The sequence below is a fragment of the Paracerasibacillus soli genome, assembly GCF_042432965.1.
In the GTDB taxonomy this organism is placed as follows: domain Bacteria; phylum Bacillota; class Bacilli; order Bacillales; family Amphibacillaceae; genus Paracerasibacillus; species Paracerasibacillus soli.
In genome coordinates this window covers 1-57,671 of sequence record NZ_JBHLWL010000013.1, presented here as the reverse complement: position 1 = coordinate 57,671, position 57,671 = coordinate 1, and the positions used below count along the sequence as shown (strand labels likewise).

Below are 57,671 nucleotides of genomic sequence, written 5' to 3'. Positions count from 1 at the left end.
AATCACATTTAAAATGGAAAGCACAATTGCAGCAAGTAGAGCTGCGCCAAAACCATCAATAACAAAGGATGGACCTATTAAGCTTTGTGCGATCATGAGTGTTATCGCATTGATTACAAATAGAAAAAATCCCAAACTTAAAATCGTAATTGGTAAAGTTAAAATAACTAATATCGGTTTTACTATCATATTTAATATCGTTAAAATAATACTAGCTAATAACGCTGTACCAAACCCATCTAAATGAAATGAATCCATTAACTGGGCAACAATGAGTAAAGCAGCTGCGTTTAATACGAGTGATAAAATCCCTCGCTTTATCATATATGCGATCCTCCTTCACTTGGTATTAGGAGTGCGGCAGCTAGATACACGAGCGCTAATCCAAAAAAGGCAGTAAATACAAGCCCTATAACAAATAGTAAGCGCAATATGTTTGGATCAACCTTTAAATAAATTCCTAATCCTCCTAACACCCCTGCCACATAACGGTCTTTAGTTGAACGATATAATCGTTTCATCTTTAGCCTCCTTCAATAAATACGTAAAAGAGATTTTCATTTGCTAATCACATACTACTTTTAGAAATCCCACACGTAAAATTCTTCTTTTCCTAGTCTTTCCTGTGCTGCTTCACTTAAATCTTTGGCGATTGTTGAATGTTCTTTAAAGTTTCCAAGTATACCTTTTGCCTGCGTCTCGTGTGCTAAAATAGCAGCCATTTTTTTATCAAAGTAATTTGCAATATCAACTTTTATTTGTGGTTCGCCTAGCATTGCGAAACTATTGTCAGAGATAGCTTGGGCCCATACTTCAGGACGAACTTGCTCTTCCATCATACCGACTGCCTCAATCGTTGCTGCTCCAAGAGCATTATGATCCGGATGAACGGCATAGCCAGGATAATGGGTAATAACCAATGTTGGATGTAATTGTTCCAACTCCTCTTTTAGATGAGATGCAACCTCTTTTCGATCCTCAAATTCTAGCATTTTATCGCGGTAGCCTAATAATTTTAATTCGATATCAAGCACTTTACACGCATTGATCAGTTCCTTTTTACGTATCTCAGGTACTGATTCCCGATTTGCAATAATCGGATTCCCCATATTTCTTCCCATTTCACCTAATGTGCCACATAAATAGGTTACACGTACTCCTTCTTCTCTAAACTTCGCAATCGTTCCCGCAGCGCCAAACGATTCATCATCTGGATGTGGAAAAATAACGACAACATGCTTCTCCATATTTATCACCAATCTTTCTATTATCTGTTTAATTTATTCTTTAATAATTAAACGGTGTCTCACTAATTTGTAATGCTACCATTAAACGTCCATCCTGATCATGCCCAGCTAATAATAGTTTTGTTCCCTCAAATATTTCCCAGTCTGTCAATCCCTCTGCATAAATCCAACCAATATCCATTTTTAATCCTACGCGAAAGGTATTGTTTTCTTCCACAATTTTTGCTTGTGAAAAACGAACATTCGCATTACGAATCATGACGCCTACATTGTGGGCACGATTAAAATGACTTGCGTATGCACCATTTGTTGTTTCCAAATGAACATATACATCTTTATTTATAAAGTTTTCTAATTTTTGTTGTACAGTTGCTTGTAATATCGCATCCATATTTCTTCCTCCCAACTTCTACTATTTTTAGATTAACGAAATGACTGCCTAACGTCAAAACAAAAACCTTACTCATACTATAATATGTAACGGGTTTACATTCGTATGGGGATATCCATACATGATAAAGTGACGAATCATTTCATATATGATTAAAAAAGGGCTGAAACAAAACTACAGTTCAGCCCCACAACATTTTATATTCATTGTTAAAGCGATTGACTCATTCGGGGTCTGACCCCTATCACGCTCATTCATGATAAACTTTTTTCTGCCTCTGCTATGCGTTCTTCCATTCTTTTACGATCCCGTTCAATTACTGGTTGCAAATATTTTCCTGTATACGATTGTTCCACTTTTACAATCTCTTCTGGTGTGCCAGTAGCAATGATTTGTCCCCCACGATCTCCACCTTCAGGACCTAAATCAATAATGTAATCAGCTGTTTTAATAACGTCTAAATTATGTTCAATAATTAAAACCGAGTCACCATTCTCGACTAAGCGTTGTAAAACAATTAACAGCCTTTTGATATCGTCTACATGTAAACCAGTTGTTGGTTCATCTAGAATATAAAAGGATTTTCCATTTGAGCGACGATGCAATTCACTTGCCAACTTTACACGTTGCGCTTCCCCACCTGATAACGTTGTGGCAGATTGTCCTAATTTAATATATCCAAGTCCTACATCAAAAATCGTTTGTAGTTTTCTTTTAATGCGCGGAATATTTTCAAAGAACTCCAATGCCTCTTCAATTGTCATATCTAATACGTCAGCAATACTCTTCCCTTTATATTTCACTTCTAATGTTTCACGATTATATCGTTGTCCATGGCATACTTCACATGGAACATACACATCTGGCAAAAAGTGCATTTCAATTTTAATAATACCATCCCCACGACAAGCTTCACAACGGCCACCTTTAACGTTAAAACTAAATCGGCCTTTTTTATATCCACGTACTTTCGCCTCATTTGTTTGAGCAAATACATCACGTATATCATCAAAAACTCCCGTATATGTTGCTGGATTGGAACGTGGTGTCCGCCCAATTGGGGATTGGTCGATTTCAATTACTTTTTCAATATGTTCAATCCCTTTTATTTCTCTAAACTTACCAGGACGATGTTTGCCAGTATATAATTGTTTCGCAAGTGCTTTATAAATAATTTCATTTACTAACGTACTTTTACCAGAACCAGAAACTCCGGTAACAACAGTAAATAATCCAATAGGAATTTTAACATGGACATTTTTTAAGTTATTTTCCTTCGCACCTATCACTTCAATAAAACGGTCATCTGCTTCTCGGCGTTTAACAGGTAAAGGGATAAAGTCCTTTCCAGATAAATACTTTCCAGTTAACGACTTTCTATTTTTCATCACTTTTTCTGGTGTTCCACTTGCGACGATTTCTCCACCATGCTCACCCGCTCCTGGCCCGATATCAATCAACCAATCTGCTGCAAGCATTGTATCTTCGTCATGTTCTACAACAATTAAAGTATTATCAAGATCACGCATACTTTTTAACGTAGCAATTAACCTATCGTTATCTCGTTGATGAAGGCCAATTGATGGTTCGTCCAAAACGTATAATACCCCTGTAAGCGCAGAGCCAATTTGAGTCGCAAGACGAATTCGTTGCGCTTCCCCACCAGAAAGTGTTCCTGCTGTACGAGATAACGTTAAATAATCCAGGCCAACATTATTTAAAAATTCTAAGCGGTTATCTATTTCTCTTAATATTAAGCGGGCAATCTGTTCTTCTTTTTCACTTAACTGTAAAGTTTTGAAAAACTGTCTTGCTTCTATAATTGAATAATCCGTTACTTCACTAACGTGTTTATCATTTATTAAGACAGCTAGTGCTTCCGGACGGAGCCTGTATCCTTTACATGTTGGGCAATTTTTAATCGCCATATATTTTTCTAATGTTTCACGAGTGAATTCAGAAGCGGTTTCCTTATATCGCCTCGCAATATTATTCATTACACCTTCAAATACAATCATTTGATCTCGCTCATTACCAAATTCATTCATGTAATGAAAATGAATTTCTTCCTTTCCGCTTCCATATAACACTTTATTCATCAATTGCTCAGGTATATCTTTTACAGGTATATCCATATCAATTCCGTAGTGTGTACAAACACTTTTTAATAATTGCGGATAATATTGGGAACTAATCGGTTTCCATGCTTCAATGGCATGTTCATTTAAAGATTTCGTCCAATCTGGAATAACTAAATCAAGATCTACCTCTAATTTCGTTCCAAGTCCATCACAACTTGTACATGCTCCATAAGGACTATTGAAAGAAAAGAGCCGTGGCTCCAATTCACTTATTGAAAAACCACAAATTGGACAAGCATGATTTTCACTAAATAACAGTTCTTCTTCATCCATTACATCAACGATTACTTTCCCCTCACCAAGTGCAAGTGCTGTTTCCAAAGAGTCACTTAATCTACTTTCCACACCTGGTTTTACAATAATACGATCCACCACTACTTCAATATCGTGTTTTTTATTCTTTTCTAATTTAATTTCTTCCGTTACTTCACGTAATTCTTTATCCACACGTATCCTGACATATCCTTCTTGCTTTAACTTTTCAAGAACTTTTACATGTTCTCCTTTTCTTCCAGAAACGATTGGGCCTAAAATTTGAAGTCGGGTTCTTTCCGGTAACTCCATTATTCTGTCAACCATTTGTTGAATCGTCTGTGAAGATATTTCAATCCCGTGTTTTGGACATGTTGGATGCCCAATTCTCGCATATAGCAAGCGTAAATAATCATAGATTTCTGTTACGGTACCAACCGTTGAACGAGGATTACGACTTGTTGTTTTCTGGTCAATGGATATAGCTGGGGATAAGCCTTCTATCGTGTCGACATCTGGCTTATCCATTTGTCCAAGAAACTGCCGTGCATAAGCCGACAACGATTCAACATAGCGGCGCTGTCCTTCCGCATAGATTGTATCGAATGCTAATGATGACTTGCCCGAACCTGATAATCCTGTTAAAACGACAAGTTTGTTTTTAGGGATTTCAAGATTGATGTTTTTTAAATTGTTAGCCCTTGCTCCTTGAATTTTAATTGCTTTACTTGGCATCATGAATCAACCTTTCACATCTAAAGAGTTCAAAAATGTATCCATTTCTTCATTTACATTTCTGCTTTCAATTCAAATAGAATATCTCTAAGTTCAGCAGCACGTTCAAAATCAAGTGCTTTTGCAGCTTCACGCATTTCTTTTTCCATTTCATCTATCACTTTCAAGCGTTCTTGTTTTGACATCTTCGTTAAACTCTTCGCTTTTGATTCGTAAGCTGTCTCTTCCTCCGCTGCAATTGTAGCACGAATGACATCTCGTACTTCCTTCTTAATTGTTGTCGGCGTTATATGATGCTTTTCATTATATTCCATTTGAATTTTACGTCGACGATTCGTTTCATCTATCGCAACTTGCATTGATCTCGTAATCTTATCTGCATACATGATGACTTGCCCATTTTCATTACGAGCTGCACGACCAATTGTTTGAATCAAGGAACGTTCTGAACGTAAAAATCCTTCTTTATCCGCATCTAATATCGTGACGAGGGATACTTCCGGTATATCCAAACCTTCCCTTAGTAAGTTAATCCCAATCAGTACATCATATTTGCGAACACGTAAATCACGAATAATTTCAATCCGCTCTAAAGTCTTAATTTCCGAATGCAAATAGGCAACTTTAATGCCAACTTCCTTTAAATAATCTGTTAAGTCTTCTGCCATCTTTTTCGTCAAAGTTGTAACAAGTACGCGTTCATCTCGTTCCGTCCGTTTATTGATTTCTCCAATCAGATTATCAATTTGTCCTTCGATTGGACGAATTTCAATTTTCGGATCTAACAATCCCGTTGGACGAATAATTTGTTCGGTTACATCTGGAGCATGCTCTAACTCATAAGGGCCCGGCGTTGCTGACACATAAATCAATTGATTTGTCTTTTTTTCAAATTCCTCAAACCTTAATGGACGGTTATCTAGTGCAGACGGTAGACGAAAGCCATGGTCGACTAATACTTGTTTTCTCGCTCTATCTCCATTAAACATACCCCTAATCTGTGGCAACGTAACATGTGACTCGTCTAATACGACTAAGAAGTCATCCGGAAAAAAGTCGAGTAATGTATAAGGTGTTGCTCCTGCTTCACGCAATGTAATATGTCGCGAGTAGTTTTCAATGCCTGAACAAAAACCCATTTCCCGCATCATTTCTAAATCATAATTCGTTCTTTGTTCTAATCGCTGTGCTTCCAATAACTTGTTTTGTTCATGTAATTCTTGCAAACGTTCTTCTAGTTCTTTTTCTATACGCTCTATTGCTAATTTCATCTTATCTTCACCGGTAACGAAGTGTGAAGCTGGGAAGATTGCCACATGCTCGCGATCTGCTACAATTTCACCAGTGAGGGCATCCACCTCTCGAATGCGATCAATTTCATCCCCGAAAAATTCAATGCGGATACAATGCTCTTCTTTTGATGCAGGAATAATTTCAACGGAATCTCCACGTACTCGAAATGTACCCCGTTTAAATTCAATATCATTACGTTCATATAAAATATTTACAAGTTCACGTAATAATTCATCTCGATCCTTTTGCATCCCCATTCGCAAAGATAAAACTTGCTTGCGATATTCCTCTGGGGAACCTAACCCAAAAATACAGGAAACACTCGCTACAATTAAAACATCCTGTCTTTCAAATAAAGAAGATGTTGCGGAGTGGCGCAGTTTATCAATTTCGTCATTAATACTTGCATCTTTTTCAATATACGTATCAGATGAAGGCACATAGGCTTCTGGCTGATAATAATCATAATAACTAACGAAGTATTCTACCGCATTATTAGGAAAAAACTCTTTAAATTCACTATATAATTGGCCGGCTAACGTTTTATTGTGGGCCATGACCAAAGTTGGACGATTAATTTCTTTTACGACATTGGAAATTGTAAAGGTCTTTCCTGTCCCAGTTGCCCCAAGTAATGTTTGGTGGCGTTGTCCAGCCAATACCTTTTTTACTATTTCTTCTATTGCCTTAGGTTGATCGCCTTGTGGCGTATAAGACGATACAAGCTCGAATTTATTTTCCAAAGGTAAAATCTCCCTTCGTTTTATATCTTTCCATAGTGTATCATACTTTCATATAATCAAACGTTTCTCCTATATATACTGCTATTAGTATACCAAAAAACGAACAGACATTCGAATAATATACATTATAAAAACAATAATTGCTTACAACTCAAACACCAACATCATACCCTAATATTATAAATTTTGAAAAGGCTCGTTCACAGGGGTACTCCCCCTATGAACGAGCCTTTTAATGGTGCAACACTTTATTATTCTGTAACTTCTAATAGACCTGCTGCGCCTTTTTCTACATGATTGAATTGGTGTGTAACAAATGTATATGTTCCAGCTTCTTTTACAGTAAACTCAACAACTGCACCGCCACTAGCAGGTAACATAATTGTTTGCATTCCTTCAAAGTGATTAACTGGATTTCCGTCTATATATACATCATCAAATAATGTTCCGACAACGTGAAAGCTACTTACTTCATTTGGACCGACGTTGTTAATATAGAAGCGTACTTTATCACCAACTTTTGCAGTCAGTGGTTCATCTTTTAAATCTGTTGTTGTACCATTTGTATTTGGTTGTCCATCATGCAATGCCTTTGTAGAAAATACAACTGCTGTTGGATTACCGTCTGTCATATCTTTTAAGTCATTATATTTGTACCATTCATTTTGAATAATAACATATTCTTGATCCACTTCGTTATCTGTAGGATAGCCATCTTTTGGCTTCACGATAATAACACCATGCATTCCATTTGCAATATGTGTTAATACTGGATTGGTTCCACAATGATACATAAATACGCCTGGATTATCCGCACTATACGTGAATGTACCTTCTTCATTTGGCATTACGTCAATAAAGTTTTTACTTGGTGCTGTGTGTACAGCGTGAAAATCCATGCTATGCGGAATGGCAGGGTCATGGTTATCTAAAGTAAAGTGAATCGTATCTCCTTCATTTACGACAACCAATGGGCCTGGGGCTTCTCCATTGAAGGTCCAAGCTTTATATACATTACCTGGTGCAATTTCAATATCTGTAATTTGTGCTGTCATTTTCACATAAACATCTGTACCTTTACGTTCCATTTCTAATGGTGTCGGTTTTTCATTTATTCCTTCATGCGGTTCAAATACTTGCGTTGATTCAACTTGCTGCTTTTCCTTTGCTTGCACTTGACTTACCTCTTGTTGACCTTGACCACAACCTGCTAATAAAAGCGTAATCGCACTTAAACCTACTAATGTTTTAAGTCCCATTTTTTTCATCATAAACTTTCACCCCTATAATTTTAGATAAGTTCCACTTCGTATAATGGTAGAATGAATGCAGGATGAATGCTGTGGCTTATCTTTAATTACATTATAGGAGATGTTCCTTTCATCACATGTGACTTAAATCACATTAATTAGATGAAATGTGACTAAATAGCGACAGATATAACCACTGTTAAAACGTTGTTAACATTGGATTTTCAATAAAAAATGGTGCTAATTACCAGCATAATTAGCACCATAGTTTGTGAACAGTTACACAACCTCGCATTTGAATTTTAACTCTGTCGGTATGGTTCTTTTGTAAATAACAAACCAAGTTCATGATGTTCCCCTTCGTATAATGCACTTTGAATGAAACGTACTTCTCCTTTATCGTCGATTACATCTAATTTAAAATATGCACCGCCGTCTTGTAATGCTTCATAAAACTCATGTTCATCTTTAATTTTCTTGCCATTCACTTTCATAATTTTCTCACCTACAGACATGTCAAAGCGATCAGCAGGCGTACCCGGAATGATACCTAATATTTGTATACCCGTACCTTTCTGATAGTAAAATGGTGTCTGCTCCTTGTCTTTGACACGTTGGCGATAATGAATCATTTCTTGTCCTATAATCGCGATAATAACGGCAATAAAAGATAGCCATTTCACATATACACTTCCTGCAGCTAGCATGAGGACAATCAGACCAAGTAGAAATATTTGTAAAGATATTCTTTTGGCAACTACTGTCGCGATATTACTCCGCACTTTAAAATCAAATCCTACAAGAAAAGGGACAAGTAACAATCCAAAAGTATTTTCTTCGCCTAAAGGTATATAAGGCCAATAATCAGCAAATGGTGTAATAAAGCCAGTCGGAACTAACACAAAGAGGGGCATAACATGTAATCGCCTTACATGATGTTGTCCAATCCATCCACCTCGATTACTTCTCGCTAACGCAGGGAATGTTTCATTACGTTTTATCTTTCGTAAACTTACAGCTTCGGCTAATAAAAATAAACCTAGTAATAGACTTAAACCAATTACATTTGTTTTACTAAATAACGTTTCCGGAAAGACTTCCTGCTGTTGCATAAAATATGGCAAAAATAAAAGTGCAATATATGTTAATCCTACTGTATAACTTGGGGACAATAATGTGAATTTGCATGTTATACTTAATAGAATCATGACGGCAGATAGAACGAGCATTGTCTCATATGTAAAAATGACCCCTGCTACAGCTAATAAAATGGAAATAATGAGACCACATAAAATAGAAAAAATCCATGTATGTTTCCATTCTGCAAAAACATCATAAATTTTTGTTCCAAAGTTTTTCCGTTCTTGTTTCACACGAAGCATGCCTGCACCTATTACTAAAATGATAGTCCAATAAGTTAGTGGATTTATGAATAGCTTTCCAAATGCCCTAGCGAGTTCAAAAAACCAATCTTCTAGCATAACAATCACCTCATCTCATTCAAATCTTTTCTTCTCTTCAGTATAGCATGATTTACTTAGTAGACTCGTATTTTAACCTATCATTTTTACAGAATTAGCATTTTATATGTCCACAAATTCTTAAATTTGTAAATTACACAATCATAAGTTACACCAGCCACAACTAGATTTCGTTGTATCATAAACACACGATTTTGCAACCTGCAAAAAAGACTGCCCATAAATGGACAGTCTTTCGATTATTTATATAGCTCTTGTAATGCCTTTTCTAGCTGTTGATCATCTTCACCATTACGGATGTGTTCAATAATTTTCGCCTCAACCAAGGAAGCTGTTTGTTCATCAACAATTCCAGTTTGTTTTAGCTTATTATCTTTTTGAAATGCCTTTACAGCCTTTTCTGTTTCTTTATCAAAATAGCCATCTTCTCTACCATCATAATATTTTAATCCGTGTAGCATCATTTGTAAGTTCTGTACTTTATCACCTGTATGATCGTAACTTAATGGCTTCTCTATTTGAAGTGGATTTGTAAAGTAATATTCGGGTTGCTCTTGTTTAATTGTCGGTTCTATTCCTTTTTCATGGATCCAATTTCCTTTTGGTGATAGCCATTTGTAGAAAGTAAGTTTAACTGTACTACCATCCCCAAGCTCAACTGCTTGTTGAACAGTTCCTTTCCCAAAACTATTTGTTCCGACAATATCATACCCTATTTCTTTCATTGCAACAGCTAATATTTCTGATGCTGAAGCACTCCCTTCATTAATGAGTACTTCAATAGGATAATCCTTTTTTTCATCTAACTCTGTAAAATATTTATCTTTTTTTCCATCTCTATCTTCAATCTGTACATATGGAACATCTTTTGGTACGAAGTTTTGTAGTATCTCTTCAACTGAGTTTAATAATCCACCTGGGTTTCCACGTACATCAATAATTAAACCATCCATACCTTTTTCTTCTAAATCTGTAAGCTGTTCCTTAAATTCAGCAGATGTTCTTTCTGAAAAGTTCGTTATCTCTATCATTCCAGTCTTTTTTCCGTCTCTGTTTTCCATTTTAGAATAAACGGTTTCAACTGGAATTGTGTCACGGACAAGGGTGATACTTAAGCTCTCTGTTGACCCTGGTCTCATTATTTCAAGTACTACCTCTGATCCCTTTTCACCACGGATTTTTGCGACTGCTTCTTGTAAGTCGAGTCCTTCCAAACTTTCTCCATCAACAGTTAGCACTTGATCATTGGGACGTAATCCCGCTTTTTCAGCTGGAGAGTTTTTTATTGGTGCTACAATGGTCACATTATTATTTACCATACTTACCTCCGCACCAATTCCTTCAAACGATGACTCTATTTGCTCATTAAATTGTTCCATCATTTCCTCGTCCATATATGAACTATAGGGGTCTTCTAATGAAGTCAGCATTCCTTGGATGGCACCCTCGATTAATTGCTTGTCATCAACCTTTTCTACAAAATGTTGTTTGATTAAACTATAAGCTTGCGCTACCTTTTGCATATCTTTTGGCGTTTCAACATTTTGCTTCGTTATTGGATCCTTTGATTCTTTTAACTCATCGTTTTGACTTGAAGTTTGATTGAGAGATGTGGCTAAATTGACACCGACATAAGATCCAATAAAACCAAGGAATAACGCTCCTAATAACAGAAGTATAATATGTTGCTTTTTTAATTTCATACGATTGTTTCACCCCAAATAATGTATGTATTTGCCTTTCTCCAATTATCATTTAGTATGAAAGAAAGATTCCTTTCAAAAAATGATGATTTGCTTTATCTTCTCACAATTTTACCATTAATTAAATATTTATTCACATGAGACGAAAAAGACACCACATTTTAATGTGATGTCTTTAATATTAAAGGAATTATGCTTTAATAACAATAATTTACATGTGGCAAATAACTTTTACCATTTGGTGCCGTACCTAATGGGTTGACTGCATTGCTATCTCCACTCCAACCTCCACGGTGAATTTCAAAGTGTAAGTGTGGCGCATAATTACCGCCTGTATTGCCCGATAAACCAATAGCCTGACCAGCACTCACAGCTTGTCCTTCATGTACATGTATACTACTTAGATGCGCATATAGTGTCGTATATGATACACCATTAATATAGTGAGAGATTAATATTACATTTCCATATCCATTCATTTTACCATCATGTTCTGTATTCACCTGACTTACAACCCCAGATGCTGCGGCTGATACACTAGTACCAATGGAAGATCTGAAATCAAGTCCCCTATGAAGCTTGCCCCAACGATAACCAAATGGAGAAGTGTAACAATATGGTACTGGCGTACGGAATAAACCATTACCACTACTTCCTACATTTGGTGGTGTTTTAGATCCACCTGAATGATTATTATTATTCTTCGCTCTTTGTCGTTCTCGTTTCTCTTGTTCTTCTATATTTTTCTTTTCTTGTTCAGCGAGTTTTTTAGCCTTTTCAAGCGCAACAGCTTGTTTTTGTAAAATTTCCTTTTCATCTTCCAATGAAATCTTATATTCTTCTAATTCCTTTTGTTCCTTTTTTAATTTCTTTTGGACTATTTTCTTTTCTGCTAACTGTTTATCTAACTGTTTTTTCAATGTATTCAATTCTTGCTTTTGTTCTTCTAATTCACTTTTTTTAATTTCTACTTTTTTCTTTGAGCGTTTAACTTCTTCCGTCTTTTCTTCTAATTGAACTTTCTTAATTTGCAATTCAATCCGGTCATCCTCTAATGCTTCCATAATAGATTGATCGGAATCCATAATTTTTGTTACAGCAGTCGACCTACTAATAAAGTCACTAAAGCTTTTGGAGCCGAGTAGGACTTCTATATAGGTCATTTGTCCACCTGTTTGTTGCATGGAACGTAATCTTTCTTTTAAGATTTCTTCTCTTCTCTCAATACTAGCCTCTAACTCTTGAATTTCTATTTTTGTATCTTCAACTTGACGGTTTAAGCGAGTGATTTCTTCTTGCAAACTCGTTATCTCTTGATTGGTCATGATAATTTCATTTTCTTTGGCTTGTACCTTAGATTTTGTCTTATTAAGTTTTTCGTCTACCGTTTCAATATCATTTTTTACTGACTTTTGTTTATTTAAGTTTTCGTCAATCTTTTTCTTCGTATTTTGTTGATCTGTGTCTATATTATCTTTCTGTTTATTTACCTTTTCCTTTTCTTTGTTGATATCATTAATTTTATTTGTTACATCGTCAACTGATTTTGCGTCAACATATGTTAAATTCATCGTACCTGTCATAAAGACAAGTATGAGAATCGCTATACTCATCACACGTTTATTCAATCTTTCTTCCCCTTTCTGCCGCAATATCTGTAAAAGTGAAGTATGTAGGGAAAAGTGCCAATCTAGTTCATTGACACTCTAAACTTTTAACTTGTTTATACTTTTAAGAACTTACGAACACTCATCACACTTCCCCAAATTCCGATGAAGGCACCGATTGCGAGAACAATCAAGGATAATTGCCATGCAAATGGGTTAAATGGTAATAGTTCGAAAAACGGAATTGATACATTACCTTGGATACTATGAATCAAGTAACGATAACCAACTAGAATGAAAGTAATCGGCACAATCGAACCTAGAATACCTAGAAGCGCCCCTTCAATAAAGAATGGCCAACGAATAAATCCATTTGTTGCACCTACTAATTTCATAATCCCGATTTCTTTACTTCGTGCCATGATTGTTAGTTTAATTGTATTTGAAATTAGGAATATCGCTGTTAATACAAGTCCAATAATTAACACCAAACCTACTATTCTTGCATATTTAATAAAGTCAAAAAGCTTTTCTACCACATCTTTACCATAGGTCACTTTTTCAACTTTATCTAAGCTTTTTATTTTTTCTGCAATCGTAACAGTATTCTCAGGTTTTTTAGCTTTTACTATAAGCGCATGATTTAATGGGTTATCTTGTTCAAATAATTTAAAAGCTTTTCCTTCTTGTCCCATTCCATCCATTAAATTTTTCAATTCCTCTGATTTGGATGAAAAGATAACAGAATCAACTTCTGGATTGTCTTCAATATCATTTTTTAATGTTTGCACATCCGAATCTTCCGCTGTAACATCGATTAATACTTTTATGACAACATCGTCTTCAACTTTTTTCGACATATTGTTCAAGTTTAAAATGACAGCAAGAAATGTTCCAACTAAAATTAATGTAACAGTTACAGCTCCCGCTGAAGCAACCGTCATCCAACCATTCCGAAATATATTCTTCATTCCTTCGCGTAAGTGTCGCTTTAATGTTCTAACCTTCATAGCCATAATCACCTCGGTATTCGTCTCTCACTATTCGGCCGTTCTCAATCGCAATCACACGTTTTTTTATCGTATTTACGATTTCTTTACTATGTGTAGCCATAATAATGGTTGTTCCCTGGGAATTAACAGTTTCAAGAACCCGCATGATTTCCCACGAAGTTTCCGGATCTAAATTACCAGTAGGTTCATCGGCAATAACGATTTTAGGATTGTTTACAATTGCTCTAGCTATTGAAATCCGTTGTTGTTCACCCCCAGATAATTCATCTGGTAGGAAACGAGCTTTGTTTTTTAGATTTACTAAATCCAACACTTCCATGACTCGTTTACGTATATTTCGGGGAGTCTCTTCTATTACTTCGAGTGCAAATGCAATATTTTCATAGACTGTTAGTTTCGGTAAGAGTCTAAAGTCCTGAAATACCACACCAATATTTCTTCTTAACATTGGAACCTTATTCTCTTTCATTTCACTTAAGTCCATATTATTTATAATTACTTTTCCTTTTGTTGGTTTAATTTCACGATAAATACTTTTAATAAAAGTTGATTTACCCGCACCACTCGGACCAACAATATAAACAAATTCACCTTGCTCTATATCAACAGATATACCATTTAATGCAATTACACCATTGGTATATGTTTTAAATACATTTTCCATTAGGATCATATGTAATCCACCTTTTACCCTATTTTTATTTTCATTATTTATGATTATCTTTTTTTATTTTGTTTAAAAAAATGCACGACTATATTATAACATTTTTCTACACCTTTTCAGATGAAAAAATATTACAATTGTATTTCAAACTGTTGGTTTTTGTCATATTGGGGGCAATTTTTGGGAATTTTGTAGGATTAGCAAGTTATTTGTTTTGCGGGATTACTTTTTAAATTGAATTGGTACTTTTGTCTTATAAATCATACCATAAAAAAAAGACTGGGATAGCTTGACTCCCTCGTTCAACTACAGTAACTAGTAAAACGTGTTTCATACTGTGTGTAGTAGTTGAGGTGTCTCACACTTTGCTCTCATCCCAGCCTCTTTATAAATACAAATCCTTATTTTTTAGCTGCAAGCCATTCTGCCAATTCTTTTGCATCTTCATCAGATACTTGCTTTTGTGGGGCCATGCTACCAATTCCATTGTGAATAATATCTTCAATTTCTTCTGCGCTATGCTTAGATCCAATCTTTCTTAGATCATGCCCAGCTCCACCTGATAAATCTTGTCCATGACACATAGAACAATTTTGTTGGTAAATTTCTTCTGCAGCTGATGCAGTTTCTCCACCAGTATCTGAACCAGTGTCTTTATCCTTGGAAGCGCCGTCATCTCCGCCGCCGCCACAAGCACCAAGTACTAGTGCTGTACCAAATAATACTGCTAATAGTTTTTTCTTCATCAATAAATCCCCCTCACGAGTTTAGTCTATTTGACACTCTTATTATAACCAATTTCAGCTATTTTAAAACTCCAAAAGGGGGAATTGGAAGACATAACCATGCAATGAAAATCATGCCAATCACTGATACAACAAGGGATAGGATGATTTTTGTCAAATTCATGACTTTCTCATTTTTACACTTTATCAAAGTACAAAACAGGGGCGTTATGCCTACTGATCATTCATATGTTCACGTAAATAAGCGTCAATAAATGGATCTATATTCCCATCCATTACACTTTGACCATTCCCTACTTCAATATTTGTTCGGTGATCTTTTACCATTGTATATGGATGAAAGACATAGGAACGGATTTGACTTCCCCAACCTATTTCTTTTTGTTCCCCACGGATACTTGCTAATTCCTGTTGTTGTTTTTCTATTTCTAATTGATATAATTTAGATTTTAACATTTTCATGGCAGCTTCTCGGTTTTTTATTTGTGAACGTTCGTTTTGACAAGTAACAATGGTGTTAGTCGGAATGTGTGTAATACGGACTGCAGAATCAGTGGTGTTTACATGCTGTCCACCAGCTCCACTTGCCCGATACGTATCCACTTTGATTTCCTCAGGTTTTATATCTATATCAACATCATCACTTAATTCTGGTGTAACATCGCAAGAAACAAATGATGTATGGCGGCGTCCAGATGAATCAAATGGTGATATGCGAACGAGGCGGTGTACGCCCTTTTCTGCTTTTAAATAGCCATAGGCATTATGACCTTTAATTAATAATGTCACACTTTTTACACCAGCTTCGTCTCCAGGTAAATAATCAACAGTCTCTACCGTATAGTTTTTACCTTCAGCCCAACGTTGATACATTCGAAGTAATAGGCTTGCCCAATCTTGTGATTCTGTTCCACCTGCTCCTGGATGCAGTTCTAAAATTGCATTGTTTGCATCATACGGATCACTTAATAAGAGCTCTAGTTCGAAGTCATTCATCAGTTTTTGTAGTTGATTTACATTTTCCTCAAGTTCAGCAAACAACTCTTCGTCATACTCTTCTTTCATTAATTCATATGTTACTTCTATATCATCGACACTATTTTCAATTTCATTGAAGCTTGTCACTAAATGTTTAAGTCCATTTGCTTCATTAATTACCGTTTGAGCTTTAGACTGGTCATCCCAAAATCCTGGTTCCGTCATATCGATTTCTAGTTCTTTGATACGTGTCTCTTTTTCTTCTAAGTCAAAGAGACCCCCTAAATTGCGCGAGACGCGTTTTCATCTTTTCCAATTCGCTTTTAATTTCTGCTAATTCCATTTCATTCACCTCAAAATAAATGTCGTCTTTCAGGAAAGAAAATCGGCATGAGCGCCGATTTTCAATCATCTAGATTCTAATAAATATCATATATATATCGAAACTTATTACTTACCGTGACAATTTTTATATTTCTTTCCACTACCACACGGACATGGATCATTCCGTCCAATATTATTTTGTCTCACATAAGGTGTACGTTTTTTCGGCTTTTCTTCGCCACCACCTGCAACTGCTTGTGTATTTTTAACAACAGGTTCTCGTTGCAAGTTTTCCCGAATTTGTGCTTTCATAATATATTTAGCAACTTCATCTTCAATAGAAGCAACCATTGCCTCAAACATCGCAAAGCCTTCTAGCTGATATTCGCGTAACGGGTCATCTTGGCCATATGCTCGTAAATGAATTCCTTGGCGCAATTGATCCATTTGATCAATATGATCCATCCACTTTGTATCTACGGTACGTAGTAAAATAACCTTTTCAAATTCACGCATTTGTTCTGATGTCAATTCTTCTTCTTTTTCATCATAACGTGATTTCACTTTATTCATCAAGAATTCTACAATTTCTTCTGGTTCCTTACCTTTAATATCCGCTAATGCGACATCTTCTTGGTTTAGTAAGTTCCCATGCGCAAATTCCACAATAGCTTGTAAATCCCAGTTGTCTTCGTCATCGTCTTGTGTATGTGTTTGGACAACTCGTTCAATGGTTGATTGGATCATACTTTCAATAATTTCTCTTAGCTCGTCACCTTCTGAGTCAATAACCTCAAAACGTTGTTTATATATGATTTCACGTTGTTCACGAAGAACATCGTCATAGGAAAGAACGGTTTTACGCGCATCAAAGTTATTACCTTCAACTCTTTTTTGTGCAGATTCTACTGCACGTGAAACCATTTTACTTTCAATTGGCTGGCTGTCATCCATTCCTAAACGTTCCATCATTGATTTTAAGTTATCAGAGCCAAATCGACGCATGAGTTCGTCTTCCATTGACAGATAAAATTGAGACATACCAGGGTCACCTTGACGTCCTGAACGTCCACGTAGCTGGTTATCAATTCTTCGTGATTCATGGCGTTCCGTTCCGATTACCGCAAGACCACCTAATTCTTTTACACCTTCACCAAGCTTAATATCTGTCCCACGACCGGCCATGTTTGTGGCAATTGTTACGGAGCCCTTTTGCCCCGCCTGTTCAATGATTTCTGCTTCACGATAGTGGTTTTTCGCATTTAATACATTATGTTTCACGCGGGCTCTTTTTAATAAGTCTGAGATAAGTTCAGAAGTCTCTACTGCTACGGTACCAACTAAGACAGGTTGTCCTGCTTGGTGACGTTCCTTAATTTCTTCTACAACAGCTTTGAACTTACCTTCCATCGATTTATAAATCATATCTGCGCGGTCATCACGTGCAATAACTTTATTCGTTGGAATCGCGATGACTTCCATATTATAAATATTACGGAATTCTTCCTCTTCGGTTTTAGCCGTACCAGTCATCCCAGCAAGTTTTTTGTACATTCTAAAATAGTTTTGGAATGTAATCGAGGCCAATGTCATGCTTTCATTTTGAATTTGCAAGCCTTCTTTCGCTTCGATAGCCTGGTGCAAACCATCACTATACCGACGGCCTTTCATCAATCGCCCAGTGAACTGGTCAACGATGACAACTTCTCCCTCTTCTACAACATAGTCTGTATCAAGGTGCATCGCAACATGTGCCTTTAATGCCTGATTAATATGATGAATCAAGGACACATTGTCTAAATCAAATAGATTTTCAATATTGAAATAGCGCTCAGCTTTGTTAATTCCTTCTTCTGTCAACTGCACTCCTTTTGTTTTTTCATCATACGTATAATCCGTTTCACGTGTTAATGTATTTACGAAACCATTTGCTTGCATATAAAGGGAAGTTGATTTCTGTGCAGATCCAGAAATAATAAGTGGTGTTCTCGCCTCATCAATTAAAACAGAGTCCACCTCATCGATGATTGCAAAGTTTAAAGGTCGTTGTACCATTTGCTCTTTATAAAGCACCATATTATCTCGCAAATAATCAAAACCAAACTCATTATTCGTTCCGTATGTTATATCGGCAAGATATGCTTCTCTTTTTTCATCTTTTGATTTACCATTCACATTTAATCCTACTGTCAAACCTAAGAATTCAAAGAGTACGCTCATTTCAGAAGCATCACGGTCCGCTAAATATTCGTTTACCGTAATGATATGAACACCATCTCCTGAAAGGGCATTTAAATAAGCCGGCATTGTGGAGGCAAGGGTTTTACCTTCCCCGGTTTTCATTTCCGCAATATCACCCTCATGTAAAACGACAGCCCCTATTAGCTGCACAGTAAAAGGACGCATATGCAAGACACGTTTAGAAGCTTCTCTTACAACTGCATAAGCTTCTACAAGTAGGTCATCCAAAGTTTCTCCATTTTGATAACGTGTCTTAAATTCTTCTGTCTTTTGTTTCAATTGATCATCACTAAGTTTTTCATACTCCGGCTCTAAAGCTTCAATTTGATCAACTGTTTTTTGTATTTTATTAATTTTACGTTGGTTTCCATCACCAAAAATCTTTTTCAATATGTTTGCCATTTTAAAACGCTCCTCTATCATTCAAACATATATACAATATATTATGTCATCATAATAATAATCTAGCTTTAATAATAACACTTTCCTATAGGCAATGACAACCGTGAATATAGCCATCACATCATTGTGATAGGAATAGATATTTAATGGGGATTAAATATGAAAAAGAGCAGTTAGGAGATAACTACTCTTTTTAGGCGGGCAGATAGAGGCAACCTTTACAGGTAAAGAGGATACTTTTCGAGGAAAGAAATCGAAGTTCACCTTGCATTATCTTCTTGCCCAGCATTCATTTTAATTAAATAGTGATTCGTCCAACCAACCATCGTTACGAGTTGCGATATAACCTCTTCATGTTGCTTTAATTTCAACAAAATATCACGTATTTCTTGTTTTTCTTTATTTTTCATCCGCACCATCCTTTTGTTTATCTTACATATATGTATAACATATGCTAGTTCCTTTTACCTAATTGCCATTTTTAAAATTCAGTATTTTGTTCGACAACTTTCTATCCTTTTCATGCCTGTTTTAGGGTTGATTTTGTGTAAAAAGGGGGATTTTAAGAAAAAACTGTTGTTCATTTTTCAAATTTGGTTAAGTGTCCGACAAATTTCGATTGCGTCGTCTGTTTCATCTCTTTTTTTAGTTTGATACATAAAAAAACTACGTAGAGAATCAAACATTCTCTACGTAGTTTTTCGTTTTATTAGTTCGTTTCAATTAGTCCGTAACGTCCATCTTTTCTGCGATATACGATATTTGTATCTCCAGAATGTGCATCTGTATATACGAAGAAAGTATGTCCTAGCATATCCATTTGCAAAATAGCTTCTTCAGAATCCATTGGTTTTAAATCAAAGCGTTTCGTACGAACAATTTCAAAATCATCTTCTGGCGCAAGTAGATCTTGGCGTTCCTTCTCTAGTTCCGCAAAAACATGTTTTGGTGAACCTTCTTTTCGAAACTTGCGATTTACTTTTGTTTTGTATTTTCTAATTTGTCTTTCAAGCTTATCAATTACTAAATCAGTTGCTGCATATAAATCAGTATGATGTTCTTCTGCACGTAACAATAAGTCGACCATTGGAATCGTAACTTCTATTCTTTGTTCATCATTATAGACACTTAAGTTCACGTGCACATCTGAGGACGGTGGTGTATCAAAATATTTCTCCAGTTTGCTAATCTTCTTTTCTACATAGTCCCGGATTGCTGCAGTTACCTCAATATTTTCACCACGAATGTTAAAATTCATATCCTTGTCCTCCTTTATAATCTTAAAACTTCTATCTCTATATATACATTATACTATGTTTCCACAAAAAAATCCTGCTAAAACACGATATATTTCTAATTAGCTAATGTTTTATGATTATTTCTTCCGATCCATATATAGACCATCTAATGTTTGGATATGTTTGTACGGATTAATATAAGATTCATTTGACTTCTTTTGTTTCTTTACTTGTTTCATTTCTAACTTCAAATCTTGAAATAATCGTTCCATTTGCGCTTGAATTTGCACATTTAATGCGACTATTTCTTTACCGAGTAATGTTTCATCCTCACGATATGGCGGGGTAATATTTTTAATCAATTCACTTCGCTCATCTACTAATTTATTGATTTCATCAATATGATCTTGTCGATTTTTACTCGTAGTAGATTGTTCGACGACTTCTTTCAGCCTTAGTGTAACATCATATAACTTTTTAATATCGCCCATCACACTTGTGCACCTTGTGTATGTTCTTTTTGACGAGTTTGTTGTAATACTTGTTTCCACGTATCTCTAAATTCTGTTGCAAAATGAAGTGCCTCTTCTAGATGTGAGACATCATTTTTTATATTTCCTTCTGTAAGTTGATAATTCATATACTCGTAAAGTGGCAACATTTGTTGTGAAATTTCAACTTCTTGATTTAATGTTAACATCAATTCTTGAATAATACTTTGGGCCTTTTGGATATGTTTATTCTTTTCTTCAATTTGATTGTTCTCAATATTGTTCATTGCTTGCTTAATAAATTTAATACATCCATTATACAGCATCAATGTTAATTCACCGCCAGAGGCAGTGTTCACTGCATTATTCTGATAGGTTTGATACGCTTTATTTATCGCCATTTGTAAACCTCCCCTAATACAAGCAATCGATAGTATTACGAACTAAATTGCGATGTGAGGTAACTAGATTGCTCGTTCATCCTTTGTATTGCTTTCTCCATAGCTGTAAATTGATTCCAATAACGTGTCTCCACATTAGTAAGACGCTTTTCAAAATCTGAAATACGCTTATTTAAATCTTTTAGTCGTTTTCCTAACGTATAGTTTTCTTCTGTTTTATACGTATTACCTGCACGGTCTTCAATACTTGATTTGATAGTCGATAAAGAATCTTGTACGCGATTCACGATACCGCGATTATCTCCTTTTTCATCATTGGAAAAGAGCTTTCGAACACTTTCTGGATCTTCACGTAACGCTTCTTTTAATTTCTTTTCATCAATTTCAAGTTTTCCACCGTCTAAATAACTTTTTGTTGTCGTAATGCCAATATCGGTAATAGATTTATATTTCCCATCTGCATTTACATTGGCATACCAGCTTTGACGCAAGGAGAACATACCATTCGTAATAATTGATTCACCTTTTAATAAACCACTTTTTGCCTTTTCTTCCCATAGTTCAATTTCTTTTTCAGACATTTCCTTTTTCTGCTCGTCTGTTAGTGGTTTATAATTACGGTATTTCTCTTCACGTTGTGAACCGTTTAGCTTATCAATTACTTCATTATATTTATCAACGAAATTTTTAATATTATCAAAAGCGGCATCTACATCATTGTCAACTGTTAATAAAACAGGCTCTGTCGTCGTATTTTTAAAGTTATATGTGATTCCATTTAATGTGTAGTTATTATTTTGTGATGTAATTTCAAGGTTATCGTTGTACGTAAATACTGCGTTCTTTGCGGCAACATGCTTCTCTCTATTACCTGTACCTAATTTTAATACCTCATTAAAAAAGTCATTGCCTCCAAACTCTACCTCTGAACCACCGTTAGTATTATAAATCCCGGTACGTGTCGTTTCCATCACAACACGATTAGAACTTTCATCATAGAACATCCGGACGTTATTATCCACCTCAGAAATACGTTTTAAAACTGTATTTAATGTATCATCTGGAAGAATATCAAATCCTTGTTCTTGAGGTTTTCCGTCTTTGTCATATGTTGTAAAAGTATAGTGTGTAGCTTTTACACCTTTGTCTGACAATTTTTCATTTGGATCTATAGCAATCTTTCCGCCAATTGTCATTTCCGATGTCGCTAGCTCGGAAACCGAAATCTTATACGTCCCATTTGATGCTCCTGCTGTAGCAGTTGCACTAATCGCATTTTCATTTGATGAACTAATAGTTTTAGAGTGATATGTTTTACTTAATTTCATATCTAAAAACATATTATCTAATTCCGTTAATTTTAAGTTCACATCGCGAAATGCATCACGTGTCCAAGTTAAAGTGGTGCGATCTTGTTGCATTTTAGTTAGTGGAATACGTTCTGCTGTCATCAGCTTATTCACTAGTTCATCTATATCCATACCTGTGGCTAAACCACCAATTCTCATTGCTTTCCTCTCCCCTGTTAAATCTTTTTATCGATTAAAATTCCCATGAATTGTGCCATTTCCGCATACATATCCAACATTTTCTTTGGTGGAATTTCTTTAATAATTTCATCTGTAATTGGATTGACCACTGCAACATAGTATTCATTTAGCTTTTCATGTAATAAAAATTTCAAGTCGGTATGTAAAGGTTCGATAAAGTCATTCATTTTTTCAACAGCGGTTGAAATATTAACTGTTTGCTGAATGGTATCCTCTACGTTCTCTTTCATCGCTGTACTACCATCAAGCAGTACTATTTTCTCTAATTTTACGTTTGTATCTTGCTGTTGGACATTTTGTTGCATAGAAGATGTCCCTGTTAAATGCTCTATGCGCATCGCATGCAACCCCTTATCATCTTGTTTCTATTTATATCGGAATATGTGACGTAGTTGTTTAGTCTGTTCGCATGTTTCATCGTCTATTTACGATTATTTTTTTGATCACCTAATATTTTTAAGACATCTAAGGAAAGATTAGCTGCTTCATTATTTTGAGCTTGAATATCTAAATAAATTTCTTTTCGGTAAACGTCTAGATTCCTTGGAGCCTGGATACCAATTTTTACTTGATCGCCTTCTACACTTAAGATTTTAATTTCGATATCATTGCCAATTTGGATGGACTCACCTAGTTTTCGTGAAAGTACAAGCATTATGCTTCTCCTCCTTTAGAGATAAGGAAGGATGAAATCGGCGCTTTCACTGGGAAGTCATCTTCATTGATAATATACTGTTTTCCAATATTTTTTTGGGCGTTTATAATGAGTGGTCCTTTTAAATTCAAAGTGCTTTCGGAAAACGGCTCTCTCAGCGTTACAATAGAACGCACAACAACGTCCCCTTCATGTCGAATGTGTAACTGTTCTAAAAATGTCTGATCAAGTTTAAAAGTGTATGCTTTCATAAATTGATATGGGTCCGTAATTACAAACACAAGTCCAGGTGTATGCACCGATTGTAAAAATTGAAATGTCTCATTTCCAGGAAAATCTAATATTGTAAATTTCGTCTCTTCTACAAAACCGGGGATACCTGTCGGAAAGGAGATAATATCTTCTTCTTTAATTATTACTTCACCTAAGTATTTTGTTTTAATTTGCATAACCATGCCATCCTTTCTTTTAAAGCAGGAAAACGATGATGTTATATAGAACAATTATCCGTCAATATCAAATAAGTTCACAAAATCAATGTTCAATTGTGCATATTGTTTCATTCCAATTGATACATCACCACGTTCATATTGAATAATCGGTTGATTTGCTTTTATATCAATAATAGGCTGTTTCGCTCTCGCTTCTATTGAAACTTTAGCAGGTTCATAATGAATCTGCACAGCAAAATTCGAAGGGATAAATGTAATACCTAGCGATTTTTCCGGCCTATTTCCATTTACAATAGCTTGCTCCTTTAAAGGATTGCCATTATGTTCTATTTCCATTAATTGTTGACCTTGCTCCGCACGTCTGCCAATTCCTTCTAACAAAGCCTGGTGACCTTCTTGAGCATTTTTCTCTGTACGCCGTAAAATATTCATCAAATTCATATCTTCCCATGCTTTTGTTTGGTCAATTGTTAAAGTAGAAGGGGTCGTTTCGATGGAAATTTCTGCTTTTGGTTGCTGAATGGATACGGTAGCATGTGGTTGCTCCATCGTCAGCGTTCCACTCGTTTGGTTAATCTGAATTTGTGCAAATTGTGATTCCATCCGAATTTGCGGAAGTCTCATCGTATGTCATCTCCCTTATCACATAAACTGAAACTTCAATCAGGGGGGCTTACTTCCCCTACTGTATTGATTGTTGCGTGAATCAACTATTGATTTCCCACTTCCTATTCCCTTGAATTTTAAAGCGGAAATCTAACAGCAAGTTCCATTGCCATAAAAAGATAGCCCTTACCACAAATTAGGGTAGGGCTGATAAAGTTTATCTTAGGAAATCCAACAAAGAAGGTTGAATTATTCTAGAGCCTGCACTTAATGAAGCACGTAATATGCTTTCCTGTGTGATGAGATTCGTAATAACTTCCTCATAATCAACATCTTCATTATCAGACATCATCTTAGTCGCAACAATTTCCTGTTGGCTTAAACGATCCTCGATTAAATCAACACGGTTCATACGAGCACCTAAATCGGCACGGGCATTGATTACTTTGTTAATACTTAAATCGAGTTCTGCAATACTATCATCAATTGTTTTGTCGCTGTCTTCATTTCCAAGTGCTGCTATGAAGTTATCTAGTACGTCCATCACATTTATTGTTGAATCCGTTCCATCTTCTCCTGGTATTGTAACCTCAAAAGCATCTTCAGGTTTTACGTTTACCTCTATCGCCGTACCATTTCCTATCTCAATGGTGACATCTTCATTGTTAAAATTCGAAGTCCCGTCAGCGCTATATGGTGGCGTATTTATATTTGTACCGTTAAATATATATTTACCATTCACATTGGTGTTTGCAATGTCTATGAGGTGAGATTTTAATTGTTCCACTTCTTCTTTTATACTATTTAGTTCATCTTCACCATTCGGTCCGTTATTTGCTTTAATTGCTAGTTCACGCACACGCTGTAAAGCTTGTGTTGCTTTATCAAGTGCTGTGTCCGCGTTATCCATCCAGTTTTGAACTTCACCTACGTTACGCTGATATTGTTCAATTCTCCCGACTTCTGAACGATAAGTCATTCCTTGCATTGCAACAACTGGATCATCTGATGGACGAGTTATTTTTTTCCCCGTATTAATTTGTTCCATATATTTATCTAGATTTTTATAGTTGTTTGATAGATTACGCAACATCTGGTTCGATAACATATTTTGTGTAACACGCATAATTTAACACCTACCTCCCGACTAATCCCATTCCATTAATAATCTTATCTAACATCTCATCAATTGCATTCATACTTCTAGCTGCTGCGTTATAAGCATGTTGAAATTTAACGAGGTTCGATATTTCCTCATCAAGGGAAACCGAGCTTACAGACTCCCGTTGGCTATCAATTTGTGCGCGTAACGCATTCGTATTATCTGTCATACGATTAGCTTCTTGTGCCTGTACACCGAGATCACCGATAAGCGAGCGGTAAAAACCTAAAATAGACGTACCTTGTAACGGATTTTCACTACCGGGATCAGTATCTTTTTCAATTGTCTTTTCAAATATACTTGCTAATGCAAGCGCATTTTTTCCATCCAGTTTTGTTCCTTCACCTGTTGCTCCAGCACTAGCGCGAATTTGCCCTGGATCTTTCAAAATTGCATCTGAAATCTTGATCGTTGCTGCACTATCTCCAGTGAAAAAGTTTCCTTCTCCTTCTTGCTCACCATTGATATCATAGCCATCGTTATGGACTTTATTAAATTCTTCAACGAAGGTTTTGGCCATATTATCTAAGTTTGCTAACATGTCCGTATATTCTTCTTGCGCATGTACAAGGGCATTTAATGAACCGTTTTTATCTTTTAATTTAGTCGGATCAAGTCCTTCTTCGGCCCCATCGGCTGCATGAGAAGATTTAAACTTGTTCATTTCCCCATTTTTATCATCAAGTAAAACTGTGCCCCCATTTTCACCACTGTCAGCAAGGGTTATTTTTACAAGCCCTTCTGCAATATCTGGTGAACTATTTGAGCTTTTTTCATAATCTACTTGAATCGGCACAATTTCTGCTAATTCATCCACTAATACATTCCGACGGTCATATAAATCATTGGGCAAATATCCGTGCGGCTCTAAACGTTTAATTTGTTCATTTATTTCATGTATTTGGTCAATCAAAGTATTTGCTTTCTCTACAGTCACATCTTCTTGGTTCGCTAGATCTTTTTTAGCTGCTGTAAGCGAATTACTTAAGTAATTAAATGTATCAGCTACAGCTTGTCCCCTACGTGCAACAACGGAACGGGCACCTGAATTATCAGGATTATTTGCAAGGTCTTGTAAAGAATCCCAAAACTTATCAAATGTTTTAGCTAAACCACTATCAGATGGCTCATTTAAAATGCTCTCCATACGACCTAATGCTTCAGAAGTCGTTTGCCAGTAACCTGCTTTCGTATGCTCTGTTCGATACTGTTGATCTAAAAATTTATCTCGAATCCGTTCAATTGTACCTGCTTTAACGCCCGTACCAATTTGACCAGGCATTTGCGGACGATTAAGTCCAGGTGAAGGGTATGCACCTTGTGTTTCAAAATTAACACGTTGACGTGTGTAACCTTTTGTATTTGAATTGGCAATATTATGTCCTGTTGTATAAAGCGCTGTTTGTTGGGTAAATAGCGCTTGTTTCGCCATTTCTAAACCATGAAAAGTACTCATCATTAAACTCCTTTACGCTTTCGAATCAAATAATGTTCTGTTTGCTGTCTGCGCGTTTTCTTTTTTTCCGTAGTTTACATTTTTTACTGTTGGATTAATTAAATCTAATGATACTTGAACAAATTGCATCGATTGATGGATAAGTTGTTCATTTAAATTTTCTTGTTGTTTTAGCTTTACAATTATTTCAGTTAAAGCAATCGTTATCCGTTCAAGTTCTGCTTGTTCTGTTTCACTTTTAATATATGGAAGCATATTCGTTACCGTAGCTTCTTCCACAGAAAGAGATTGGTCTGAAAACCAAGTTTCAACTAATTGTTTACGTTCCTGTTCCGCTTTCCCTAGGTCTTGAACGACTTTTCTTTCTTTTAAGACGAGAGCTTGTAAGTGATCAACTTTATTTGTTTTGATTACTTCTGTTTTTTCAACAGAAATAGCTAAAAGCTTTTGATGCAATTCACAAAGTTGTGCTAGATTTTCTACTATTAATTGAATCGTCAAACTCATCTCTCCCTTTCATGCGTTCAACACAGAACTTTTCCATACCCAATAGATACACGCTTATTACGATTTCGTCCAAAAATCAACCATTTTCTGGGCAGTTTTTTCATAATTTACCTTATATTCATTTGCATCAATTGCTTGTTTTATTTTTTCAATGCGCTCTTTTCTTTCCGTTTGTATATTGCCTTGATCTTGAAGTTTTTTAGCCATATCGGAAATCTCCAACTGATCATTTTTCGATATTCCTGCACTTTGTTGCGTTAATTTTTTTTGTATGTTTTTATACGGATTAAAATTTGTTTGATTTGGACCTTGTATCTTCACTATATTCCTCCTCTGTTACATTTCAAAGTTACGTCCATATAATGATGTTATTTATTATATCGGAATAAAATCCGTTATGTTTAATGAATTTTATTTTTTATATCGTTCAAGTGCGAAATAAACGCTTTCTGATTCTTTTTCTTCATTTTCGTGTTTCTTATGCAACGCTTCTACTTGTTCATGTTGTGTTAAATCTTTTTTTAATTGTCCCATACACGTCTGGCATAACTTTCCAGTTACAATTTGACGACCACATCTTTCACATGGATAAGATAATTTTGGGAATTGGGACTGTCTCAAACGTCCTTCTTTTATAAACTTAATAATTAATTCCTCTTCAATTTCTGTCGCTTCCACAATATCTTGTATCGTCGCCTCACGATTTTTTTGTTTTGTTAAGAATGCATATACTATTTTAAACGCTTTTTCTTCCTCTTGATAACAATTGTGACAAATATCACGGATTTGTTTTACAAATACTGCTCCACAACGTGAACAGTTAGCTAATTCACCCATCGCAATATTCTCCTTACTATTTTACATTTTATCATATTTTATTAACCACGGACTAACGTATAACCGTACACACTAGGACAACCATGCTGTTTTAATATACTTGCGGCATGTCGTAAAGTTGTTCCTGTTGTATATATATCATCGACAAGAACGACCGGTTTGTGAATAGGTTTTACAAGTTTAAATGGATTTTTCGTAAATATCCGTTGACGTCGTGTCTTTTTTGCTTGTTTTTCACTATCTGTTCGCATTAATAATTGTTCATAATCTTTCGTTAAGAATTGCGCAAGTTGTGCTGCTTGATTAAACTTTCTTTCTGCTAACCTTCCATCACTTAACGGTATAGGTACAATAGCTGGCGTCTGTTGGCTACATTTGAATTGATCCTGAAATTCCTTATAAAAAGCATGTCGAAACATTTCTCCTAACATATAATCTCCACGATATTTCCATTTTGTAATCACCGCTTGCATGAAATGATTGTATGTAAAAACAGAATGATTATATGTAAGTGGATCTTCCATTTGCTCCCACCATTTGCAATCTGCACAGACCGCCTTTGTTGTCCATTTACAGCATTTCCTACAGCGTTCATCTCTAATCTTTTGAAGCATTTGCTCACAATTTGTACAAAGCGTAACTGATGTTCTGACAACAAACATCGTTGTCCAAGAAATGGTGTGCGTATTTTCATTAAAACACCATAAACAGGTCATTGTATACCACCACGCTTATTCATTTGTTTAATCGCACTGATTGCTTGTACCATCGCTTCTGTTTTCCCATCATGGAAAAACATGACCTCTCCCGTAGGGTCGTCTGCACTTCTTCCAGCTCGTCCTGCTATTTGTACAAGGGCAGCTTCATCAAATACTTCATGACCCGCATCTAAAATAGCGACGTCCACCGATGGGAATGTAACCCCTCTTTCTAGAATCGTCGTTGTAATCATCACTTTTATACTTTTATTTCTAAAATGTTGTACCTTTTCAGCCCGCTGGGAATCTTTCGCATGGACAAAGTCGACTTCCCTATTATATTGGATTAATTTCTCCTTTATCATCATTGTGCTAACATTCACCTGAAGCTGTTCGGCAAGCGCGGTGGTCGGCACAAAGATAAGTAATTGTCTATTTGGGTTATCTCGTAATTTTAACCATGAAATAAATTGAACTGGAGGCTGATAATGTTGTAATGCTTTCCTAAGAGAAAATGTCATCTTCATTTGCGGAACTGGTAAAGGATAACCGTGATAGCGAACTGGCACGAATATATGTGGTAGCTTCTTTCTTCTTATGAGAGATTGTTGTTGTTTCCGTGGGGTAGCTGTTAAATAAATAGTCGTACTTGAAGTTTTGCTAGCCCTTTTTGTAGCAAAGGGTAAGGATGGATCAGTATGATATGGAAACGCGTCGATTTCGTCAATGATCATCAAGTCAAAGGCGTCTTGAAACCGTAATAACTGATGTGTTGTTGCGATAATAAGTTGTGCAGCTCCGTCTTTATCTTTACTTCCTCCATACAATGCTTGTACCAATACATGTTGAAATGCTTGTTGCATACGGGGTTTTAATTCACGAACAACATCTGCGCGAGGGGTGGCAATGCAAATTCTTTTTCCTTGCTGTAAAGCCTCTGTAATCCCTGGAAATAACATTTCAGTTTTTCCAGCGCCACATACTGCCCATACGAGTAATTCCTTTTCTGCTAAATGAATAGCACGTACGATGCGTTTAGCTGCTTGCGCTTGTACAGTGGTTAATGTTCCAGTCCAAGTACAAGGGTTTTCATGTAGTGGCCATGACGGAGTTATACCCGTCCATAAATAGAGGGGTTCACAAGACATCATCCTTCCCATTTCAATACATTTCCGACAATAGATATGTTCTTGCTTACAACATGCGCAATCTATTTTTCCGATATATGATTGATTTGTATTACCGCATCTTTGGCATGTATGAATAAAAAGTTGTTGTTTGAACGGTTGGATAATCTGAAAGGAACCATTTATGAGGAGTTTTTGAAAAGTAGCGTCATCTAAATAGATTTCATGCCGAAGTAATAATTTTCCGCTGTACATATAGCACAATGTTTCGGTCATGTTATCCGTTACATGCATTTCATTCATCGTTTCACATATTTCCCCCTATCGTAGTGCATAAAATTTCGCTTGCATGATTTAGCAGATAGGAAAGTACATGACTTCCTATCTGCACACATCTTATTTAACAATAATTCCTACTTTTCATACCAGCTTACACCAATAGCACCTTGTCCAAGGTGTGTACCAATTACAGGACCGAAATAACTAATAGATGTTTCTATAGAAGGATATTTTCCTGTAAATTCCTTTTGTAAATCAAGTGCTGATTGTTCATCATTTCCGTGAATAAATACGACATTTAAGTTTTTACCTTTATTTGCATCTTCTTCTAACATGCCCATGATACGGTTTATTGCTTTTTTTCGTGTACGGATTTTTTCAAACGGTACAATCACTTTGTCGGCAAAATATAAAATCGGCTTTACTTGCAGTAATCCGCCAATTAATGCTTGGGCACTGCTTAATCGCCCACCACGTTGTAAGTTTGTTAAATCATCAACCATGAAATATGCTTGTAACGACTTTTTCATTTCATTTAATCTGGCAATAATTTCTTCAGGGCTTTTTTGTTCTTTCGCCAGTTTGGCCGCTTCCAACACGTAAAAGCCTTGTGCCATACAACTTATTTCCGAGTCATATGGATATATTTTAATTCCTTCCACCATTTCTCCAGCACTAGCCGCTGCTAAATATGTACCACTAATTCCACTTGAAAGATGAATGGAAATAACAGCATCGTAATCCTTTTTAAGTTCTTCTAACTTCTCTGTAAAGTAACCGATTGACGGTTGTGATGTTGTCGGTAACTCTTTTGCCTTTTGTAACTTCTCATAAAATGTTTCTGTTGTAATATCTATTTCTTCTCTATACGTTTCATCTTCAAACACGACACTAAGCGGTACCATATGTATACCTAGCTGTTCACGAATATCCGCCGGAATGTACGCCGTGCTGTCTGTCATTACAGCAACTTTCATTTCATACCTTCCTCTCAAAAAAATCAAAAGTCAATTTTCCATTTTTAACATAAGTTTGTTTGATTCTATTCTACATGAATACGATAAAAAAAGCATTGTTTAACAGAGGGGGAAATCTTGCCATGATGAAATATAACCTCTGCAAAAATATCTTTCACAGAGGTTATATCACATAAGTAATATTAGATTACTTCAACCCAACCTTTTCGTATCGCAGTAACAACAGCTTGCGTACGATCATTTACATTCATTTTTTGTAAAATATTACTCACATGGTTTTTTACTGTTTTTTCACTAATATATAACGATTCCGCCACTGCTCGATTACTTTTACCTTCAGCAATTAATTGCAAAACTTGGCATTCTCTTTTCGTTAAAATATGCAGTGGTTTTTGAAATTTTATATTCACTAAGTCTGAACCTTGTCCTGTTTCTTTTGAAAGACGACGATATTCCCTAACTAAGTTATGTGTAACCTTTGGATGTAAGTACGAACCGCCTTCACTCACGACTTTAATAGCCTCAATGAGAGAGTTTGCATCCATTTCTTTCAGAAGATAACCTTGTGCACCAGTTTTCAAAGCATGTGTAACATAACTTTCATCATCATGGATAGATAAAATAATAATCCTTGTTTTTGGGAATAAACGAACGAGATCTGCTGTTGCTTCGATACCGTTTATATTTGGCATATTAATATCCATTAACACAACATCTGGTTGATTCTCTCTTACTAATTTTGGTGCCTCTGATCCATCGTCACCTTCCGCAATTACTTTAAAAGCGGATTCAAATTCTAAAATCCGTTTTACACCTTCACGAAATAATTTGTGATCATCAATCAACACTATTTTAACCTGTTTCTCTATTTCCATTTCACACTTCTCCTCCCTACGTAACCCGTTTCACTCTTCCCTCAATATAAAGTCCTTCATATAAATTTAATTGTACGGTACTTGGATTAACACTTTTGTGCCTTTTCCAATTTCCGAATCAATCGTCAACTTTCCTTCAAACATTTCAACTCGTTCTTTCATGCCAATCAGTCCGAATGACTTATCACGTTTAACTTTGGGATCAAACCCTTTTCCATCATCACGGATAACCGCAATCAAATTTCTTACATTCATCTCTATTTTAACTAAGATCAATGATGCTTCTGCATGTTTTAATGCATTTTGTACCGCTTCTTGTACTAATCGAAAAAAGGCAACTTCATATTTAGAGTTTATTCGCTGTTCATCACCAAAGTATAAAAACTCAATATCTACATTACTGTATTCTGAAATTGTAGATAAATATTTTTTTAATGTTGGTATAAGACCTAGATCATCTAAAGCCATAGGGCGAAGATCATAAATAATTCTTCTTACTTCGTAAAGTGACGAGCGTATCATTTTGCGCACACTCTTTATTTCGGCTAATGCACCATCTACATTACCACTACGAAATGTGCGATCAACAAGTTCCGAACGTAGCAAAATATTTGCTAACATTTGTGCAGGACCATCGTGAATTTCACGTGATATTTTCCGGCGTTCTTCTTCTTGTGCCTCGATGATTTTAAGCCCAAACTCTTGTTTTTCCTTTGCTTCTTCCAAGACTTCATTCACATGTTGGAAGTCTTCATTCAAATAATTTAATACGACTGAAACTTTTCCAGCTAAGCCTTCCGCTCTGTAAATAGTCTGTTTAAGCGAGGCAATTCTTCTTTCAAGTTCATCACGTTTTTGCCGCATTATTTTTTCTTCTCGCTGCACAATTGCTAATTCTGTTTGGAGCGCATGCGTTGTTTCATACACATCATGTATCTGTTTTTCCGAATATCGGTCAAAATACATACTCACTTCCGCTAGTCGTTTTCGGGAACTTTTCACTTTTAGTTGTAAGTGGTCATTTTTTTCAATATATAAAAGAACCTTCTCTTTTGTTTCAACTAGTTCCTGCTCCAGTCCTTCTAATTCTTTTCTTGCCTCTTCACTAATAAAAAATATTTCGTCTTTACTTTTTTCGACGACATCAACCATTTCATCGATAACTTTATCTAAACTTTTATTCGTCACTTGTACTTCCATACACATACACCAACCTATGATATAATCATACGTAGAAAGCTGAAATTTTAATAGGGCCCATAGTCCCATTCACCTGAAAAACACGCACATTCTACACTTTATTATATTTACTATACCATTTTTTTAGGACATAAGGTGACTTTTCTTATTAAACTTGAAAATAGTATTTTATTCATATTAACATAATAGAGAGATATATAAAAAATTAAAGCTATTTTCATTTACTATGATTCGAGCTAATACCAAATTGAAGGAGGCTTGGCATGCTAGCAACTTATTTTACCGTTAAACATAGTGGTTCAGATGAATTAACGATACAGAAGTCACGCTTTATTGGATATGTCAAGCGTGTAGAGACTGAGGATGAAGCTCAACTCTTTATTCAAGAAATTAAAAAAAAGCATCATGATGCAACTCACAATTGTTCTGCATACATCATTGGTGAGCATGACCAAATCCAAAAAGCAAATGATGATGGTGAGCCTAGTGGAACAGCTGGAGTACCTATTTTAGAAGTATTAAAAAAACAACATTTAAAGGATACGGCTGTTGTTATTACAAGATACTTCGGTGGTATAAAACTAGGTGCTGGTGGGCTTATTCGTGCATACGGTAGTGCAACATCAAAAGCAATTGAAACAACAGGCATCGTAAAACGCCAACTAATGCAAGGCTTCTCTATAACTGTTACATATCCACTTTTAGGAAAACTAGAAAATGAATTAAGGAATTCTGACCATATTCTTGAAACAATTCATTATATGGAAAATGTTGAGTTTATCGTCTATGTCCAAATAGGCTCTGAGTCTTCTTTTACAGAGTGGATAACAAACCTAACAAGTGATCAAGCAAATGTAAAAATGATCGATCAAAAGTATATTGAAATCGATGTTTTATCTACAAAAGAGCCTTAATCAAAAGTACGGGATGATCAATTAATATGGTCATCCCGTACTTTTATTTATCATATGAAGTAAAACTTCTATTAGTTGAGTCCTTCGTTAACCTGCAATAAATTAACGTACTTTAGAAAGCGCTGCTTCATCTGCAATAATGGTAACGTTCGGATGACGTTGTAAAATTGTTGCAGGTACATCTTTTGTCACTTCACCTTGAATCACTTGCTGTAATGTAGACGCTTTTGCTTCTCCAGACACGAGCATTACAATCTCTTTACTATCCATAATTGTTTCAATCCCCATTGTAATGGCATTAGTCGGTACATCATCTAAGGAATCAAAAAATCTCGCATTCGCTTGACGTGTTGATTCATCTAGTGTTACAACATGTGTCCTACTTGTAAATGGTGTACCAGGTTCATTAAACCCAATATGTCCATTTAATCCCATACCTAATAATTGGATGTCGATTCCACCTTGTTCCTTGATTAACTTTTCATAATCCGAACATTCTTTATCACTATCTGTCGCGATACCATTTGGAATGTTTGTTTGCTCAAGTGGAATATCTATATGTTTAAATAATTGGTTGTTCATGTAGTAATAGTAGCTATTTGAATCTTGACGATCAAGCCCAACATATTCATCTAAATTAAATGTTTTTGCTTGTTTGAAAGAAATTTCATTATTTTTATACTGCTCGATAAGCAATTTATATAATCCTTCTGGTGTAGATCCAGTCGCTAAACCTAAAACAAGTTCTGGTTTGCCTTTTAATTTGTCAGATAAAATGTCACTTGCCTTTTTACTCATTTCTTCATAATCTTTTACTTTTATAATTTGCATTTAATTATTCCCCTCTCTTGTATAGGCTATTACACCTCTACAAATTGTCTTTTCTATATCTAATTGTTCATTTACTAACAATACATCAGCGTCTTTACCTACTGCGATACTACCCTTTTTATCAAAAACGCCTAATTGTTTTGCTGGATTTGATGCGGTCATTTGGATAACATTTTCCACAGTGACATCTGATAGTTGTAGCATGTTCTGAGCACCATGATGTAATTTTAATATACTTCCAGCTAATGTGCCACTTTCTAATACTGCGCGGTCTTCGGATACAATCACCGGCTGACCAGCAAGTTCGTAGTTACCCGGTTGTAAACATTTTGCACGCATGGCATCTGTTATGAGGATGAGGCGCTCGCTCCCCATGTTTCGATAAATGATTTGCATCATCTCAGGTGATACATGTATGCCGTCTGCAATTAACTCAGCACGTAATTCTTCCAATTCAAAGGCTGCACCGACAACACCAATATCACGATGATGAATTCCCGTCATCGCATTACATATATGTGTCACTTGACGAACACCATATTGAACAGCTTGTTTCATTTCAGCAAATGTTGCACTTGTATGCCCTGCTGACACATTAACACCATTTGCTGATAAATGTTTAATAAATTCCCCATTCGGATCATGCTCTGGCGCCATCGTAATCGTCTTAATTTTGTTCCCGGATATTTTTTGCCAATGCTCAAATTGTTTCACATTCGGTTCTATAATATATTTTAGAGGTTGCGCCCCTTTTCGATCTTTTTCTATGAACGGTCCTTCAAGATGTACACCGATAATTTCAGCTTGTCCAGGCTTATTGGGATATTCGGCGACATTTTGTAGCGCACGCTCAATATTTTCGGGAGACTGTGTAACAGTAGTTGCTAGAAAACTTGTTGTTCCTTCTTTTGGTAACACCTCAGCCATCTTATCAAGTGCTTCCTCAGTAGCATCCATCACGTCCGCACCATTTGCTCCATGTATGTGACCATCAATAAATCCCGGAATTGCTAACAAACCATTTCCTTCGATTATTTTGAGAGGAGCTGGATAACTTTCTGGTTGCTCACCTTCTGCATAAATACCTGTTATTTTTCCATCTTGTAAAAGTAAGCTTCCTCCTTGTAATACTTCTGTTTCTGTATGGATTGTGATATTCCGAATAAATATAGAAGATAATTGTTTCATTTTTAATGATCCTTTCTATTTCACAAAAAGGGCGAGGCGAGGCCATTTCATCATTTAAACTGTGTGCGATAGAAGACTGCTCATTGAACATCCTCTGTTTACTAAAACTAAAATAAATCGCCTTGTCCTCATTGCAATAATTTAAATATAGTTCTATTCTAACACAAAAAACCACGGTTTATAGTATATAAACAACCGTAGCTTTGTATGTAAATTATTTCGTATTATTATTTATCAAAACCAGCTACATTCGGTAGACTTTCACCCTGGCTTGTTATTTCTCGAATCAATGTTTGGACTAACTCTTCGGCTGAATGAAATTTATTGTTTTCTGTTTCGTGAATGACTTTTTTTAATAGCTTTTTTAAATTTTCACGTTCCTTCATTCACTTTTCACCTCTTTACAACAATTCTCACTGTTGTTCGCTATTTTTTTCACAAGCTATTCAAATCATACCACAATTCGTATAAAAAAACAGTTTTATTTCAGAGTCTTCTTAATTAGTAATCATGTACTTTGCGTTTGCGCTTTAAGATAATATATATTAAAATTCCTGCAACACATGCTCCGCTTCCGTCAATCACGACATCCCCAATATAAGGAGTGCGATTAGGCGTAAACCCTTGATGAAACTCATCCATTACAGCATATGCAATAGATAGTAAAAGCGAAACAATTAAATTTGCCTTTAATTTCAACCGGTTTGTCCGTGATAAAGCGATATAAAATAAAATCATTAAAATAAAAAACACTGTAAAATGGGCACCTTTTCGTATAAAGAACTCTATAAACCTGTCAATTCCAATCGCTTGTACACTTACCTCGGAATTTGCATATGTAAAAGAAATCCATGAAACATAACGTTCCATGAATGATAAATCAATGATTTTATTCATCACTGGTTTAATATCTTGTCTATCGTATGGTTGTGATGAAAAAAGGAAAATAACCCCCATCCACAAAATAGGTAATAACCAAACAAAATACTTTTTATCTAAACGCATACACTCAACCTACTTTTTTAAAATAATGAAAGGCTATGTCCGTCAACAATGGGGCCGAGACATGAGCGGATAACCCCTCGTTCAACCAATATAACTAGTAAAAAACTGATTGTTTCATACTGAATGCAATAGTAGAGTTCTGACACTTTGATTTTGTCCCAGTTTCATCCATTCAACTATGTAAAGATGCCCTTTTCAGTATATTCTTTTCAAGACGTTTATACCATAAGAAAAACCACAGTGGCAAACACTGCGGCTCCTCAGTAAGATTTCAATTATGATGATTACAATGTATTATTTGTTTTGTTGTCGCCATTTATTAAATTCCAAATACTCTTTGAACTGCTGTTTAGAAACACCAGACTGCATTGCTTCTTGGACGATTTGTAACCACTCTTCATCAAGTTGTTCTGTCTGCTGTTCCATCTCACTCGTATTTAACAAATCATGAACAGAGATTCCAAGCACGGCACTAATCTTTTCGATGAATTGTATTGAAGGATTTGTTTGAAGGTTACGTTCAATGGAACTCAAATATGATTTTGCAACATTCGCCTTTTCTGCCAATTCAGAAATAGACATTTTTTTCTCTTGACGTATTTTCTTTATTTTTTCTCCTATCAAGTTCCTCACCTTCTTTCACGATAAAGTATATCATATTTGAAGGGAGAAATTCTATAAAGAACAATTTTCTTATAACTGTTCTTTATTTTAAGTCTTCTAACTCTGACTCCTCAGATTTGTCCACTTCTTCTTTCGGCTCTTGTCCATTTATAGAGTTGGGTGGAATACTGATCAACTCCATCTCTTCTATTGCTTCTTCCATAATACGTTGAAACGCTTGCATCATATATTCTTTGTCTTTCACTATTTGTTCGTCCTTCTCATCATAAAGTTTGGCAATTAATTGATCTGCATAATCTTGTATTGCTTTCATTCGTTCTTGCTTTTCCTGTTCCACGAAATGATTCATTGCTTCTTCTGTTTTTGAAATTGTAAGTTGAAGTTCATCCTTTAATCTTTCGACTTGTTTTGCCTGCTCATCCGCAATTGCATTTTCAACCGCATTCATCGACGCTATCTTCTTATTGTCAAACCAATTGCTAATGATGGCTTGAATATCTAATTGTGCATGTGCCACAGTGAGACTGGTCAACATAATACCAAAAGCTACCACACAGCCAATTAACAAACGTATTCTCTTTTTATGACGTTTTTGTAATGATTGTTCTAATCGACTATTCATTTCAACCCACTCCTCAGCAATGAAAGGTAGGGTCCCCATGTAGAGGACCCCGCATTACTTTTTAATTTAAACCTGAAACAACGTCATCCATTGCTCGAAATGCGTCTTGTTGTAATTCTTCAGCTTTAGCAGCAACTGTAACTTTAATCTCGTTCTGCAAATTCTCAATAATCGCTGTTACCGTTCTACGTAGCTCATCTACTTGATGATCGATTTGTGTTTTAAAGTTTCTCTCCAATGCTTCTGAACCAACATTTAGCTGTTCTTCCACTTCCTGTTTCGCATTATCGATTGCTACTTCTAATTCCGAAACAGCCTGGTCCTGTGCTGCATTAATTTCTTCCGTCATTTTTGCTAAAACTGCGTCCTCTTTCCCAGAGAAGTGTGCTGCTAAATCCTGATTAACATATTGCTTTGCCTGTTCTCCATATGCTTGAATTTCAAACCAACCTTCTTGAAAGGCATGATAAAAGTCTCGTTCCATATTTACGAGTATTTCAGCTTTTGCATCATCTAATGAAGCAATATGCGCCTCTTTCGCCTCACCTATTGCATGTACACTATCCGTTACTTTTTTATCTGCATCGCGATCGATTTGCCTATCAGCAACGGCTTTTCTATCACCATATTCCTCCTCTAACTCCGGAATTAATCCCTCACCATACGCTTGTGCCCCAGCAACAGATTCCGCAACCGCTTCGTTAAAGACGCGATCATACCAATTTTTTAATGCTTGTCCCGCATCTGAATTAGCTAAAGCAAAGCCTGCACTTGTAAAAATTCCAACAGCCGCTACACCAACAATCACTTTTCCCTTAACTGATTTTAATAAGTTCATGATTCCATTCCCCTTTTCCTTTATTGGCTTATTCATTGCTCATCGCTACTTTCTAATAATTCACTTAAAAAAACCGTTATCTCATCTGTCATATCCACTTCGATTGTTTTGGTCTTCCTCTGAAAAAATTCTTCAAAGTCATCTGCTAGTAATTGTTCAAAGTTAGCAGATATGTCTTGTTCGTATCGTGTGCTATATTCCTCAATCTGTAATTTTGATTCCAGTATGAATTGAAGCATAAGTGCGTTTACATCAGCATTTTGTAATGTCAAATCTTTTTCATCGAGAAACTTCTGTAATTCGTTTTCCAAATATTGATTGCTCGCATCTTTTGCTGTTAAAATTTCCTGTTGGATTGCTTCCTCTTTTGGACCTATTAGCAAGAAATAACCACGATTTGCGGCCACCCACATCGATGTACATAAAAAAATACAGATGAATGCTAATAGACTAAAAATGAATTTCCTCTTCACTATCACCTATCCTTTCTACCAACTATTTCATTCTCCCTTGTTATGTTATGTATCCTAGTAAGTGTAAAGGAATGTAGATAGATTATAAGGTAATATTCTAAAGATTCAAAAGCTTGAAACTGCCACATAATATTTCATTTACTCTTTAAATCGCATGTTTACAATGTTTTTCTCTGTTTTTCGTAGATTCTACCTTTTAACTAAAATGGATAATAATACCTAGAAAATGCTTCGTTTCGACATTTCTCACTTGGTACTTTAGTTTTATTAGTTCTTTAGACCTAAATGAAAATATAAAAAGAGAGACTAGGTCGTAAGGATCTGATCCCCCTCATCATAACTACGATTATTAGTAAATAATTTAACGATTTTACTAATAATCGTAGTTGAAGGATCCAACCTTTTGTTATACCCCAGCCTCAACTTTCATTTTGTTTCAGTTCACTTAAAATAAGTCTAATTTCCTCCTTTGTAAACCCACAAAACTTCGCCTTTTTTATTAATAGCACCCATTCCTCATCCAATAGACCTTTTTTTGTAATCGTTTGCTCCAAAACCGTCCCCCCTATTTACAACATTCACTATTTATCTATTTCTTTTTTATCCCATCTTCTTGATTATAAGGTGAAATTTGATCTAGGACGTTTTACACAGTCTTGCTGTAACAATATTATAAAACAATATTCAAAACATTCAAATCACGGTATTTCGAATGTTATACTTCATACTCTCTGCTTTATGCTTGTTTACTTTATTTTTCTCGTCTTTGCTAACATCGAGCTTTACACAAAAATGAATATTAATACCTAGCTTTAGTGTTGTTTCGACATTTTTCTTCTGGCCCCTTCGGACTAATGGGTATTTACACCTAGTATTTGTTTGTGAAAAAAATCCTTATAGACATCTATAAGGATTTATTCCTATTCCAATGGAAAAGGAGAAATTGATGTTATGTATTTTTTAACTTTTGAAGAATAAACCTAATTTCATCTTTCGTTAAGCCACTAAACTTTGCCAGCTTAATTAACTTAACCCACTCTTCGTCTAACAAACGCTCTTTTACAATCGTTTTCCCCAAATGTCGTCCCCCTATCACTACTTATAAAATAAATTTATCTATGTTGAATTATTTATATTTGCAGCTATAGTGTCTTTATGACATAAATACTAGGACATTTTTATTTCTTTATACCTACTATACTATATATTGAAGGTTATTTGGGTGTCTTGTTTTGTCAAAATATAACTAGTTTTGTAAAATGCGTACCAAGCATTACTACTGATTCATTTTAGGTACTTTATTTCTCCTAAATCTTCTCACATTCATCCCTACGCCAATGACAATCGCGCAGAAGCCAATCAAGATAAACTGTCCAAAATTTTTTGCGGTATGAGGAACTGGTTTTCCGCTTTGTTGTGAATGGTTACCACTATCAATTATCCCATTAACTTCTTTTTGATCCTTGCTATAAGTTCCTCTTGCTTCATAAAGGAAGGCGAACTTCGCTTCTTGCCCCTGGAAATCATTACCCAAATGTTCTGGAAACCGTATTGTTACAGACATACTTTCGCTTGTGGATCTAGTTAGTGCCCTTTCTGAAAGTTGTTTAAAATCTTTTAGTTTTCCTTTATATAGTAATTGGCTTTCTACCAGCACTTCTAAAAGCAATTCATTAAATAACTTTTCAGCTCCATCATTTCGAACCGACATGTTATACGAAAAGTCTTCTGATCCTATGTTTTGAACTTCAATTGTTCTCGGAGCCCAATCACCAGGCTTCATATTATCAATTGCAAATACATCATGTGGTGTAACTTGTATTTGTACATTTTTCTGATCTATGCCCTCGCCTTTTGCATAAATGTGTGATGCCTGAGTTAACGAAATATATAAGATAAGCAACAATAGGATGAATCGACGAACATCTCTCAATATGTAGCTCTCCCTTTAAATAATTAAGCAGATTGTGTGTGTTCCTCTTTGTTATTTTTTTCGGACATATCAATTTCCCTTAATGCTTGCCATATTGTAAATATTGAATAGCATAGCAAAATGATTCCTGGTATTAGCAGTAAGAATGCACCATTTTGTGATTGTGCCATATCAACGATGTAGCCGATGTAAGGTATTGTAAATCCATTATATTTCGCCAAAACATTTTCAGCCAAAACAGGCCGCGTGTCAGGAGCATTGTTATTATCACCTTGGGTCTGATACATGACGTTTTTTCCACTTTTGTTCACTTCAATAATACGGTGTGTCACAGTTTTACCGTCTTCTTCAATATAAGTGATAATATCATTTGCCTTTAAGTTATTTTTGTCCGTTACTGGTTTGACTGCTATAATCGAACCTGTTTTAAATGTAGGTTCCATTGACCCCGACAAGACAGTTTTTAGTTGATAGCCGAGCACTTCGGGTTCCCCACCAGAAGCTTTCGATGCAACTACTACAAGAATAGTAAAACTCAACGCAACAACTAATAAAATTGTAATAAGGGAACTCATCCATTTTTTTATTGTATCTAACTTCAATTATCCTCACCATCCATTTCAGTTTCAGCTACTTCAGAATTATCATGTTCAGCACGATTATGCTCCTCTTGTTTATGCTTTTTTCCATCAACGTGCGTTTCTTCCTTTTCTAGCTCCTCTTCTGTTTCCACTTCATCATCTCTCTTAGCATCATGATTTGGTTCAGTCGTTTTAGTAGATAATTCCTCGTTCGAATCCTTATCAGATTCTTTATCCTCTGTCTCCTCCTTTTGCTTTACACTTTCTGTAGCTATTTCATCTTCAGTTGACTTTTCTTCTTCACAATGAACGCTAATCCGTTTACTCCAGATTATTTCCCTTTCCTCATAATTATCTTGGTAACCTTCCCGCTGATATGCTTTGAATATGTACCATCCCTCTTGTTCTGCCTGAAAGGTTAGTATTGTAGACTCATCTTGGTTAAGTAAAGGAACCGAACCTGTCGTAATTTCTTTTCCACTTTTATCTGGCGCTTCGTGTTGACCAGAATATAGCACTTCATAAGTTGTTTCTTTCGTCATGGATTGTCCTGTATTTTTTATTTCTACAGCAATTTCCGTTGGTGGGCATATATGAATCACTTCTGAATCCTTCCCAATAAACATAAGATTACTCTGATCCCACCAATCTTCCGCAGTGGAAATTGTCGCATCCACGCTATTATTCTGACTAAAGTAAGCCTCTGTATCTGATGTTAGTAAAGAAACTGAAAAGATGAGTGCATAACAGATGGTAAAAACTTTTGATAATATCATAAGCTTTTGATTCCTTTTACGATATCTTGCTAATCGTGTGCTTCTCATCGTTCTTTCCTCCTGAACATAGCCTTTTATTTTTTATCACCAATATATAAATATATGTTCCTTCATACTTATATACTTGAAACAAAAAACAAAATGGCGGAAAGGTGAATAAATCACCTTTCCTTGTCATTAACTACACGGTCTTATCTTCTTTCACCATCTTCTTGGAATCCTTCAAATGTCCAAGTAAGATCTAGCTTCAAGTCTTGCAAATCATTTTGGTTTTTACCTGTTTCTTCGAATACAAACTTTACATCAAAATCTGCTGTTTTTCCTGCACTTATTCCTTGATAATTGTTATACTCCCAACCAACTGGAATTTTCCCTATAATCGGTAATACAATATACTTTATATCTTTATTAATCTTAGTTGCTAAATCTTCCGGAGTTATATCCCTTAACTCAAGTAGAGAAAGTTCCGCAAAAACTTCGTAGTCCTTATCTCCAGTCGTATTTTTCAGGAATTGCACTACAATAGAGTCCGCATACTTATTTGCTAGTGCATTACTTACAGGTTCACCATTATTTTTAGTGACACTATACTCTGTTTTTAGTGACACATACTTCATATCTAGAGAACCATCGTTTTTCAATTTAAAACTTCTCGGCATCCAATCGCCTGGTTTTAAATTATTCACATCAACCGAAACCTCTGGATTTACAGATAAATCAATTGTGCCTGAAGCAAAGTGGTTTGTTTGTACTGCCGTATCACTAAAATAAGCAAATGTTCCTCCACCGATTAATCCTACAGATAAAACAGCTGTTGCAATACCCATTCCTAATTTTTTCTTCATTGACATTTTACTGTTTCCTCCCTTTTTAAATTAAATCGTTTTCAGTTTCATCATTTATGTACAAGCATGATGATTCCCCTTTTGGTTAGCCTCCTTTCCATACAGGGGTTCTTTCCTAGGAACAATTTGTTCATTATTAAGAACATCTTAATTTGATTATAGGCTATAAATCCTATCTTGCAAACCTCCAAATACTCTCATTTATGCGATATTAAGAACGTTTATCTCTTTATATCTCAATATAACGGCGCTTTTCTCTATTTTAAATATAATGTTTATCCTTTGTACTCAATAGTGAACAATGTGATTCTTTTGACTCATATACATTTACATCCCTTTTCATTTTCAAAATTTTCTATTATACTATAAACAACATATACGACAAGGAGCATGGTACTAAAATGAAAAAATTATCGTATCTTTTCGTCTTAGCAGGTCTCATCTTCTTAGGTTTTGGTGGCTATCAACTTGTGATGACTAAAATAAATGAAAAGGCTAGTTTAACGGAAGCAAAAGAAATCATCAGTAATCAGCCATCCAAAAATCTCGATCAGAAGGAATTAAGTTTTCCAAATAAGTTTAATCCAGAAACTGGAGAAACAGTTGGTATTTTACATATCCCAAAGTTGGAGTCAGATTTGCCCATTGTTGAGGGTACAGATGAAGACGAATTAGATCACGGTGTAGGACATTATCGCGGAACGGCTTATCCCTTACAAAATGATCAAATTGTACTTTCAGGTCATCGTGATACAGTGTTCAGACGCATGGGAGAATTAGAGTTAGGTGATATACTAACAGTCCAGTTAGCATATGGGGACTTTTCTTATGAAATAGTTGACACAAAAGTTGTTAGTGCTGATGACCGAACAGTAATTGTACCAACGGCTCCAGATGAAGTTTTAACGGTTACAACATGTTATCCTTTTTCCTACATTGGAAGCGCACCAGACCGCTACATCATTACCGCCCTGCCAGTTGAAAAAAAATAATGAGTAGGGTTGTAAAAATATCATAGACTAAAGTAATGAAATCCAGTATAATTATTCCGTTATTTTAACTATGATATAAAATATTCCATTTCTATTCTATCGGGAATATTTTCAACAGAGGAGCATACATCGTGCAGACAAGAAAAGAACTAAAGAAACGCAAAAAACGTAGTTGGCTAAAATGGGTTGGTATCACATTGCTCGCATTATTTCTCATTGGCGGTGGCGTCGTTTACTATATGTGGGATAAAATTAACGATACGTTAGAAACAATGCATAATCCATTAGCCCGGGATGAAGATCCAGAACGCCAAAGAGAATTAGAAGCAATTTTCCGTGACAATAAATCTGTTAATATTCTTTTACTTGGTGTTGACCAGCGAAAAGGAGATAAAGGCCGTTCAGATACGATCTTGCTACTTTCTCTCAATCCTAGTGCAAATTCTATGGTCATGTTAAGTATCCCTCGTGATACGTATGTCAACATTCCAGGTCGCGGTATGGACAAGATTAACCATGCATTTGCATTTGGCGGAACCGAATTATCAGTAAAAACGGTTGAAGAAGCATTCAATCTTCCTGTTCATTTTTATGCAGAAATTAACATGGAAGGATTCCAGCAAGGAATTGACGCAATTGGAGGCGTGGATGTTAAAAATGATCAAGATTTCTCACAAGGTGGTAAACATTTTGCTGTAGGAAATATTCATTTAAATGGGAAAGACGCATTAAAATATATTCGCATGCGTAAACAAGACCCACGGGGTGACATGGGAAGAAATGAACGTCAACGTAACGTTATTGTTGCTGCAATGAATAAAGGTGCAAACTTTACAAATATCACGAAGTTCGGTGAAATTTTAAATATTGTAGGTGGTAATGTAGAAACCGATTTAAATAAAGATCGTATTCAAGCTTTATTTTCCGGATATCGCAATACACGTAACAATATTAAAACACTTGAAATAAAAGGTAGTGGTCAAATTATTAATCGGATTTGGTATTATATTGTACCAGACACTGAATTTAATCGCGTCACAACTGAAATTACAAATCATATGAATGCGAAATAAAGATATCCGTGAAATCCATATGGTCACCTGTATACATTTATATACAGTGTGACTTTTTTTCTATTACGTTGTGATTCCGTGCTATAATAAATGAAGAAATGAAACATCTGGATGTTTGGGGGGAACCATTATAATGAAACGTTTATCGATTTTTGTACTAATGTTGTTACTACTTTTTATTTCTGCCTGTTCTTCTGAAGACAAAGAAACATTAAACGATCGCTTTCAAAGTTATACGAAATTATGGGAAAATCAAAAGTTTGATGATATGTATCAAATGCTTACTTCCGATGCAAAAAAGAAATATCCTACAGAGGAGTATATCGATCGTTATAAAAAGATATATCATGATTTAAATATCTCTAATCTAAAAATTTCCTTTCAGAAATTAGACGATGATGAATTAAAATCTATACGTAATGAAGGGGAAGCAACAATACCATTTACAGTTAAAATGGATAGTATTGCGGGCCCTATCTCTTTTTCATATAAAGCAACTTTTATCGAGCAAGGTGATGATGATGAAAAAGAATGGTCGCTACAATGGGATCCTGGATTTATCTTCCCGGATTTAAAAGATGGCGGACAAATAGGACTAGATACGATTGAGCCAACTCGTGGTGAAATATTAGATCGCAATCGAATGCCACTCGCACTAAATGATGATGTATGGGAAATTGGAATTGTACCTGAAAAGCTTGGTGACAACGCGACAAACAACAAAAAGAAAATCGCTTCGCTGTTAAATATATCTGTGGAATCGATTGATAAAAAACTTAATGCTAGTTGGGTCGAGCCTGACCATTTTATACCTCTAAAAATAGTACCAAAAACAGATGATAGCCTATTAAATCAATTATGGTCTATTCCAGGTGTGCTTGGAAATGGAGTAAAGGGCAGAGTATACCCTTCAGGTAAGGCTGCAGCACATCTTGTTGGATATGTTGGAAATGTCACTTCAGAAGACTTAGAAAAGTCCAAAGGGTATAAAGAAAATGATGTGATTGGTAAGAGCGGGATTGAAAAGCTTTATGAAAAACAATTAAAAGGTGAACCCGGCGCGAAGATTTATATAAAAAAGGAAAATCAAGATGAAAATGATGAAGACGATGAAATAGTACTCGCTGATAAGCCTGTTAAAAATGGAGAAACCATCCAACTGACAATTGATATTAATATCCAGGAGAAAGCCTTCAATCAATATGATGGAGATGCCGGTACTGCTGCAGTCATGGACCCAAAAACAGGAGAAACACTAGCACTAGTTAGTAGTCCATCTTTTGATCCGAATGAAATGGTTTATGGTATTACCCAATCTAAATGGGATGAATTACAAAATGATCCGAATAAACCAATGGTCAATCGCTTTGCAGCAACATATGCTCCAGGATCAAGTCTTAAACCAATTACAAGTGCTATTGGTTTGAAAAACGGCTCGATTAAACCAAATGAAGGAATAGAAATTAATGGTTTAACATGGAGTAATGGAAAAGGATGGGGTGATTATAAAGTACGCCGTGTTTCCAGCTCTTCAAAACCAGTTGACCTTACTGATGCACTCGTTCGATCCGATAATATTTACTTTGCAATGCAAGCAGTTAAAATGGGAAGCAAGGCATATACTTCTGGACTAAAGGATTTTGGAATTGGGGAAGATTTCAATTATACGTACCCAATTAAAGCCTCTTCTATTTCGTCAACAGGATCCATTGATAATGAAGTACTCTTAGCGAACACAAGTTACGGGCAAGGAGAGATTGAATTAAGTTCATTACATTTAGCGAGTGCTTATACAATCTTTTTAAATAAAGGAAATATGATAAAGCCAACGTTGCTACTCTCAGAAGAAAAAAGTCAAATTTGGAAGAAGGACTTATTATCATCTGATGATATATCACTTATGCAACAGGCATTACGTAAAGTCGTAACAAATGGTTCGGCGAAAAAGGCACAAAATGCTCCATTTGAAATTTCCGGTAAGACAGGAACGGCAGAATTAAAATTGTCAGCAGGTGAAAGTGGCGCAGAAAATGGTTGGTTTGTTGCTTATCCAACAAAAGATCAAGATTTATTAATAGCAATGATGGTCGAACATACAGAAGACCGCGGTGGTAGTTCTTATACCGTCGAAAAGGTAACAAACTTAATGAAGAGTATCAAAAAGAAATAGTAAATACTAAGAGAAGCGAAGCATATCGGATGATATTTGCTTCGCTTTTTTAAAGTAACTTCACTAATTGATCAAATAACACTTTATTTCGCTCGTCTAACGCTTGATCAATCATTCGCTTTAAATTTCTTTCTTCCAAAACTTTTATTATTTGTTCCGTTTCTTCTTTTAAAGTAACGCTTTTTGTTTCCTCTGATTGAATATATGGTTGCGCAATAGAATGTAGATGGTTAAGAAAGTTTGGGGCGGATATTAATTCTACCAAAGACATATAAATGACTGTTTTCCCATTTTGAAAAGCAAATCGGTCATGGATGTTTTCTATTTTTCCATTTTCCCGACTTACCCGAATTTCCTTTTCTTCAATAGGGATGAACTGAAAAACTCGCTGATTAATTAGTAATGTAAAATATTGATAAGCTAATACGACCCTTACTGTTTGTTCATCAGTTTTAATATAATATGGTTTTAATAATTTAACCGTTACCATTTATCCACCTCCTATAATGTAAATTTTCAGTTAATTAATTTTACAACAAATACTCAGAAATTACAAGAACATTTTTTAGACATTTATTTTAATGAACAGAGCAAAACAATCATGGAAACGTAAATTCATCCTATATTTCGGGATTTTTCGACCAAATGAAAGATGTGAACATAAAAAAATCGCCAATTTATGGCGATAATTTATTTATTTATTTTTTGTAAGACGCTTTCACTGAGCTGATTCATCTCATTTTCAGATAGCGTAAACTTTTCATTTATTTGCTGTACATAAATATCAGCTTCTTTTATCTTTGCAATGCCTTGTTTCATATGGGATTTATATTCTTTCGTAACAGCAGCTATTTCTTCCGCATATTTTTCATCTGTCCCATCTTTAACCGTTTCTTTATACATATCAATCGTTTCCTCCCCTTTACGTGAGGGGAAAAATTCATGTGGATCAGTACTATCAAAAATACAAAATCCAAGTTCCCTTACTAAGACCATATCAATACTATTTGGATCAAAACTACAATGGTATAATTCGAGATCAAATCCGTAATCCTCACATGCTGCTAATACTTTTTTCATAAAAGTAGACTTACCCGTTCCCGCTCTTCCTTTTATAAAATAACTTTTCTTTAAATCTTTTAATAGGGTAGGGACAATATTTACTGCACCTTCTTTTGTATTTGTGCCGAAAAGCCGATGATACTGTTGTGATTGTTTTTCTTTCTTTTCTTCATCTTTTAATAAATCATGTATAAACTGCTCTGCTATTTCGTCTGCCTTCGCAAAATCCATTTCCCCAATAAAAATACCTTCTAATTTATCATGTATCTTTAGTCCTGTAGCAAACTGTTCATAAGCCTCTTGCATCCTTTTATTAAATTGATACTGTAGTGATTGAAGATCATGTTTCCCCTCTTCACTCGTAGGTATATCGTCTTCAAGATTGATTAACGTTGCCTGGGATAAGATTGGTCCTGATATTTCCGCTATGATGACAGCTACAGACTTTTTACGGTTAATAACCCCATCTAAATATTCCTCGCCCAAAGGACTTAATAAAACCTCTACATCATCTTCAGCTTGTGTTTGTAAAAAACTTTGCAGTAGTTCCGTTTTAATATAACTAGAAGGATGGTGTAACACATAAATCTGTGCAATTCCCTTTAAATTTGATTCAATAAAATTCACATAACCATCCGCAGTATTGCCACTCACATAATAAGAAAATTGCCTTTTCAAAAAAACACTTCCTTTTTCAAAATACGTATGGTGTTTATTCATTAGTTTATGTATACGTTTCGTTTTGGTGCATTTGTCTCTTATGACATTTTTTCCATAAAATAAAAACCCTGAAAGCTAATTTTTCATAGTTTCAGGGTTCATCATGCAGTAATCATACACCTAGTTAAAAAAATTCGTTGTGCATGCAACGTGATTTTTCCGTGTATATATTATTCAAGTTCTGGAAGTACTCGAACTTCCTGTTTCATTTCTGATTTACAAAGTGGGCATTCTGGGTCTTTTTCAAAACTAAGTGATTCACGCATCCAGCCGTTACAATCATCATTCGTACAAGCCCATACATTCGTATCTACTTTCGGTAACGGTTCTTTTGGTCCACGGGAAAATGACATGGCATACATCCCCTTTCAAGATTCTATTTCTATTATACCTCTTTTTGAATAACAAAGAAAGAGGACGATGTTTCGAAACATGTCGATTAAATTATTTTTATAGGACAAACTTCGCAATAGCCTTCCCAACGCCATCGTGATTATGGTGGTCTGTTACATAGTCGGCAGCATTTTTTATTGCTTCTTGTGCATTGCCCATAGCAACACCAATTCCCGCTTCCTGTATCATTTTCATATCATTTAAACTATCTCCACATGCTAATACATTTTCCATCGAAAACCCTAATTTTGCACAAACCTTTCGTAGCGCACTCGCTTTATGAACACCAATTGGGTTTACTTCAATATTGTTTGGCATAGAATTTGTTAGTTCCAATGTATCATCATGGGAAAGTTCTTGGATAATCTTTTCGAGTTTATCTGCATCATCCGTATGACAACCAAATTTCAACCATTTACGCTCCAAATAATCATTCGGTAAGATATTACGAAACACACCATCTGTAGCAACCATCCATGAATCAACACCCATTTCCCTTGCTAAATAGTGCATTTGTTCAAGTTTCTTTGTTTCTAATAGATGCTCTTCTACCAATTCCTTATCCATCGTCCAAATTTGTCCACCATTAACAGTTATGAGGTAGGAAGTTAAGCCTAGTTCCTCCGCATATGGATAACTATTTCCTAACCATCTCCCCGTACTAAGTACAACGTGAACTCCTTTTTCAAGTGCATCTTTGATTGCATTTTTAGTGAAATCTGTTATGATATCATCTTCATTTAATAATGTTCCATCCATATCTAACGCAATTAATTTTACAGTAGTCATGGAATCCTCCCTTTATACTATGTTGTTTGTTTCTCTTTCCGCAAACCACGGTCGAAGAGAAATGTCGAAATAAACGGGATTACTAATACAAAAAGAATAATAAAAAATAGTAATTTAATATTAAAATAATCTACGATAAATCCACCTAAGATAGGTCCAATCATTCGCCCTGCCGCTGCTACACTATTTATAAAACCTTGATAAAAACCTTCGCGTCCACGAGGAGCTAACTCATTTGCCAAAGTAGGAATCGCTGGCCAAACGAGCATTTCTCCTATCGTTAATATAACCATTGCGACTGCAAACATAACAAATTTATCTGCTGCCATCGCAATGATAAATGAGCCAATGAAAATAGTAGTCCCAACATATATATAAGTTTTTTGCGATTGCCATTTCACCAGTTTTAAAATTGGTTGGCCCAAGACAATTAAAAAACCATTTATTGCCCATAAAAAGCTATACTGTTCCAGTGGAATACCAATCGTTTGTGTATGTGATGCAATCGTCGTTTGCCACTGGCTATACACAAGCCATGCGACTAAAAACCCAGATGACAATATGAGTAATGACCGAAAAGCACCATGATCCTTAATTTTCTTACTCTGTTCAATAACAGAAGTATGCATTTGCCGATCACGCTCTTTATCCATCCCTTTAAATAAAAACAAAACAAAAAAGAAAAATACTACAAAAAGTGATGCATTTGCGATAAATATATAATCAAAAGAAATACTTGCAACATAACCACCCATCGTAGCTCCTAACGCTACACCTAAGTTTTGTGCAACATAAATCGCATTAAATGTCCGCCTGCCACCTTCAGGCCAAACTGATCCAGCCATGGCGAACATGACGGGCCATGTTGTACCTGTACCAAATCCAATTAAAACAAGCATGATTGAATAAGTTAGAATATCATGTTTAAACGATAAAAATACCGATGCAGTCATGACTAATATCGTTGCATATAATATCGTTTTATATGGACTAAACTTATCAAACAAGACGCCTCCTATTAAATTCCCCATGATTACGGCAGCCTGATTCAACATTAAAATTGCTCCTGCAAAAGCTAAACTTTTCCCGAGCTCATTATGCATATAAATTGTATTTAATGGCCATAGAAAGGATCCTCCCGTAACATTAATTGTCGTAGCGACAACTAGGATCCAAATGTACTTTGGCATATCCATCATCTCTCATTCTAACTGATTAAATTATGAACCATTAAATTAGTTTAATCTATTTCTCGTATCTATTCAATAAAGGTTTTTCTTATTTTCCAATCGTTATTGTTTTCATGATAAATATCATGAAAACATTCTTGATACACTATGGATAATAACTTCAACAGCCCGATGTAAATCTTCTTGTGACCAGCTTGGCATTGACTTTGTTAATGCTAGTGTATGGTTTGCTGGTAAATGAATAAATCCAGTTGGGCAATTCAACTGATGTTCTTTTGTATAATGTAACGATTGATACATGACATGATTACATAAATAGGTACCTGCACTATTTGATATGGAGGCAGGTAGTTGTTTTTCATGTAATTGGTCAACGATTGCCTTTATTGGCAACGTTGAGAAATAGCCATCTGGGCCAGCTTCTGTAATTTTTTCACCATTTGGTTCATAACCGCGATTATCTTTTGGGCCATCATTACAATTAATGGCAATACGTTCCACTGTTACCTCTTTTCTCCCTGCTGCTAGTCCGAGTGAAATAATCGCGTCAGGCTCATGCATTTTAATGAATTGAATCATTTGAGCGCCTGTTTTAGAAAAATCAACTGACAACGTTTCACCAATAATATGAAATTGATGAAGTTCCTTGCCTGTTAATTGTTCTACAATTTCTGCGGTAGGGTTAATTGGGTGTTCTAAAAAAGGTTCAAACCCTGTTAATAATAGCCTTTTCATCTGGTCTTCTCCTCCACAATGAACAATTTATCTCTATTTCTTGTTAAGCATATCATATCTATATTTAGTCATTCATGGAAAAGGCATGTGAAAAGGTTAGATAGTCAAAAACTTTTAACTGAATTGTATATCTTTAATATAAAAATCAGCCTTTTCAATTTATAATTTTATGCTTATAATAAAGGCAAAAGGGGGAAGAGAAAATGAATATAGCAAGTACATGGTCGTGGCTCTGGAAAAAGCATGATGAAATAAAAGATTTATTTTCCTTTTTCGTCACGCCTACAAAAGAAAAGGGGCTTCATCAAAGGAGCAAAGGGGCAGCACCTAGTGAACAAAATGGAGGTGGAAAAAAACGACCATACAAACCCGCTCAATTTGTCGGGTTCATATTAGGGCCTTTATTATTTGTATTAACATTACTCTTTTTTTCACCTGAAGGATTATCTAAAGAAGGGGTTGCAATTTTAGCAAGTACAATATGGATTGCTGTATGGTGGATGACGGAGGCCATTCCAATTCCAGCAACATCCTTGTTACCAATTGTATTATTTCCGTTGACTGGTGGACTCGATACAAAAGTAACTACCGCGTCATATGGGAGTGACATCGTCTTCTTATTTATGGGGGGATTTATCGTAGCATTAGCTTTAGAAAAATGGAATCTTCATAAAAGAATCGCTTTAAATATCATTTCAGTAATTGGGACAAACACGAATAATATTATTCTTGGTTTCATGGTTGCAACTGGATTTCTTTCCATGTGGATTTCCAACACTGCTACTGCCATGATGATGGTTCCAATTGGATTAGCAATTATTTATCAAGTATCTGAGGCTTTAAAAAATGATCCAACAATTGATACGAGTAAAGAAAACTTTGGTTTTGGAAAAGCGCTCATGCTAGGTATTGCCTATTCCGCATCCCTAGGTGGCGTTGCAACATTAATTGGTACACCACCTAATGCTGCTTTGGCTGGAATGATAAAGGAAATGTATGGTATTGAAATATCCTTTGCGCAATGGATGCTATTTGGCTTACCGATTGCTTGGGTATTTATTTTCATTACATGGGTATACTTAGTTAAATTTGCTTATCCGCAGAAAATGAAAGCGCTTCCTGGTGGTAAAGAAATTATTCAAGTGGAAAAGAAAAATCTTGGTAAGGCTAGTTATGAAGAAAAAGCCGTATTTGTTATCTTTACATTAACTGCTTTAGCATGGATTTCACGTACATTTATATTGGAAAAGTTTATACCAAATATTGGGGATACAACGATTGCTATTGCTGCTGGATTAATACTTTTTATCATTCCAGCTAAGAATAAAATTGGTGATTTTTTAATGGATTGGAAGACAGCTATTAAACTACCTTGGGGGATACTCCTATTGTTTGGCGGTGGTTTAGCAATTGCTGCTGGATTTACTGAATCAGGTTTATCCACATGGATTGGTACACAACTAACATCATTACAGGGCGTACCAACTATCATTGTACTTTTAATCGTTACAGGGCTTGTTATTTTTCTTACCGAAATCACTTCAAATACAGCAACTGCTAATATGATGTATCCTATAATGGCTGCTTTAGCTTTAGCGCTTGGCATACATCCTTATACAGTTATGATTGCAGCAGGAGTTGCTGCATCTTGTGCCTTTATGTTACCTGTTGCAACCCCACCAAATGCTGTAGTATTTGGTTCGGGCTATTTACGCATACCTGATATGGCCAAAGCCGGTTTTGCATTAAACATAATTGGTGTCTTTTTACTCACTGTCGCTATTTACTTTCTACTTCCAGTTGTTTGGGGAATTGATATTCATACATTCCCAAGTAATCTGAAGTAAACAACGAACAAAGCACTATAAACAGTTACTTCAGAATAGATTCATGAAAGTTTATTAAGTAGCAAGTTTTTAAGGGACAACAAGCGTCTCTTAGATGTATTCCAAATGCCGCATGATTATTTCTATTTCTTGATTAAATTGCAAACCATAAAAAATGGTTCTGATTATCGTAGCTGAACAGCCCCCATCAATTAGACAGGGCCGGTTCAAGTCGACTTCAGAACCATTTCTGCTTTTTATTATTAATTAGTCATGTTCTAGCCGCTTCTCGCACTTAACAAGTCGCCCACACTAATTTACACATAACGATTTCTTCCCGCATTATATCCAAAGATTAAAATAAAACAAGCAATGACAATTAATAGAACAAGTGGCATTACCCAATCATTCGTTAAATCATGTAATAGTCCAACAAATACTGGTCCAATAGCTGCTAATATATAGCCTAATGATTGTGCCATGCCAGATAATTCTGCTGCCTGCTGCGCATTTCTCGCTCGTAACCCTAAAAACATCAGTGCTAAAGCAAAATTTCCACTTAAGGCAATGCCGATTAAAAATATACTGATATACATAACAAAAGTAGACTCACCAAATAGTAATCCACTAAAACCTGTAATTGCAAAACCTGTCATGAGAAGAACCATCCATCCTTGCGAACGATATCGGCTAGCAATAACAGGTACAAAGAAACTAGCTGGTAATCCAATAAACTGTGTCAAAGATAATAACCAGCCCGCTTGCCCAAGCGTAGCACCATAATTATGTAAGATTTCAGGAAGCCATGAAATTGTAATGTAAAATAATGTAGACTGTAATCCCATAAAAAGCGCTACTTGCCACGCTAAAGCATTCTTCCACATCTTTGTTTCACTTTTTACATAGGTCATTTCTACTTGAGGATTATTTTGATTTGCTCTTGCTAAGAAGATCCAAATAGCGATACCAAATGCTGCTGGAATTACCCAAACGAGTAATGCAACATTCCATCCTAACCCTAAACCACTCGCAATTGGCACACTGAGACCTGATGCGGTTGCAGCAAAGATTCCCATTGCAGTAGAATAAACACTTGTCATTAATCCTACTTTTTGGGGATACTTTTCTTTGATTACCCCTGGAAGCAATACGTTACAAACAGCTATTCCTACACCTATCAAAAATGTACCAGTAAAAATTAAAACCATAAACGAGATAGAACGAATACTAATTCCAATCAATAGTACAAGCATGCCAACCACTAATACACGTTCATTCGTATAGCGATTACCTACTTTTGGAATAATTGGTGACATCATCGCAAATGCAATTAATGGTAAGCTCGTTAATAAGCCAGCACTCCAGTTGGAAAGTCCAATATCATCACGTATCATACCAATTAGCGGCCCAACAGAGGTAATGGCTGGCCTTAAGTTAAACGCTACAAGAATAATTCCTATTAATAGCATTGTCCGATAATATTTCTCTGTTTTATCTTTTGCTAATTCACTACTCATAAATGAAAGAACTCCCTTACAACATCAGTTACTTTAATCAATATAGCATAATTGCTTTTAAAGTAAAACTTCAATCCGCATCCATTGATTCTCCACTTATGACTTTAAAATCCCCCGTGACGCTTGATACGGGGGGTTGTAGGAAGCTCTTTCATACACAAATTCATGATCATAATCCTTACTAATTTAGCAATACAAGACGTGCTAAGCAGTTCTATCACATACTCTTATTTTGCGTCGGTAGGTATCATTTCTACGATTTCTTATACCGCTGATGAATATTATTTTTACGATAAGTGAATATGGGTAATTCGTTTAATTCCATTGATAATGCTAACGGTCGTGTAGGAAAAATGGATTCGAAATGGTTCGTAATGATTGTAAATAGTTTCTCACCTAATAACTTTTTGATATGCTCCGACCGTCCTGTGCCAATTTTAACTATAACATGGACAAAAGCATCCGCTTGACCGGTACCATCGGCTATTACATAATCTGTTAAACCTATCGCTCTGGAACGAATTCCACCAATTGGAAAGGTATCATTCATTTCGATAAATGAATTGTTTACTTTTTTCAATAGTTCTAGAATCTTGCCCTCTTTCCTTAAATTCTCCGTAAATTCTATCGTGATATGTGGCATATGCATCACCCTCCAAACTTAAAAAGAAACTCCAATCAGCGTGTTTAAGCATACGTAGCGAACTTTATAGGATTTATCCCCTTTGAAGTAAGTACATGAAGATTTATATTCTTGCAAAAAATGTATCGGATTTAATCGTGCTTCTTAATGAACCTATCCCCTCAACTTCCGTAATAACTTCATCTCCTTCATAAACATGAACCGTTCCC

General features: G+C 35.5%; 61 protein-coding genes (1 of these 61 running past the window's edge). 5 read left to right on the top strand and 56 right to left on the bottom strand.

Going from position 1 to position 57,671, the window contains the following annotated elements:
- The 34 genes from ACFFIS_RS04050 to ACFFIS_RS03885 all read right to left on the bottom strand — a co-directional run.
- On the bottom strand, positions 1–324 hold the 5' portion of the coding sequence (locus ACFFIS_RS04050) for a phage holin family protein (RefSeq protein WP_320379601.1). It extends 36 nt beyond the left edge of the window; the window shows 324 of its 360 coding nt (coding positions 1–324); the start codon lies at positions 322–324; its stop codon lies beyond the left edge, outside the window.
- The gene (locus tag ACFFIS_RS04045; RefSeq protein WP_320379602.1) at positions 321–521 is read right to left on the bottom strand and encodes a PspC domain-containing protein; all 201 of its coding nucleotides are present in this window, start codon (positions 519–521) and stop codon (positions 321–323) included. Before ACFFIS_RS04045 ends, ACFFIS_RS04050 begins: the two co-directional genes overlap by 4 nt.
- 60 nt (positions 522–581) lie before the next feature.
- Complete coding sequence (bshB2, locus tag ACFFIS_RS04040) at positions 582–1,247, bottom strand: bacillithiol biosynthesis deacetylase BshB2 (RefSeq protein WP_320379603.1); 666 nt, start codon at positions 1,245–1,247, stop codon at positions 582–584.
- A 40-nt stretch (positions 1,248–1,287) separates the two neighbouring features.
- The gene (locus tag ACFFIS_RS04035) at positions 1,288–1,638 is read right to left on the bottom strand and encodes a YojF family protein (RefSeq protein ID WP_320379604.1); all 351 of its coding nucleotides are present in this window, start codon (positions 1,636–1,638) and stop codon (positions 1,288–1,290) included.
- Between the two features lie 254 nt (positions 1,639–1,892).
- A complete protein-coding gene (uvrA, locus tag ACFFIS_RS04030) occupies positions 1,893–4,766 on the bottom strand; it encodes an excinuclease ABC subunit UvrA (protein ID WP_390186256.1) in 2,874 nt (957 codons plus the stop codon).
- Positions 4,767–4,819: 53 nt separating this feature from the next.
- Positions 4,820–6,802 carry an excinuclease ABC subunit UvrB gene (gene uvrB / locus ACFFIS_RS04025; RefSeq protein ID WP_320379605.1) on the bottom strand — a complete coding sequence of 661 codons (1,983 nt, stop codon included), beginning with the start codon at positions 6,800–6,802 and terminating at the stop codon, positions 4,820–4,822.
- Between the two features lie 251 nt (positions 6,803–7,053).
- Positions 7,054–8,073 carry a multicopper oxidase domain-containing protein gene (locus ACFFIS_RS04020; RefSeq protein ID WP_390186254.1) on the bottom strand — a complete coding sequence of 340 codons (1,020 nt, stop codon included), beginning with the start codon at positions 8,071–8,073 and terminating at the stop codon, positions 7,054–7,056.
- Positions 8,074–8,354: 281 nt separating this feature from the next.
- Positions 8,355–9,533 carry a PDZ domain-containing protein gene (locus ACFFIS_RS04015; RefSeq protein WP_320379606.1) on the bottom strand — a complete coding sequence of 393 codons (1,179 nt, stop codon included), beginning with the start codon at positions 9,531–9,533 and terminating at the stop codon, positions 8,355–8,357.
- A 239-nt stretch (positions 9,534–9,772) separates the two neighbouring features.
- Positions 9,773–11,236 (bottom strand): S41 family peptidase, encoded by a 1,464-nt coding sequence (locus ACFFIS_RS04010; protein WP_320379607.1) that lies wholly within the window; start codon positions 11,234–11,236, stop codon positions 9,773–9,775.
- A gap of 197 nt (positions 11,237–11,433) precedes the next feature.
- A complete protein-coding gene (locus ACFFIS_RS04005) occupies positions 11,434–12,864 on the bottom strand; it encodes a murein hydrolase activator EnvC family protein (protein WP_390186252.1) in 1,431 nt (476 codons plus the stop codon).
- Between the two features lie 95 nt (positions 12,865–12,959).
- Positions 12,960–13,853, bottom strand: coding sequence for a permease-like cell division protein FtsX (gene ftsX, locus ACFFIS_RS04000; RefSeq protein ID WP_390186251.1), 894 nt, complete (start codon positions 13,851–13,853; stop codon positions 12,960–12,962).
- Complete coding sequence (ftsE, locus tag ACFFIS_RS03995) at positions 13,843–14,529, bottom strand: cell division ATP-binding protein FtsE (protein WP_390186249.1); 687 nt, start codon at positions 14,527–14,529, stop codon at positions 13,843–13,845. The genes ftsX and ftsE overlap by 11 nt, the downstream gene beginning before the upstream one ends.
- Positions 14,530–14,921: 392 nt before the next feature.
- Complete coding sequence (gene cccB, locus ACFFIS_RS03990) at positions 14,922–15,266, bottom strand: cytochrome c551 (RefSeq protein ID WP_320379609.1); 345 nt, start codon at positions 15,264–15,266, stop codon at positions 14,922–14,924.
- A 213-nt stretch (positions 15,267–15,479) separates the two neighbouring features.
- Positions 15,480–16,587, bottom strand: a protein-coding gene (prfB, locus tag ACFFIS_RS03985) for a peptide chain release factor 2 (protein WP_320379610.1) whose coding sequence is annotated in 2 segments (ribosomal slippage) — positions 15,480–16,514 and positions 16,516–16,587 — 1,107 coding nt in all. Because the reading frame shifts where the segments join, the coding sequence is not laid out codon by codon here.
- A 107-nt stretch (positions 16,588–16,694) separates the two neighbouring features.
- Positions 16,695–19,211 (bottom strand): preprotein translocase subunit SecA, encoded by a 2,517-nt coding sequence (secA, locus tag ACFFIS_RS03980; RefSeq protein WP_390186248.1) that lies wholly within the window; start codon positions 19,209–19,211, stop codon positions 16,695–16,697.
- A 260-nt stretch (positions 19,212–19,471) separates the two neighbouring features.
- Entirely contained in the window at positions 19,472–19,621 is a 150-nt protein-coding gene (locus ACFFIS_RS03975) for a hypothetical protein (protein WP_320379611.1), read from the bottom strand.
- Positions 19,622–19,920: 299 nt separating this feature from the next.
- Positions 19,921–20,469 (bottom strand): ribosome hibernation-promoting factor, HPF/YfiA family, encoded by a 549-nt coding sequence (gene hpf, locus ACFFIS_RS03970; protein WP_390186246.1) that lies wholly within the window; start codon positions 20,467–20,469, stop codon positions 19,921–19,923.
- Between the two features lie 117 nt (positions 20,470–20,586).
- On the bottom strand, positions 20,587–20,940 hold the full coding sequence (locus ACFFIS_RS03965) for a flagellar protein FliT (RefSeq protein WP_320379612.1): 354 nt from the start codon (positions 20,938–20,940) through the stop codon (positions 20,587–20,589).
- Positions 20,940–21,341, bottom strand: a complete 402-nt coding sequence (gene fliS / locus ACFFIS_RS03960; RefSeq protein WP_320379613.1) for a flagellar export chaperone FliS — start codon at positions 21,339–21,341, stop codon at positions 20,940–20,942. Before fliS ends, ACFFIS_RS03965 begins: the two co-directional genes overlap by 1 nt.
- Before the next feature lie 35 nt (positions 21,342–21,376).
- The gene (locus ACFFIS_RS03955; protein WP_320379614.1) at positions 21,377–22,849 is read right to left on the bottom strand and encodes a flagellar hook-associated protein 2; all 1,473 of its coding nucleotides are present in this window, start codon (positions 22,847–22,849) and stop codon (positions 21,377–21,379) included.
- A gap of 17 nt (positions 22,850–22,866) precedes the next feature.
- Positions 22,867–23,229, bottom strand: a complete 363-nt coding sequence (gene flaG, locus ACFFIS_RS03950) for a flagellar protein FlaG (RefSeq protein ID WP_320379615.1) — start codon at positions 23,227–23,229, stop codon at positions 22,867–22,869.
- An 83-nt stretch (positions 23,230–23,312) separates the two neighbouring features.
- A complete protein-coding gene (gene csrA, locus ACFFIS_RS03945; RefSeq protein WP_320379616.1) occupies positions 23,313–23,546 on the bottom strand; it encodes a carbon storage regulator CsrA in 234 nt (77 codons plus the stop codon).
- Positions 23,546–23,995: a flagellar assembly protein FliW gene (gene fliW, locus ACFFIS_RS03940; RefSeq protein ID WP_390186243.1), complete on the bottom strand. Its 450-nt coding sequence runs from the start codon at positions 23,993–23,995 to the stop codon at positions 23,546–23,548. Before fliW ends, csrA begins: the two co-directional genes overlap by 1 nt.
- Before the next feature lie 54 nt (positions 23,996–24,049).
- Complete coding sequence (locus ACFFIS_RS03935; RefSeq protein WP_390186242.1) at positions 24,050–24,622, bottom strand: DUF6470 family protein; 573 nt, start codon at positions 24,620–24,622, stop codon at positions 24,050–24,052.
- Positions 24,623–24,821: 199 nt separating this feature from the next.
- On the bottom strand, positions 24,822–25,730 hold the full coding sequence (flgL, locus tag ACFFIS_RS03930) for a flagellar hook-associated protein FlgL (RefSeq protein WP_320379619.1): 909 nt from the start codon (positions 25,728–25,730) through the stop codon (positions 24,822–24,824).
- 10 nt (positions 25,731–25,740) lie between these two features.
- Positions 25,741–27,222 (bottom strand): flagellar hook-associated protein FlgK, encoded by a 1,482-nt coding sequence (gene flgK / locus ACFFIS_RS03925; RefSeq protein ID WP_390186241.1) that lies wholly within the window; start codon positions 27,220–27,222, stop codon positions 25,741–25,743.
- 12 nt (positions 27,223–27,234) lie between these two features.
- Positions 27,235–27,723, bottom strand: coding sequence for a flagellar protein FlgN (locus ACFFIS_RS03920; RefSeq protein ID WP_320379621.1), 489 nt, complete (start codon positions 27,721–27,723; stop codon positions 27,235–27,237).
- Positions 27,724–27,786: 63 nt separating this feature from the next.
- Positions 27,787–28,050, bottom strand: coding sequence for a flagellar biosynthesis anti-sigma factor FlgM (gene flgM, locus ACFFIS_RS03915; protein WP_390186239.1), 264 nt, complete (start codon positions 28,048–28,050; stop codon positions 27,787–27,789).
- A gap of 90 nt (positions 28,051–28,140) precedes the next feature.
- Positions 28,141–28,566, bottom strand: coding sequence for a TIGR03826 family flagellar region protein (locus tag ACFFIS_RS03910; RefSeq protein ID WP_320379623.1), 426 nt, complete (start codon positions 28,564–28,566; stop codon positions 28,141–28,143).
- Positions 28,567–28,607: 41 nt separating this feature from the next.
- Positions 28,608–29,282 carry a ComF family protein gene (locus ACFFIS_RS03905; protein WP_320379624.1) on the bottom strand — a complete coding sequence of 225 codons (675 nt, stop codon included), beginning with the start codon at positions 29,280–29,282 and terminating at the stop codon, positions 28,608–28,610.
- Positions 29,279–30,694, bottom strand: coding sequence for an ATP-dependent helicase ComFA (locus ACFFIS_RS03900; RefSeq protein WP_320379625.1), 1,416 nt, complete (start codon positions 30,692–30,694; stop codon positions 29,279–29,281). The genes ACFFIS_RS03905 and ACFFIS_RS03900 overlap by 4 nt, the downstream gene beginning before the upstream one ends.
- A gap of 110 nt (positions 30,695–30,804) precedes the next feature.
- Positions 30,805–31,647 carry a fatty acid kinase binding subunit FakB gene (locus tag ACFFIS_RS03895; protein WP_320379626.1) on the bottom strand — a complete coding sequence of 281 codons (843 nt, stop codon included), beginning with the start codon at positions 31,645–31,647 and terminating at the stop codon, positions 30,805–30,807.
- A 182-nt stretch (positions 31,648–31,829) separates the two neighbouring features.
- Complete coding sequence (locus ACFFIS_RS03890; RefSeq protein ID WP_320379627.1) at positions 31,830–32,522, bottom strand: response regulator; 693 nt, start codon at positions 32,520–32,522, stop codon at positions 31,830–31,832.
- Positions 32,523–32,588: 66 nt separating this feature from the next.
- Complete coding sequence (locus ACFFIS_RS03885; RefSeq protein WP_320379628.1) at positions 32,589–33,722, bottom strand: sensor histidine kinase; 1,134 nt, start codon at positions 33,720–33,722, stop codon at positions 32,589–32,591.
- A 263-nt stretch (positions 33,723–33,985) separates the two neighbouring features.
- Here ACFFIS_RS03885 and ACFFIS_RS03880 point away from each other — a divergent pair, with 263 nt between their 5' ends.
- Complete coding sequence (locus ACFFIS_RS03880) at positions 33,986–34,636, top strand: YigZ family protein (protein WP_320379629.1); 651 nt, start codon at positions 33,986–33,988, stop codon at positions 34,634–34,636.
- A gap of 102 nt (positions 34,637–34,738) precedes the next feature.
- On the opposite strand, the gene nagB is transcribed toward ACFFIS_RS03880, so the two are convergent.
- From nagB to ACFFIS_RS03810, 14 genes are all read right to left on the bottom strand, one after another.
- Positions 34,739–35,467 (bottom strand): glucosamine-6-phosphate deaminase, encoded by a 729-nt coding sequence (gene nagB, locus ACFFIS_RS03875; protein ID WP_390186237.1) that lies wholly within the window; start codon positions 35,465–35,467, stop codon positions 34,739–34,741.
- Positions 35,468–36,655 carry an N-acetylglucosamine-6-phosphate deacetylase gene (gene nagA, locus ACFFIS_RS03870; protein WP_390186235.1) on the bottom strand — a complete coding sequence of 396 codons (1,188 nt, stop codon included), beginning with the start codon at positions 36,653–36,655 and terminating at the stop codon, positions 35,468–35,470. It abuts the gene before it with no gap.
- A 227-nt stretch (positions 36,656–36,882) separates the two neighbouring features.
- The gene (locus ACFFIS_RS03865) at positions 36,883–37,041 is read right to left on the bottom strand and encodes a hypothetical protein (RefSeq protein WP_320379632.1); all 159 of its coding nucleotides are present in this window, start codon (positions 37,039–37,041) and stop codon (positions 36,883–36,885) included.
- A 115-nt stretch (positions 37,042–37,156) separates the two neighbouring features.
- Positions 37,157–37,660 (bottom strand): VanZ family protein, encoded by a 504-nt coding sequence (locus ACFFIS_RS03860; RefSeq protein ID WP_390186234.1) that lies wholly within the window; start codon positions 37,658–37,660, stop codon positions 37,157–37,159.
- A 294-nt stretch (positions 37,661–37,954) separates the two neighbouring features.
- Positions 37,955–38,284 (bottom strand): helix-turn-helix domain-containing protein, encoded by a 330-nt coding sequence (locus ACFFIS_RS03855; protein WP_320379634.1) that lies wholly within the window; start codon positions 38,282–38,284, stop codon positions 37,955–37,957.
- A gap of 82 nt (positions 38,285–38,366) precedes the next feature.
- Positions 38,367–38,906 carry a hypothetical protein gene (locus tag ACFFIS_RS03850; protein ID WP_390186232.1) on the bottom strand — a complete coding sequence of 180 codons (540 nt, stop codon included), beginning with the start codon at positions 38,904–38,906 and terminating at the stop codon, positions 38,367–38,369.
- A gap of 61 nt (positions 38,907–38,967) precedes the next feature.
- The gene (locus ACFFIS_RS03845) at positions 38,968–39,744 is read right to left on the bottom strand and encodes a hypothetical protein (protein WP_390186231.1); all 777 of its coding nucleotides are present in this window, start codon (positions 39,742–39,744) and stop codon (positions 38,968–38,970) included.
- A 32-nt stretch (positions 39,745–39,776) separates the two neighbouring features.
- Complete coding sequence (locus tag ACFFIS_RS03840) at positions 39,777–40,217, bottom strand: hypothetical protein (RefSeq protein WP_320379638.1); 441 nt, start codon at positions 40,215–40,217, stop codon at positions 39,777–39,779.
- A gap of 419 nt (positions 40,218–40,636) precedes the next feature.
- A complete protein-coding gene (sinI, locus tag ACFFIS_RS03835; RefSeq protein ID WP_320379639.1) occupies positions 40,637–40,771 on the bottom strand; it encodes a DNA-binding anti-repressor SinI in 135 nt (44 codons plus the stop codon).
- Positions 40,772–41,166: 395 nt separating this feature from the next.
- A complete protein-coding gene (locus ACFFIS_RS03830) occupies positions 41,167–41,295 on the bottom strand; it encodes an anti-repressor SinI family protein (protein ID WP_320379640.1) in 129 nt (42 codons plus the stop codon).
- Positions 41,296–41,493: 198 nt separating this feature from the next.
- Positions 41,494–42,150: a hypothetical protein gene (locus ACFFIS_RS03825; RefSeq protein ID WP_320379641.1), complete on the bottom strand. Its 657-nt coding sequence runs from the start codon at positions 42,148–42,150 to the stop codon at positions 41,494–41,496.
- 23 nt (positions 42,151–42,173) lie between these two features.
- A complete protein-coding gene (sipW, locus tag ACFFIS_RS03820) occupies positions 42,174–42,752 on the bottom strand; it encodes a signal peptidase I SipW (RefSeq protein WP_320379642.1) in 579 nt (192 codons plus the stop codon).
- Positions 42,749–43,555, bottom strand: coding sequence for an amyloid fiber anchoring/assembly protein TapA (gene tapA, locus ACFFIS_RS03815; protein ID WP_390186228.1), 807 nt, complete (start codon positions 43,553–43,555; stop codon positions 42,749–42,751). Before tapA ends, sipW begins: the two co-directional genes overlap by 4 nt.
- A gap of 143 nt (positions 43,556–43,698) precedes the next feature.
- Positions 43,699–44,358, bottom strand: coding sequence for a TasA family protein (locus ACFFIS_RS03810; protein ID WP_320379645.1), 660 nt, complete (start codon positions 44,356–44,358; stop codon positions 43,699–43,701).
- Positions 44,359–44,753: 395 nt separating this feature from the next.
- On the opposite strand from ACFFIS_RS03810, the gene srtD reads away from it, so the two are divergent.
- The 3 genes from srtD (at position 44,754) to ACFFIS_RS03795 (ending at position 48,587) form a co-directional block, all read left to right on the top strand.
- Positions 44,754–45,344, top strand: coding sequence for a class D sortase, LPxTATN-specific (gene srtD, locus ACFFIS_RS03805; protein ID WP_320379646.1), 591 nt, complete (start codon positions 44,754–44,756; stop codon positions 45,342–45,344).
- Positions 45,345–45,475: 131 nt separating this feature from the next.
- Complete coding sequence (locus ACFFIS_RS03800; protein WP_390186226.1) at positions 45,476–46,417, top strand: LCP family glycopolymer transferase; 942 nt, start codon at positions 45,476–45,478, stop codon at positions 46,415–46,417.
- A 133-nt stretch (positions 46,418–46,550) separates the two neighbouring features.
- Positions 46,551–48,587 (top strand): penicillin-binding transpeptidase domain-containing protein, encoded by a 2,037-nt coding sequence (locus tag ACFFIS_RS03795; protein ID WP_320379649.1) that lies wholly within the window; start codon positions 46,551–46,553, stop codon positions 48,585–48,587.
- Positions 48,588–48,636: 49 nt separating this feature from the next.
- Here ACFFIS_RS03795 and ACFFIS_RS03790 read toward each other — a convergent pair whose 3' ends face one another.
- From ACFFIS_RS03790 to ACFFIS_RS03765, 6 genes are all read right to left on the bottom strand, one after another.
- Positions 48,637–49,077, bottom strand: coding sequence for an IDEAL domain-containing protein (locus ACFFIS_RS03790; RefSeq protein WP_320379650.1), 441 nt, complete (start codon positions 49,075–49,077; stop codon positions 48,637–48,639).
- Between the two features lie 200 nt (positions 49,078–49,277).
- On the bottom strand, positions 49,278–50,327 hold the full coding sequence (locus ACFFIS_RS03785) for a hypothetical protein (protein WP_320379651.1): 1,050 nt from the start codon (positions 50,325–50,327) through the stop codon (positions 49,278–49,280).
- A gap of 212 nt (positions 50,328–50,539) precedes the next feature.
- On the bottom strand, positions 50,540–50,722 hold the full coding sequence (locus tag ACFFIS_RS03780; protein WP_390186223.1) for a cold-shock protein: 183 nt from the start codon (positions 50,720–50,722) through the stop codon (positions 50,540–50,542).
- A gap of 97 nt (positions 50,723–50,819) precedes the next feature.
- Positions 50,820–51,551: a Cof-type HAD-IIB family hydrolase gene (locus ACFFIS_RS03775; protein WP_390186222.1), complete on the bottom strand. Its 732-nt coding sequence runs from the start codon at positions 51,549–51,551 to the stop codon at positions 50,820–50,822.
- Between the two features lie 17 nt (positions 51,552–51,568).
- Complete coding sequence (locus ACFFIS_RS03770) at positions 51,569–52,741, bottom strand: MDR family MFS transporter (RefSeq protein ID WP_390186220.1); 1,173 nt, start codon at positions 52,739–52,741, stop codon at positions 51,569–51,571.
- 123 nt (positions 52,742–52,864) lie between these two features.
- Entirely contained in the window at positions 52,865–53,476 is a 612-nt protein-coding gene (locus tag ACFFIS_RS03765; protein ID WP_390186218.1) for a pyroglutamyl-peptidase I, read from the bottom strand.
- 203 nt (positions 53,477–53,679) lie between these two features.
- Here ACFFIS_RS03765 and ACFFIS_RS03760 point away from each other — a divergent pair, with 203 nt between their 5' ends.
- Positions 53,680–55,323 (top strand): SLC13 family permease, encoded by a 1,644-nt coding sequence (locus ACFFIS_RS03760; protein ID WP_390186217.1) that lies wholly within the window; start codon positions 53,680–53,682, stop codon positions 55,321–55,323.
- A 296-nt stretch (positions 55,324–55,619) separates the two neighbouring features.
- On the opposite strand, the gene ACFFIS_RS03755 is transcribed toward ACFFIS_RS03760, so the two are convergent.
- On the bottom strand, positions 55,620–56,819 hold the full coding sequence (locus ACFFIS_RS03755; protein ID WP_390186215.1) for a CynX/NimT family MFS transporter: 1,200 nt from the start codon (positions 56,817–56,819) through the stop codon (positions 55,620–55,622).
- Positions 56,820–57,072: 253 nt separating this feature from the next.
- A complete protein-coding gene (locus ACFFIS_RS03750; protein WP_320379657.1) occupies positions 57,073–57,462 on the bottom strand; it encodes a 5-carboxymethyl-2-hydroxymuconate Delta-isomerase in 390 nt (129 codons plus the stop codon).
- Between the last annotated feature and the right edge of the window lie 209 nt (positions 57,463–57,671).

Excerpts from the sequence above, each read along its gene's own strand:
- ACFFIS_RS03955 (WP_320379614.1), bottom strand. The coding sequence starts at position 22,849 with ATGAGAATTGGTGGTTTAGCCACAGGTATGGATATAGATGAACTAGTG.
- ACFFIS_RS03865 (WP_320379632.1), bottom strand. The coding sequence starts at position 37,041 with ATGAAGGAACGTGAAAATTTAAAAAAGCTATTAAAAAAAGTCATTCAC.
- tapA (WP_390186228.1), bottom strand. The coding sequence starts at position 43,555 with ATGAGAAGCACACGATTAGCAAGATATCGTAAAAGGAATCAAAAGCTT.
- ACFFIS_RS03755 (WP_390186215.1), bottom strand. The coding sequence starts at position 56,819 with ATGAGTAGTGAATTAGCAAAAGATAAAACAGAGAAATATTATCGGACA.
- ACFFIS_RS03895 (WP_320379626.1), bottom strand. The coding sequence starts at position 31,647 with ATGAAAGTTGCTGTAATGACAGACAGCACGGCGTACATTCCGGCGGAT.
- ACFFIS_RS03890 (WP_320379627.1), bottom strand. The coding sequence starts at position 32,522 with ATGGAAATAGAGAAACAGGTTAAAATAGTGTTGATTGATGATCACAAA.
- flgL (WP_320379619.1), bottom strand. The coding sequence starts at position 25,730 with ATGCGTGTTACACAAAATATGTTATCGAACCAGATGTTGCGTAATCTA.
- bshB2 (WP_320379603.1), bottom strand. The coding sequence starts at position 1,247 with ATGGAGAAGCATGTTGTCGTTATTTTTCCACATCCAGATGATGAATCG.
- flaG (WP_320379615.1), bottom strand. The coding sequence starts at position 23,229 with ATGCGCATAGAGCATTTAACAGGGACATCTTCTATGCAACAAAATGTC.
- csrA (WP_320379616.1), bottom strand. The coding sequence starts at position 23,546 with ATGCTTGTACTTTCACGAAAACTAGGTGAGTCCATCCAAATTGGCAAT.
- ACFFIS_RS04045 (WP_320379602.1), bottom strand. The coding sequence starts at position 521 with ATGAAACGATTATATCGTTCAACTAAAGACCGTTATGTGGCAGGGGTG.
- secA (WP_390186248.1), bottom strand. The coding sequence starts at position 19,211 with ATGGCAAACATATTGAAAAAGATTTTTGGTGATGGAAACCAACGTAAA.
- ACFFIS_RS03880 (WP_320379629.1), top strand. The coding sequence starts at position 33,986 with ATGCTAGCAACTTATTTTACCGTTAAACATAGTGGTTCAGATGAATTA.
- fliW (WP_390186243.1), bottom strand. The coding sequence starts at position 23,995 with ATGCAAATTAAAACAAAATACTTAGGTGAAGTAATAATTAAAGAAGAA.
- ACFFIS_RS03905 (WP_320379624.1), bottom strand. The coding sequence starts at position 29,282 with ATGACCTGTTTATGGTGTTTTAATGAAAATACGCACACCATTTCTTGG.
- ACFFIS_RS03845 (WP_390186231.1), bottom strand. The coding sequence starts at position 39,744 with ATGAACTTATTAAAATCAGTTAAGGGAAAAGTGATTGTTGGTGTAGCG.
- ACFFIS_RS03810 (WP_320379645.1), bottom strand. The coding sequence starts at position 44,358 with ATGTCAATGAAGAAAAAATTAGGAATGGGTATTGCAACAGCTGTTTTA.
- ftsX (WP_390186251.1), bottom strand. The coding sequence starts at position 13,853 with ATGAAGGTTAGAACATTAAAGCGACACTTACGCGAAGGAATGAAGAAT.
- ACFFIS_RS03850 (WP_390186232.1), bottom strand. The coding sequence starts at position 38,906 with ATGAATAGTCGATTAGAACAATCATTACAAAAACGTCATAAAAAGAGA.
- ACFFIS_RS03750 (WP_320379657.1), bottom strand. The coding sequence starts at position 57,462 with ATGCCACATATCACGATAGAATTTACGGAGAATTTAAGGAAAGAGGGC.
- ACFFIS_RS04010 (WP_320379607.1), bottom strand. The coding sequence starts at position 11,236 with ATGAAATTAAAAAAGCAACATATTATACTTCTGTTATTAGGAGCGTTA.
- ACFFIS_RS03910 (WP_320379623.1), bottom strand. The coding sequence starts at position 28,566 with ATGGGTGAATTAGCTAACTGTTCACGTTGTGGAGCAGTATTTGTAAAA.
- ACFFIS_RS03965 (WP_320379612.1), bottom strand. The coding sequence starts at position 20,940 with ATGGGCGATATTAAAAAGTTATATGATGTTACACTAAGGCTGAAAGAA.
- uvrA (WP_390186256.1), bottom strand. The coding sequence starts at position 4,766 with ATGCCAAGTAAAGCAATTAAAATTCAAGGAGCAAGGGCTAACAATTTA.
- ACFFIS_RS03770 (WP_390186220.1), bottom strand. The coding sequence starts at position 52,741 with ATGCCAAAGTACATTTGGATCCTAGTTGTCGCTACGACAATTAATGTT.
- ACFFIS_RS03795 (WP_320379649.1), top strand. The coding sequence starts at position 46,551 with ATGAAACGTTTATCGATTTTTGTACTAATGTTGTTACTACTTTTTATT.
- ACFFIS_RS03775 (WP_390186222.1), bottom strand. The coding sequence starts at position 51,551 with ATGACTACTGTAAAATTAATTGCGTTAGATATGGATGGAACATTATTA.
- ACFFIS_RS04035 (WP_320379604.1), bottom strand. The coding sequence starts at position 1,638 with ATGGATGCGATATTACAAGCAACTGTACAACAAAAATTAGAAAACTTT.
- cccB (WP_320379609.1), bottom strand. The coding sequence starts at position 15,266 with ATGAAGAAAAAACTATTAGCAGTATTATTTGGTACAGCACTAGTACTT.
- ACFFIS_RS04015 (WP_320379606.1), bottom strand. The coding sequence starts at position 9,533 with ATGCTAGAAGATTGGTTTTTTGAACTCGCTAGGGCATTTGGAAAGCTA.
- fliS (WP_320379613.1), bottom strand. The coding sequence starts at position 21,341 with ATGGCGATAAATAAAGCGTATCAAACCTATCAGAATAATGCAGTGAAC.
- ACFFIS_RS03790 (WP_320379650.1), bottom strand. The coding sequence starts at position 49,077 with ATGGTAACGGTTAAATTATTAAAACCATATTATATTAAAACTGATGAA.
- ACFFIS_RS03975 (WP_320379611.1), bottom strand. The coding sequence starts at position 19,621 with ATGAAAAATAAAGAAAAACAAGAAATACGTGATATTTTGTTGAAATTA.
- nagB (WP_390186237.1), bottom strand. The coding sequence starts at position 35,467 with ATGCAAATTATAAAAGTAAAAGATTATGAAGAAATGAGTAAAAAGGCA.
- ACFFIS_RS03765 (WP_390186218.1), bottom strand. The coding sequence starts at position 53,476 with ATGAAAAGGCTATTATTAACAGGGTTTGAACCTTTTTTAGAACACCCA.
- ACFFIS_RS03885 (WP_320379628.1), bottom strand. The coding sequence starts at position 33,722 with ATGGAAGTACAAGTGACGAATAAAAGTTTAGATAAAGTTATCGATGAA.
- ACFFIS_RS03935 (WP_390186242.1), bottom strand. The coding sequence starts at position 24,622 with ATGAGACTTCCGCAAATTCGGATGGAATCACAATTTGCACAAATTCAG.
- ftsE (WP_390186249.1), bottom strand. The coding sequence starts at position 14,529 with ATGATCCTAATGGAAAATGTATTTAAAACATATACCAATGGTGTAATT.
- ACFFIS_RS03860 (WP_390186234.1), bottom strand. The coding sequence starts at position 37,660 with ATGCGTTTAGATAAAAAGTATTTTGTTTGGTTATTACCTATTTTGTGG.
- srtD (WP_320379646.1), top strand. The coding sequence starts at position 44,754 with ATGAAAAAATTATCGTATCTTTTCGTCTTAGCAGGTCTCATCTTCTTA.
- hpf (WP_390186246.1), bottom strand. The coding sequence starts at position 20,469 with ATGAATTTTAACATTCGTGGTGAAAATATTGAGGTAACTGCAGCAATC.
- ACFFIS_RS03760 (WP_390186217.1), top strand. The coding sequence starts at position 53,680 with ATGAATATAGCAAGTACATGGTCGTGGCTCTGGAAAAAGCATGATGAA.
- ACFFIS_RS03780 (WP_390186223.1), bottom strand. The coding sequence starts at position 50,722 with ATGTCATTTTCCCGTGGACCAAAAGAACCGTTACCGAAAGTAGATACG.
- ACFFIS_RS03900 (WP_320379625.1), bottom strand. The coding sequence starts at position 30,694 with ATGAATGAAATGCATGTAACGGATAACATGACCGAAACATTGTGCTAT.
- ACFFIS_RS04020 (WP_390186254.1), bottom strand. The coding sequence starts at position 8,073 with ATGATGAAAAAAATGGGACTTAAAACATTAGTAGGTTTAAGTGCGATT.
- nagA (WP_390186235.1), bottom strand. The coding sequence starts at position 36,655 with ATGAAACAATTATCTTCTATATTTATTCGGAATATCACAATCCATACA.
- flgK (WP_390186241.1), bottom strand. The coding sequence starts at position 27,222 with ATGAGTACTTTTCATGGTTTAGAAATGGCGAAACAAGCGCTATTTACC.